Source organism: Agrobacterium sp. 6Ca8 (assembly GCF_055382765.1).
This window is the reverse complement of record NZ_AP026433.1, coordinates 2,337,457-2,394,380: the sequence shown is the minus strand read 5'-3', so window position 1 is coordinate 2,394,380 and position 56,924 is coordinate 2,337,457. Positions and strand designations below refer to the sequence as shown.

At 58.7% G+C, this 56,924-nt stretch carries 51 protein-coding genes (2 of these 51 only partly in view); 37 read left to right on the top strand and 14 right to left on the bottom strand.

The features are described 5' to 3' along the window. The 5 genes from tsaD to ACZ5A6_RS11730 form a co-directional block, all read left to right on the top strand. On the top strand, positions 1 to 805 hold the 3' portion of the coding sequence (gene tsaD, locus ACZ5A6_RS11750; RefSeq protein ID WP_013636893.1) for a tRNA (adenosine(37)-N6)-threonylcarbamoyltransferase complex transferase subunit TsaD. It extends 293 nt beyond the left edge of the window; the window shows 805 of its 1,098 coding nt (coding positions 294–1,098); the start codon falls outside the window, past its left edge; it ends in the stop codon at positions 803 to 805. Then, the gene (locus ACZ5A6_RS11745) at positions 805 to 1,788 is read left to right on the top strand and encodes an NAD(P)H-dependent glycerol-3-phosphate dehydrogenase (protein WP_115062431.1); all 984 of its coding nucleotides are present in this window, start codon (positions 805 to 807) and stop codon (positions 1,786 to 1,788) included. The genes tsaD and ACZ5A6_RS11745 overlap by 1 nt, the downstream gene beginning before the upstream one ends. Before the next feature lie 86 nt (positions 1,789 to 1,874). Further along, positions 1,875 to 2,168 carry a YciI-like protein gene (locus ACZ5A6_RS11740; protein WP_003516711.1) on the top strand — a complete coding sequence of 98 codons (294 nt, stop codon included), beginning with the start codon at positions 1,875 to 1,877 and terminating at the stop codon, positions 2,166 to 2,168. Between the two features lie 6 nt (positions 2,169 to 2,174). Beyond that, on the top strand, positions 2,175 to 2,618 hold the full coding sequence (locus ACZ5A6_RS11735; RefSeq protein WP_003516712.1) for an EVE domain-containing protein: 444 nt from the start codon (positions 2,175 to 2,177) through the stop codon (positions 2,616 to 2,618). Between the two features lie 7 nt (positions 2,619 to 2,625). Then, positions 2,626 to 3,270 carry a class I SAM-dependent methyltransferase gene (locus tag ACZ5A6_RS11730; protein WP_065688671.1) on the top strand — a complete coding sequence of 215 codons (645 nt, stop codon included), beginning with the start codon at positions 2,626 to 2,628 and terminating at the stop codon, positions 3,268 to 3,270. Between the two features lie 5 nt (positions 3,271 to 3,275). Here ACZ5A6_RS11730 and ACZ5A6_RS11725 read toward each other — a convergent pair whose 3' ends face one another. Beyond that, positions 3,276 to 3,644, bottom strand: a complete 369-nt coding sequence (locus tag ACZ5A6_RS11725) for a hypothetical protein (RefSeq protein ID WP_174060529.1) — start codon at positions 3,642 to 3,644, stop codon at positions 3,276 to 3,278. A 306-nt stretch (positions 3,645 to 3,950) separates the two neighbouring features. Here ACZ5A6_RS11725 and sdhC point away from each other — a divergent pair, with 306 nt between their 5' ends. The 16 genes from sdhC to ACZ5A6_RS11645 all read left to right on the top strand — a co-directional run bounded on the left by sdhC (position 3,951) and on the right by ACZ5A6_RS11645 (position 21,087). Beyond that, positions 3,951 to 4,343, top strand: coding sequence for a succinate dehydrogenase, cytochrome b556 subunit (gene sdhC, locus ACZ5A6_RS11720; protein WP_013636889.1), 393 nt, complete (start codon positions 3,951 to 3,953; stop codon positions 4,341 to 4,343). Between the two features lie 14 nt (positions 4,344 to 4,357). Then, positions 4,358 to 4,738 (top strand): succinate dehydrogenase, hydrophobic membrane anchor protein, encoded by a 381-nt coding sequence (gene sdhD, locus ACZ5A6_RS11715; protein ID WP_003516716.1) that lies wholly within the window; start codon positions 4,358 to 4,360, stop codon positions 4,736 to 4,738. A 7-nt stretch (positions 4,739 to 4,745) separates the two neighbouring features. After that, positions 4,746 to 6,587 carry a succinate dehydrogenase flavoprotein subunit gene (gene sdhA / locus ACZ5A6_RS11710; RefSeq protein WP_003516717.1) on the top strand — a complete coding sequence of 614 codons (1,842 nt, stop codon included), beginning with the start codon at positions 4,746 to 4,748 and terminating at the stop codon, positions 6,585 to 6,587. A gap of 15 nt (positions 6,588 to 6,602) precedes the next feature. Further along, entirely contained in the window at positions 6,603 to 7,382 is a 780-nt protein-coding gene (locus ACZ5A6_RS11705; protein WP_003516718.1) for a succinate dehydrogenase iron-sulfur subunit, read from the top strand. 205 nt (positions 7,383 to 7,587) lie between these two features. After that, positions 7,588 to 8,130, top strand: coding sequence for a protease inhibitor Inh/omp19 family protein (locus ACZ5A6_RS11700; RefSeq protein ID WP_003516719.1), 543 nt, complete (start codon positions 7,588 to 7,590; stop codon positions 8,128 to 8,130). Between the two features lie 87 nt (positions 8,131 to 8,217). Beyond that, positions 8,218 to 9,381: a cell division protein ZapE gene (gene zapE / locus ACZ5A6_RS11695; protein ID WP_013636887.1), complete on the top strand. Its 1,164-nt coding sequence runs from the start codon at positions 8,218 to 8,220 to the stop codon at positions 9,379 to 9,381. A 176-nt stretch (positions 9,382 to 9,557) separates the two neighbouring features. Then, complete coding sequence (gene mdh, locus ACZ5A6_RS11690) at positions 9,558 to 10,520, top strand: malate dehydrogenase (protein ID WP_003516723.1); 963 nt, start codon at positions 9,558 to 9,560, stop codon at positions 10,518 to 10,520. Between the two features lie 131 nt (positions 10,521 to 10,651). Further along, on the top strand, positions 10,652 to 11,845 hold the full coding sequence (gene sucC, locus ACZ5A6_RS11685; RefSeq protein WP_003516725.1) for an ADP-forming succinate--CoA ligase subunit beta: 1,194 nt from the start codon (positions 10,652 to 10,654) through the stop codon (positions 11,843 to 11,845). Positions 11,846 to 11,862: 17 nt separating this feature from the next. Then, the gene (gene sucD, locus ACZ5A6_RS11680) at positions 11,863 to 12,765 is read left to right on the top strand and encodes a succinate--CoA ligase subunit alpha (protein WP_003516727.1); all 903 of its coding nucleotides are present in this window, start codon (positions 11,863 to 11,865) and stop codon (positions 12,763 to 12,765) included. A 176-nt stretch (positions 12,766 to 12,941) separates the two neighbouring features. Further along, positions 12,942 to 15,938, top strand: a complete 2,997-nt coding sequence (locus ACZ5A6_RS11675) for a 2-oxoglutarate dehydrogenase E1 component (protein WP_003516728.1) — start codon at positions 12,942 to 12,944, stop codon at positions 15,936 to 15,938. 53 nt (positions 15,939 to 15,991) lie between these two features. Next, positions 15,992 to 17,224 carry a 2-oxoglutarate dehydrogenase complex dihydrolipoyllysine-residue succinyltransferase gene (gene odhB, locus ACZ5A6_RS11670; RefSeq protein WP_112402900.1) on the top strand — a complete coding sequence of 411 codons (1,233 nt, stop codon included), beginning with the start codon at positions 15,992 to 15,994 and terminating at the stop codon, positions 17,222 to 17,224. A 68-nt stretch (positions 17,225 to 17,292) separates the two neighbouring features. Next, complete coding sequence (locus ACZ5A6_RS11665; RefSeq protein ID WP_003516731.1) at positions 17,293 to 17,706, top strand: MAPEG family protein; 414 nt, start codon at positions 17,293 to 17,295, stop codon at positions 17,704 to 17,706. A 14-nt stretch (positions 17,707 to 17,720) separates the two neighbouring features. Beyond that, a complete protein-coding gene (locus ACZ5A6_RS11660) occupies positions 17,721 to 18,365 on the top strand; it encodes a LysE family translocator (RefSeq protein WP_019566053.1) in 645 nt (214 codons plus the stop codon). Between the two features lie 64 nt (positions 18,366 to 18,429). Continuing rightward, the gene (gene lpdA, locus ACZ5A6_RS11655; protein ID WP_019566054.1) at positions 18,430 to 19,836 is read left to right on the top strand and encodes a dihydrolipoyl dehydrogenase; all 1,407 of its coding nucleotides are present in this window, start codon (positions 18,430 to 18,432) and stop codon (positions 19,834 to 19,836) included. A 112-nt stretch (positions 19,837 to 19,948) separates the two neighbouring features. Next, positions 19,949 to 20,449, top strand: a complete 501-nt coding sequence (locus tag ACZ5A6_RS11650) for a cytochrome b (RefSeq protein WP_174060527.1) — start codon at positions 19,949 to 19,951, stop codon at positions 20,447 to 20,449. Positions 20,450 to 20,616: 167 nt separating this feature from the next. Next, on the top strand, positions 20,617 to 21,087 hold the full coding sequence (locus ACZ5A6_RS11645; protein ID WP_013636882.1) for a DUF2867 domain-containing protein: 471 nt from the start codon (positions 20,617 to 20,619) through the stop codon (positions 21,085 to 21,087). Here ACZ5A6_RS11645 and ACZ5A6_RS11640 read toward each other — a convergent pair whose 3' ends face one another. Both ACZ5A6_RS11640 and ACZ5A6_RS11635 read right to left on the bottom strand, forming a co-directional pair. After that, complete coding sequence (locus tag ACZ5A6_RS11640) at positions 21,088 to 22,182, bottom strand: TraB/GumN family protein (RefSeq protein WP_174060526.1); 1,095 nt, start codon at positions 22,180 to 22,182, stop codon at positions 21,088 to 21,090. Positions 22,183 to 22,262: 80 nt separating this feature from the next. Next, positions 22,263 to 23,210, bottom strand: coding sequence for a tyrosine recombinase XerC (locus ACZ5A6_RS11635; protein WP_174060525.1), 948 nt, complete (start codon positions 23,208 to 23,210; stop codon positions 22,263 to 22,265). Positions 23,211 to 23,354: 144 nt separating this feature from the next. On the opposite strand from ACZ5A6_RS11635, the gene ACZ5A6_RS11630 reads away from it, so the two are divergent. The 8 genes from ACZ5A6_RS11630 (at position 23,355) to fdhD (ending at position 32,409) form a co-directional block, all read left to right on the top strand. Continuing rightward, the gene (locus tag ACZ5A6_RS11630; RefSeq protein WP_003516742.1) at positions 23,355 to 25,571 is read left to right on the top strand and encodes a primosomal protein N'; all 2,217 of its coding nucleotides are present in this window, start codon (positions 23,355 to 23,357) and stop codon (positions 25,569 to 25,571) included. A gap of 77 nt (positions 25,572 to 25,648) precedes the next feature. After that, positions 25,649 to 26,035 (top strand): AGROH133_08824 family phage infection protein, encoded by a 387-nt coding sequence (locus ACZ5A6_RS11625; RefSeq protein ID WP_019566060.1) that lies wholly within the window; start codon positions 25,649 to 25,651, stop codon positions 26,033 to 26,035. A 261-nt stretch (positions 26,036 to 26,296) separates the two neighbouring features. Then, the gene (locus ACZ5A6_RS11620; RefSeq protein WP_173739219.1) at positions 26,297 to 26,863 is read left to right on the top strand and encodes a F0F1 ATP synthase subunit delta; all 567 of its coding nucleotides are present in this window, start codon (positions 26,297 to 26,299) and stop codon (positions 26,861 to 26,863) included. Further along, the gene (gene atpA / locus ACZ5A6_RS11615; protein WP_003516747.1) at positions 26,863 to 28,392 is read left to right on the top strand and encodes a F0F1 ATP synthase subunit alpha; all 1,530 of its coding nucleotides are present in this window, start codon (positions 26,863 to 26,865) and stop codon (positions 28,390 to 28,392) included. Before ACZ5A6_RS11620 ends, atpA begins: the two co-directional genes overlap by 1 nt. Before the next feature lie 30 nt (positions 28,393 to 28,422). Continuing rightward, a complete protein-coding gene (locus ACZ5A6_RS11610; protein WP_003516748.1) occupies positions 28,423 to 29,301 on the top strand; it encodes a F0F1 ATP synthase subunit gamma in 879 nt (292 codons plus the stop codon). A 23-nt stretch (positions 29,302 to 29,324) separates the two neighbouring features. Further along, the gene (atpD, locus tag ACZ5A6_RS11605) at positions 29,325 to 30,779 is read left to right on the top strand and encodes a F0F1 ATP synthase subunit beta (RefSeq protein ID WP_003516750.1); all 1,455 of its coding nucleotides are present in this window, start codon (positions 29,325 to 29,327) and stop codon (positions 30,777 to 30,779) included. 127 nt (positions 30,780 to 30,906) lie between these two features. After that, positions 30,907 to 31,317: a F0F1 ATP synthase subunit epsilon gene (locus tag ACZ5A6_RS11600; protein ID WP_003516751.1), complete on the top strand. Its 411-nt coding sequence runs from the start codon at positions 30,907 to 30,909 to the stop codon at positions 31,315 to 31,317. A gap of 276 nt (positions 31,318 to 31,593) precedes the next feature. After that, positions 31,594 to 32,409 carry a formate dehydrogenase accessory sulfurtransferase FdhD gene (fdhD, locus tag ACZ5A6_RS11595; RefSeq protein ID WP_121556811.1) on the top strand — a complete coding sequence of 272 codons (816 nt, stop codon included), beginning with the start codon at positions 31,594 to 31,596 and terminating at the stop codon, positions 32,407 to 32,409. 43 nt (positions 32,410 to 32,452) lie between these two features. Here fdhD and ACZ5A6_RS11590 read toward each other — a convergent pair whose 3' ends face one another. The 5 genes from ACZ5A6_RS11590 to ACZ5A6_RS11570 form a co-directional block, all read right to left on the bottom strand. Next, positions 32,453 to 34,225 carry a methyl-accepting chemotaxis protein gene (locus ACZ5A6_RS11590; RefSeq protein WP_419460506.1) on the bottom strand — a complete coding sequence of 591 codons (1,773 nt, stop codon included), beginning with the start codon at positions 34,223 to 34,225 and terminating at the stop codon, positions 32,453 to 32,455. Between the two features lie 372 nt (positions 34,226 to 34,597). Then, positions 34,598 to 35,074, bottom strand: a complete 477-nt coding sequence (locus ACZ5A6_RS11585; RefSeq protein ID WP_003504949.1) for a chemotaxis protein CheW — start codon at positions 35,072 to 35,074, stop codon at positions 34,598 to 34,600. A 167-nt stretch (positions 35,075 to 35,241) separates the two neighbouring features. Further along, the gene (locus ACZ5A6_RS11580; protein WP_464110944.1) at positions 35,242 to 39,402 is read right to left on the bottom strand and encodes a translocation/assembly module TamB domain-containing protein; all 4,161 of its coding nucleotides are present in this window, start codon (positions 39,400 to 39,402) and stop codon (positions 35,242 to 35,244) included. Positions 39,403 to 39,447: 45 nt separating this feature from the next. Beyond that, a complete protein-coding gene (locus ACZ5A6_RS11575; protein ID WP_019566066.1) occupies positions 39,448 to 41,373 on the bottom strand; it encodes an autotransporter assembly complex protein TamA in 1,926 nt (641 codons plus the stop codon). A 175-nt stretch (positions 41,374 to 41,548) separates the two neighbouring features. Then, positions 41,549 to 41,800 carry a YMGG-like glycine zipper-containing protein gene (locus ACZ5A6_RS11570; protein WP_003492347.1) on the bottom strand — a complete coding sequence of 84 codons (252 nt, stop codon included), beginning with the start codon at positions 41,798 to 41,800 and terminating at the stop codon, positions 41,549 to 41,551. Positions 41,801 to 42,171: 371 nt separating this feature from the next. Here ACZ5A6_RS11570 and hemA point away from each other — a divergent pair, with 371 nt between their 5' ends. Continuing rightward, complete coding sequence (gene hemA / locus ACZ5A6_RS11565) at positions 42,172 to 43,389, top strand: 5-aminolevulinate synthase (protein WP_003516756.1); 1,218 nt, start codon at positions 42,172 to 42,174, stop codon at positions 43,387 to 43,389. Positions 43,390 to 43,424: 35 nt separating this feature from the next. Here the strand turns inward: hemA and dxr are convergent, their stop codons facing one another. After that, positions 43,425 to 44,618: a 1-deoxy-D-xylulose-5-phosphate reductoisomerase gene (gene dxr / locus ACZ5A6_RS11560; RefSeq protein WP_174060520.1), complete on the bottom strand. Its 1,194-nt coding sequence runs from the start codon at positions 44,616 to 44,618 to the stop codon at positions 43,425 to 43,427. 163 nt (positions 44,619 to 44,781) lie between these two features. Here dxr and ACZ5A6_RS11555 point away from each other — a divergent pair, with 163 nt between their 5' ends. After that, the gene (locus ACZ5A6_RS11555) at positions 44,782 to 45,483 is read left to right on the top strand and encodes a phosphatase PAP2 family protein (protein ID WP_025594534.1); all 702 of its coding nucleotides are present in this window, start codon (positions 44,782 to 44,784) and stop codon (positions 45,481 to 45,483) included. Between the two features lie 26 nt (positions 45,484 to 45,509). Further along, a complete protein-coding gene (locus ACZ5A6_RS11550; protein ID WP_174060519.1) occupies positions 45,510 to 46,766 on the top strand; it encodes an FAD-dependent oxidoreductase in 1,257 nt (418 codons plus the stop codon). Positions 46,767 to 46,772: 6 nt separating this feature from the next. On the opposite strand, the gene ACZ5A6_RS11545 is transcribed toward ACZ5A6_RS11550, so the two are convergent. Genes ACZ5A6_RS11545 through ACZ5A6_RS11530 form a run of 4 tightly spaced genes read right to left on the bottom strand, consistent with a single transcriptional unit; the run spans position 46,773 to position 50,670 of the window. Beyond that, complete coding sequence (locus ACZ5A6_RS11545) at positions 46,773 to 47,699, bottom strand: ROK family protein (protein ID WP_065703396.1); 927 nt, start codon at positions 47,697 to 47,699, stop codon at positions 46,773 to 46,775. 3 nt (positions 47,700 to 47,702) lie between these two features. Next, a complete protein-coding gene (gene nagA, locus ACZ5A6_RS11540; RefSeq protein WP_174060518.1) occupies positions 47,703 to 48,869 on the bottom strand; it encodes an N-acetylglucosamine-6-phosphate deacetylase in 1,167 nt (388 codons plus the stop codon). Next, positions 48,866 to 49,888: an SIS domain-containing protein gene (locus tag ACZ5A6_RS11535; protein ID WP_003516766.1), complete on the bottom strand. Its 1,023-nt coding sequence runs from the start codon at positions 49,886 to 49,888 to the stop codon at positions 48,866 to 48,868. Before ACZ5A6_RS11535 ends, nagA begins: the two co-directional genes overlap by 4 nt. A 26-nt stretch (positions 49,889 to 49,914) precedes the next feature. Then, positions 49,915 to 50,670: a GntR family transcriptional regulator gene (locus ACZ5A6_RS11530; RefSeq protein ID WP_003516768.1), complete on the bottom strand. Its 756-nt coding sequence runs from the start codon at positions 50,668 to 50,670 to the stop codon at positions 49,915 to 49,917. Positions 50,671 to 51,109: 439 nt separating this feature from the next. Between ACZ5A6_RS11530 and ACZ5A6_RS11525 the strand changes: the two genes are divergently transcribed. The 5 genes from ACZ5A6_RS11525 (at position 51,110) to ACZ5A6_RS11505 (ending at position 56,613) form a co-directional block, all read left to right on the top strand. Continuing rightward, positions 51,110 to 52,291 (top strand): Gfo/Idh/MocA family protein, encoded by a 1,182-nt coding sequence (locus tag ACZ5A6_RS11525; protein ID WP_003516769.1) that lies wholly within the window; start codon positions 51,110 to 51,112, stop codon positions 52,289 to 52,291. Positions 52,292 to 52,303: 12 nt separating this feature from the next. Continuing rightward, positions 52,304 to 53,188: a carbohydrate ABC transporter permease gene (locus ACZ5A6_RS11520; RefSeq protein WP_003516771.1), complete on the top strand. Its 885-nt coding sequence runs from the start codon at positions 52,304 to 52,306 to the stop codon at positions 53,186 to 53,188. Continuing rightward, positions 53,185 to 54,042 (top strand): carbohydrate ABC transporter permease, encoded by an 858-nt coding sequence (locus ACZ5A6_RS11515; protein WP_003516772.1) that lies wholly within the window; start codon positions 53,185 to 53,187, stop codon positions 54,040 to 54,042. Before ACZ5A6_RS11520 ends, ACZ5A6_RS11515 begins: the two co-directional genes overlap by 4 nt. Before the next feature lie 40 nt (positions 54,043 to 54,082). Continuing rightward, the gene (locus tag ACZ5A6_RS11510) at positions 54,083 to 55,315 is read left to right on the top strand and encodes an extracellular solute-binding protein (RefSeq protein WP_003516773.1); all 1,233 of its coding nucleotides are present in this window, start codon (positions 54,083 to 54,085) and stop codon (positions 55,313 to 55,315) included. 185 nt (positions 55,316 to 55,500) lie between these two features. Next, positions 55,501 to 56,613 (top strand): ABC transporter ATP-binding protein, encoded by a 1,113-nt coding sequence (locus tag ACZ5A6_RS11505; RefSeq protein ID WP_174060517.1) that lies wholly within the window; start codon positions 55,501 to 55,503, stop codon positions 56,611 to 56,613. Positions 56,614 to 56,759: 146 nt separating this feature from the next. Here the strand turns inward: ACZ5A6_RS11505 and ACZ5A6_RS11500 are convergent, their stop codons facing one another. Beyond that, positions 56,760 to 56,924, bottom strand: partial view of a hypothetical protein gene (locus ACZ5A6_RS11500; protein ID WP_013636865.1) — the 3' portion only. The gene runs 321 nt beyond the window's last position; only the last 165 of its 486 coding nucleotides appear in the window; its start codon lies off the right edge, out of view — the gene reads right to left on this strand; it ends in the stop codon at positions 56,760 to 56,762.

Genomic DNA, 56,924 nt, shown 5'->3' with positions numbered 1-56,924 from the left:
GGGCCTGATGACCGGCAAGGCAATTGCGAAGGCTGCAGACAAGCCGCTTTACGCCATCAACCATCTCGAAGGCCATGCGCTGACGGCGCGTCTGACCGACGGTCTTTCCTTCCCCTATCTGATGCTGCTGGTCTCCGGCGGCCACACCCAGCTTGTGCTGGTTCGCGGTGTGGGTGAATACGAGCGCTGGGGTACGACCATTGATGACGCGCTTGGGGAAGCCTTCGACAAAACTGCGAAGCTTCTGGGATTGCCCTATCCCGGCGGGCCTGCGGTTGAAAAGGCAGCAGCGAAAGGCAACCCTGACCGTTTTGCACTGCCGCGCCCGATGGTCGGCGAGACGAGACTCGATTTTTCCTTCTCCGGTCTGAAGACAGCGGTGCGGCAGGCGGCAACCGCGATCGCTCCGCTTTCGGATCAGGATATTGCCGATATCTGCGCCTCCTTCCAGAAGGCGGTGTCACGCACGCTCAAGGACCGTATCGGCCGTGGCCTTGCGCGCTTTAAGGAAGAGTTTCCGCATCTTGAGACGGAGCCCGCTTTGGTCGTGGCCGGCGGCGTTGCCGCCAATACGGAAATCCGCCAGACCCTCCAGGCGCTTTGTGATGCCCACGGGTTCCGCTTTGTCGCACCGCCGCACCGGCTCTGCACCGACAATGCCGCGATGATTGCCTGGGCCGGGCTGGAGCGGATGGCATGCGGCCGGGAACCCGATGCGCTGGAGATCGCGCCGCGCTCGCGCTGGCCGCTTGATGGCAGCGCGGAGACATTGATCGGTTTCGGCAAAAGGGGAGCCAAGGCCTGATGCAGCGGGAGAAAATCGTCGTCATCGGCGCTGGCGCCTTCGGAACCGCGCTCGCCGTCGTCATCGCGCTGGAGAACCGGCATGACGTGACCCTGCTCGGCCGTGATGCGTCCCTGATGGCCGATCTAAGGGCTGATCGTATTCACGAGGCTGTCCTGCCGGGTGTAGACCTGCCGGACGCGCTGGAATTTTCCGTTGAGCCGGATGTGCTGGCCAATGCAGGCATCGTGTTGTTTGCCATGCCCTCTCAGGCCCATGCCGATGCGGCGCGCCATTACGGTCCTTATCTGGCTAATGATTGTATCATCGTTACCTGCGCCAAGGGCATCGACCGGGTGTCCGGCCGGCTGCTGACGGAACTTCTGGAAGCGGAACTGCCGCATCATCCAATCGCCGTTCTCTCCGGTCCGGGTTTTGCGGCCGATATCGCGCGCGGACTGCCGACGGCGATGGCGATAGCGGCGGAAGACGCTGTCATCGCCGAGCGGCTGGCGACCACGATTTCCGGCAGAACCTTCAGGCTTTATGCCTCGACCGACCGCACGGGCGTGCAGCTTGGCGGCGCGCTGAAGAATGTGCTCGCCATTGCCGCCGGCATCGTGGAAGGTGCGGGCCTCGGCGATTCCGCACGGGCGGCGTTGATTTCGCGGGGGCTTGCCGAGATGTCGCGTCTGGTCGTTGCCATGGGCGGCAAGGCCGATACGGTGCGCGGTCTTTCCGGCCTTGGCGATCTCGTGCTGACCGCCACAAGCCACCAGTCGCGAAACCTGCGTTTCGGCATCGCGCTTGGCCGGGGCGAAGGCAAGGACATGTCCGGCGGGCTGGTGGAGGGCGCCTTTGCGGCAGCCGTTGCCGCCCGGCTCGGCGAACATCACGCTGTCGACATGCCGGTGACCGAGGCGGTTGCGGCCATCATCGACGGCAATCTGGACGTGGCGAGCGCCATGCAACAATTGATGACAAGGCCCATCACCACTGAATGAGTGCGGCCTTCGGATAGTTTTTACGCATGTCCTGGTCCCAAAACCGCTTACACTTTTGGGAGGCATGCGCCAGCGAGGAGACGAAAATGCTGTTTGCCTTTATCTGCAAGGACAAGCCCGGCCATCTGAACGTGCGCATGGACACGCGCCCGGCTCATCTGGAGCACCTGAACAAGTTGAACGCCGAAGGCACGCTGAAGATTGCCGGACCGTTTCTGGATGCCGAAGGCAAGCCGAATGGCAGCCTTGTCATCGTGGAAGCTGCCGACATCGATGCGGCTAAGGCCCTTGCCGATGCCGATCCCTATGCAAAGGCCGGCCTGTTCGAAAGCGTGGATGTGAAGCCCTATAACTGGGTCTTCAACAATCCGGGGGCTTGACCGGCCATGGCGAATTACTGGCTTTACAAGTCTGAGCCGTTCAAATGGTCCTGGGAAATGCAGAAGGCCAAGGGCGAGGCTGGCGAAGAATGGACCGGCGTGCGCAATTATCAGGCCCGCAACAACATGCGCGCCATGAAAATCGGCGACAAGGGTTTTTTCTACCACTCGAATGAAGGGCTTGATGTCGTCGGCATCGTGGAAGTCTGCGCCCTTTCGCACCCGGATTCGACCGCAGAGGGCGATCTGAAGTGGGATTGCGTGGATATCCGCGCCGTTTGCGACATGCCGAAACCGGTTTCGCTGAAGGATGTGAAGGCCAATCCGAAACTCGAAAAGATGTCGCTGGTCACATCCATGCGGCTTTCGGTGCAGCCTGTGACGGAAGAGGAATATCTCGAAGTCTGCCGCATGGGTGGCCTTTCCAATCCACCGAAATCTCCGGACTGAGCTTTCGGTGAGGACCGATCCCGAACGCTTCATTCTCGACAATACCGGCATCATGCATCCACCACATGTGCCGGAATTGCGCCTTCATCTTGCGACCGAAGCGCATGAGCTGTGGCTGAAGACGGAGGAGGAGTTGGAAGAGATCGGCCTGCCGCCGCCATTCTGGGCTTTCGCCTGGGCTGGTGGACAGGGGCTTGCCCGCTACATTCTCGATCATCCTGAAAGTGTCTCCGGCAAGCGTGTGCTGGATTTCGCCAGCGGTTCCGGACTGGTCGCCATTGCCGCCGTAAAGGCGGGCGCCGCGGCTGTTTTAGCCGCCGATATCGATCCGTGGACGGAAACGGCCATTCGGCTGAATGCTGCTCTCAATGGTGTGGCCATCGATTTTACCGGCCGCAATCTGGTTGGGACGCCGGTTGAGGCGGATGTTCTGCTGGCCGGCGACGTGTTTTATGATCGCGCCTTTGCCGATCTCCTCGTGCCTTGGTTTCTGGAACTGGCGGATAGGGGCGTGACCGTGCTCGTCGGCGATCCGGGACGGGCCTACCTGCCCAAACAGCGCCTTTACGCCGAGGCAACCTATCAGGTGCCGGTGACGCGGGCTCTGGAAGACAGTGAAGTCAAAAAAACCACCGTCTGGCGTTTTGTCTGATTATATCAGGGCCTGATGATGCAGACGCCGTGCTGGTAATCGCAGGCGTCGCCTGTCGTTTCGGCGCGGACGTTGATGATTTTCGCCTTCGGTGCCAGCTGCGCGCCCATATTGACGGTTGCGCCTTGTCGCGAAAGCCCACCATTGATCGCGAAATAATTGCCGTTCCCGCGGACCCTCAAGGCGGATATTCCACCCACATAAGTGCCGCCGGAAAGGGTGGAGGGCAGTCCGTCCGTGGAGAAGCTCAACTGTGACTGACGATGCTGATAATGGTGGCGACTATAAAAATCACCTGCCGCAGCAAGAGGCAGTGCCGTGAAAATAATGCCTGCAGTCATCACCGCCAGAGCTGCGATTCGACGCTGTAACATGAGCCTCATTCTCCGGATTTTTTCGGTTAACGAATAGTAAATTACATGATTTCGAAATTACGTAAAGGTAAATATTTTGAAGGCGTAAATCTTGGAAATGCTCGTTTTTTTATTTTCGAGCAAAAAAATTCCAAAAAAAATTCGTGAACCAATCGATTAAATTGGAATCGGTCATGAAATGTGCTTGTCGTGATGCTCCCATGTGATTAAACGTCGCGGTTGGTGCAATGCACATTCTTTCGTCATGTGCTGTTGCTTGGGGGCGCCCGATCTGACGGGTGCACGGGAAAACGCCGCGAGGTTCTGATGGCGAACGTGACAAATAACCGGCCTCTGTCGCCGCATCTTCAAATTTACAAGCCGATTCCGACGATGGTCGCATCCATCGTGCACCGCATCACGGGTGCGGCGCTTTATTTCGGAACGCTTCTTGTCGCCTGGTGGCTTATCGCACTTGCTTCCGGCCCTGCCTATTACGACTGGGTCAGCTGGGCAATGGGTACGATCATCGGCAAGCTTATCCTGATCGGATATACCTGGGCTCTCGTTCACCACATGCTGGGCGGCCTTCGCCACTTCATGTGGGATCTCGGCCATGGCTTCGAGAAGAACTTCAACACGAAACTCGCCAAGGCGACCTTTGTAGCGTCGATCTGTCTGACCGCGCTGATCTGGGTCATCGCCCTGATCGTGCGCTAAGGAGATAGCCTGTCATGGATATGCGTACACCTCTCGGAAAGGTTCGTGGCCTCGGCTCCGCCAAGGAAGGCACCGACCATTTCTGGCGCCAGCGCCTTACGGCCGTCGCCAACGTGCCGTTGCTGATCTTCTTCGTGGTCTTTCTCATCAAATATGCCGGCGCTCCCTATCCGGAAGTTGCGGCGGCGCTTTCCAACCCTCTCGTTGCGGTCATCATGGGTCTGGTGCTGGTTTCCGGCCTCATTCACATGAAGCTCGGCATGCAGGTCATCATCGAAGACTACGTGCACGGCGAGGTTTCGAAGCTCGTTCTTCTGATGCTCAATACGTTTTTCGCGGTTCTCATTGGCGGTCTTTGCATCTTCGCCATTCTGAAAATCGCATTCGCAGGATAAATCGGCCATGGCATCGATCAGTTCACCTTCCCAGAATGGCAAGGCTTACACCTACGTCGATCACTCCTATGACGTGATCGTGGTGGGCGCCGGCGGCGCGGGTCTGCGCGCAACGCTCGGCATGGCGGAACAGGGGTTCCGCACGGCCTGCATCACCAAGGTTTTCCCGACGCGCTCCCACACGGTCGCGGCGCAGGGCGGTATCGCCGCTTCTCTCACCAACATGACGCCCGACTGTTGGCAGTGGCACCTTTACGACACCGTAAAGGGCTCCGACTGGCTGGGCGACGTCGACGCGATGCAATATCTCGCCATGGAAGCGCCAAAGGCGGTCTATGAGCTGGAGCATTACGGCGTGCCCTTCTCGCGTAATGCCGAAGGCAAGATCTACCAGCGCCCGTTTGGCGGCCATATGCAGAACTACGGCGAAGGCCCGCCGGTACAGCGCACCTGCGCCGCTGCCGACCGTACTGGCCACGCCATTCTGCACACGCTTTATGGCCAGTCGCTGCGCAACAATGCGGAATTCTTCATCGAATATTTCGCGCTCGACCTCATTATGGCGCCCGATGGCCGCTGCACCGGCGTCGTGGCGTGGAACCTCGATGACGGCACGATCCATCGCTTCTCCGCCAAGATGGTGGTGCTGGCGACCGGTGGTTACGGCCGCGCCTATTTCTCGGCAACGTCTGCCCATACCTGCACCGGCGACGGCGGCGGTATGATCGCACGTGCCGGCCTGCCGCTTCAGGATATGGAATTCGTTCAGTTCCACCCGACCGGCATTTACGGCGCGGGCTGCCTGATCACCGAAGGCGCGCGCGGCGAGGGCGGTTATCTCGTCAACTCCGAAGGCGAGCGCTTCATGGAGCGTTATGCTCCTTCGGCGAAGGACCTTGCTTCGCGTGACGTGGTGTCTCGCTGCATGACCATGGAAATCCGCGAGGGTCGTGGCGTCGGCAAGAACAAGGACCACATCTTCCTGCATCTCGATCACCTTGATCCGGCGATCCTGCACGAGCGTCTTCCGGGCATTTCCGAAAGTGCCAAGATTTTCGCCGGCGTTGACGTGACGCGCGAGCCGATCCCGGTCCTGCCGACCGTTCACTACAATATGGGCGGCATTCCGACCAACTATTGGGGCGAAGTGCTGAACGCCAACGCCGAGAACCCGGAACGCATCGCTCCCGGCCTGATGGCCGTTGGCGAAGCCGGTTGCGCCTCGGTTCACGGCGCGAACCGCCTCGGCTCCAACTCGCTGATCGACCTTGTGGTCTTCGGCCGCGCTGCCGCCATCCGTGCAGCCCAGGTCATCGACCGCGATTCGCCGGTTCCGGCTCTCGACACGGCTGCCTGCGACAAGATCATGGATCGCTTCGACAGCCTGCGTTATGCCAACGGCTCGACGCCGACGGCGGTGCTGCGTGACAAGATGCAGCGCGCCATGCAGGACGATGCCGCCGTATTCCGCACACAGGAATCGCTGGAAAGCGGTTGCCAGCGCATTTCCGCCATCTGGAAGGAACTGCCTGACGTCAAGGTTACCGACCGGTCGATGGTCTGGAACTCCGATCTGGTGGAAACGCTCGAGCTGCACAATCTGATGGCCAACGCGATCACCACGGTCTATGGCGCGGAAGCGCGCAAGGAAAGCCGCGGTTCGCATGCCCGTGAGGATTTCGTCGATGGTCCGTTCGGCGGTCGCGACGACGTGAACTGGCGCAAGCACACGCTTGCCTGGGTCAGCCCTGAAGGTGATGTCAAGCTCGACTACCGCCCTGTTCACACCGACCTGATCGCCGACGGCATCGATCCGAAAAAGATCGAGCCGAAGGCTCGCGTCTACTGATTTGAGGAACTGGATATGGTTGAACTCGCTCTCCCCAAGAATTCCCAGATCAGCGAAGGCAAAGTCTGGCCGAAGCCGGATGGTGCCAAGAACGTTCGCGAATACCGGATCTATCGCTGGAACCCGGATGATGGCCAGAACCCGCGCATCGATACCTATTATATCGATATCGACGATTGCGGGCCGATGGTTCTCGATGCGCTGCTGTACATCAAGAACAATATCGACCCGACGCTGACGCTGCGCCGCTCCTGCCGTGAAGGCATTTGCGGTTCCTGCGCTATGAACATCGACGGCACCAACACGCTCGCCTGCACCAAGGGCATGGAAGAGATCAAGGGAACGGTGAAGGTCTATCCGCTGCCGCATATGCCAGTGGTGAAGGACCTCGTTCCGGACCTGTCGAACTTCTACGCGCAGCACCGCTCCATCGAGCCGTGGCTGAAGACGGTTTCGCCGACGCCTGCCAAGGAATGGAAGCAGAGCCATGAGGACCGCCTGAAGCTCGACGGTCTCTACGAGTGCATTCTGTGCGCCTGCTGCTCCACTTCCTGTCCCAGCTACTGGTGGAACGGCGACCGTTACCTCGGCCCCGCCGTTCTGCTGCAGGCCTATCGCTGGCTGATCGACAGCCGCGACGAAGCAACCGGCGAACGTCTTGATGATCTCGAAGATCCGTTCCGTCTTTATCGCTGCCACACCATCATGAACTGCGCGCAGGCTTGCCCGAAGGGTCTCAACCCGGCCAAGGCGATCGCGGAAATCAAGAAGATGATGGTCGAGCGTCGCGTCTGAAGACGATTCGTTTGGACAGAAAATCTATCGGGCCGCGGTTTGGACCGCGGCCCTTTTTTACAACCGGGCGCGGGAAATTTCGGTAAAAATCGACCGAAATGGTAATTATCCCAGCCATCGCTTGCGCAAGATAAGGCTTTGGTAATAATTCAGCCTTCTTGTTTGATCATGGTCTTTCCGGAAGCGAGAGAATCGGGAGCTTGATATGCAATTCAGATATGTGGTGACGGGTCTTGCGGTTGTAATGAGCCTGGCCGGTTGCCAACGTACCTCCTACGATTACAACAACAACACCAGCAACAATCCCGGTTATACGCCGCCGTTGCAAGCACAGCCGGTTCCCTCCGTTCAGTCTGGCGCCCTGCCGCCACCCGGTGGTGCTTCCGGCAGTCAGTTCCCGTCAGCACCCGCTTCTGCGACGCCTGGCGGCACTGATATGGCGTCTGCCGCTCCGCCGACAACGGCGCTTGATGTCACCAAGGAATCCATGGTTGGCAACTGGCGCGTTTCCAATGGCGGCGCCAATTGCGACATGTTCCTGACGCTTACCAATCTCGGCAGCGGTTCTCGTGGCGGCACGCGTGGCTGCTCCGGCGAACTCACGGCGATGGGGTCCTGGGAAGTGTCCGGCAAGATGGTCCTCTTCAAGAACCGTTCCGGCGATACGATCGGCCGCGTCTACAAGAGCGCCGATGCGCGCTTTGACGGCACGACGAATAGCGGCCAGCCGCTGAGCCTCAGCCGATAGAGCATCTCCGGTGCATCCGGATCGCCTCGCCTGTTTCAAGCCATTCCATTCGTCGCGGGCGTCCGTCCGCGACCGGGGCGCTTTTCCATGAAGCCATTGCCTGACTACAACCATAGTGTCGTTGAACAGCTCAACGCATTGACGGCAGCTGGCACCTTGCAGGCGGATGCCGCACAACGCGGCGTTGCGGCCCACCTCGACCGTATCCTTGCCGATTTGAAAGCGCGCAAACCCGCCAGGAAAAAAAGCGCACTCGGCTGGATGTTCGCTCGCAAGGCTGGCCCTGCCGCCTTCGTCAAGGGACTGTATGTCCATGGCAGCGTTGGACGCGGCAAGACGATGCTGATGGACATGTTCTACGAGATGGCGCCCGTCTCTTCCAAAAGGCGCTGCCATTTTCACGAATTCATGGCTGATGTCCATAATCGCGTGCACGCGCATCGGCAGAAGCTCAAGAATGGCGAAACCAAGCAGGCCGATCCCATTCCTCCAGTGGCAGCCCAGCTTCTGGCGGAAGCGGAGCTTCTTTGCTTCGATGAGTTCACCGTCACGGATATTGCCGATGCGATGATCCTCGCCCGGCTTTTCAGCGAGCTTTTTGCCAATGGCTGCACATTGGTAACAACGTCCAATGTTGTGCCCGACAATCTTTACAAGGACGGGCTTAATCGCGGCCTGTTTCTGCCCTTCGTCGATTTGCTGAAGAAGCATGTGGAAGTGGTGACGCTGGACAGTCCCACCGATTACCGCATGGAAAAGCTGGAAAGCCTGCCGGTTTATGTCACGCCACTCGACGGTGCGGCGGATCAGGCGATGGATATGGCCTGGCGGCACATGACCGGTGGCCATCTTGTCGCGCCAACTGAAATACCGATGAAGGGCCGCTCCATTCTGGTGCCGCGCGCCAGCGGCCGTGTGGCCCGCTTTTCCTTCTCCGACCTTTGCGAAAAGCCGCTCGGCGCTTCTGATTTTCTCGCGATAGCCAATCGTTTCGATACAGTCTTCATCGACCACATCCCGTTTCTCAATGCCGACAAACGGAACGAAACCAAGCGTTTTATCATTCTCATAGACGCGCTGTACGATCACAGCGTCCGCCTCTTCGCCTCCGCTGCGGCCATGCCCGAAGACCTGCTCGGCAAGCGCAAGGGCACCGAAGGTTTCGAGTTCGATCGCACCGCCTCGCGCCTGTTTGAGATGCGCAGTGCAGATTATCTGGTGCTCCACCATGAAAAACGGCAGAAAGTTTGACACTTTCGTGACGCATTCTCTTACGTTTACGTAAGAAAATAATGATCTAAACGATTGAAAATATTCATGCCAAAAGAATCTGTTGCCAATTTTGGTCAATGGGGCTAATCGAAGTGCGACAATTTGGCTGCCGGTGGCGTGGTGAAATTGAATTGAAGCTCTAGAGGAAGCATTCGATGGCTCGCAAAAAGATTGCACTTATTGGTTCTGGCATGATCGGCGGCACGCTGGCGCATCTCGCCAGCCTGAAGGAACTGGGCGATATCGTCCTCTTCGATATTGCCGACGGCATCCCGCAGGGCAAAGGTCTGGATATTGCCCAGTCCGGACCGGTTGAAGGTTTCAATGCCAAGCTCACTGGCGCGTCCGACTACGCTGCCATCGAAGGCGCTGATGTCTGCATCGTCACCGCAGGCGTCGCCCGCAAGCCCGGCATGAGCCGCGACGATCTTCTCGGCATCAATCTCAAGGTCATGGAGCAGGTCGGCGCCGGCATCAAGAAATATGCCCCGAACGCTTTCGTCATCTGCATCACCAACCCGCTGGACGCCATGGTCTGGGCGCTTCAGAAGTTTTCCGGTCTTCCGAAGAACAAGGTCGTCGGCATGGCCGGCGTTCTCGACAGCGCTCGCTTCCGCCTGTTCCTCGCCGAAGAGTTCAACGTTTCGGTTCAGGACGTAACGGCATTCGTTCTCGGCGGCCACGGCGATACGATGGTGCCTTTGGCGCGTTACTCCACCGTTGGCGGCATTCCGCTGACCGATCTCGTCAAGATGGGCTGGCTCACCGCCGAGCGTCTCGAAGAGATCATCCAGCGCACCCGCGACGGCGGTGCGGAAATCGTCGGCCTGCTGAAGACCGGCTCGGCCTATTACGCGCCAGCCGCTTCGGCGATCGAAATGGCTGAATCCTACCTCAAGGACAAGAAGCGCGTTCTGCCCGCGGCTGCCCATCTGTCGGGCCAGTACGGCGTGGACGATATGTATGTCGGCGTGCCCACCATCATCGGCGCCGGTGGTATCGAGCGCATCATCGAGATCGAGCTGAACAAGGATGAAGAAGCCGCCTTCCAGAAGTCCGTCGGCGCTGTTGCCGGTCTCTGCGAAGCCTGCATCAACATCGCTCCGTCGCTGAAGTAATAGCCTGACGCATCGGCGCAAAACCGGATTGGATTTTTGCAAGGCACGATGCGTAGATTCAACAGCTTGAAGCGCCCTGCGTCAGATAAGGATGCCGGGCGCTTCAAGCGGCTCCAAACAGGGATTATTCCATGAATATTCACGAATATCAGGCCAAGGCTCTTCTGAAGGGCTATGGTGCGCCGGTCGCTGAAGGCGTCGCCATCCTCAAGGTTGAAGAAGCCGAAGCCGCCGCAAAGCAGCTTCCCGGCCCGCTCTACGTCGTCAAGAGCCAGATTCACGCCGGCGGCCGCGGCAAGGGCAAGTTCAAGGAACTCGGCCCCGACGCCAAGGGTGGCGTTCGTCTCGCAAAGACGATCGAAGAAGTCGTTTCCCACTCCAAGGATATGCTCGGCAACACGCTGGTAACGGCGCAGACGGGCGATGCCGGCAAGCAGGTCAACCGCCTTTACATCGAAGACGGTGCGGATATCGCTCGCGAGCTTTACTGCTCGCTGCTGGTCGATCGCTCGGTCGGTCGCGTTGCTTTCGTGGTTTCCACCGAAGGCGGCATGGATATCGAAGCTGTTGCCCACGACACGCCCGAGAAGATCCACACCATCGCCATCGACCCGGAAAAGGGTGTGAGCGACGCTGACGTTGCCGCGATCTCCAAGGCGCTCGAGCTTGAGGGTGTTGCTGCGGAAGACGCTAAGGCGCTGTTCCCGATCCTCTACAAGGCCTTCAACGAGAAGGACATGGCTCTCCTCGAGGTTAACCCGCTGATCGTCATGGAAAACGGTCATCTGCGCGTTCTCGATGCCAAGATGTCCTTCGACGGCAACGCGCTGTTCCGCCATGACGACGTCAAGGCGCTGCGCGACGAGACCGAAGAAGACGCCAAGGAAATCGAAGCCTCCAAGTGGGACCTCGCTTACGTTGCGCTCGATGGCAACATCGGCTGCATGGTCAATGGTGCCGGTCTCGCCATGGCGACGATGGACATCATCAAGCTTTACGGCAAGGAGCCGGCAAACTTCTGTGACGTCGGCGGCGGCGCCGGCAAGGAGAAGGTTGCTGCAGCTTTCAAGATCATCACTGCTGACCCGAAGGTCGAGGGTATCCTCGTCAACATCTTCGGCGGCATCATGAAGTGCGACGTCATCGCCGAAGGTGTTATCGCCGCGGTGAAGGAAGTCGGTTTGCAGGTTCCGCTCGTTGTTCGCCTCGAAGGCACCAACGTCGAACTTGGCAAGAAGCTCCTGAACGAATCGGGCCTTGCGATTACGGCTGCTGACGACCTGGACGACGCAGCCAAGAAGATCGTCGCGGCGATCAACGGCTAATTGAGGGACCGGAAATAATGTCTATTCTTGTTAATAAAGACACCAAGATCCTCGTTCAGGGTCTGACCGGCAAGACCGGTACCTTCCACACCGAACAGGCGCTTGCTTATTACGGCACGCAGATGGTTGGTGGTATTCACCCGAAGAAGGGTGGCGAAACCTGGACCGGCTCCAAGGGCGAAAGCCTGCCGATCTTCGCAACGGTTGCCGAAGCCAAGGAAAAGACCGGTGCAGACGCATCCGTGATCTATGTTCCGCCGGCAGGTGCAGCCGACGCCATCATCGAAGCCATCGAGGCTGAGATCCCCTTCATCACCTGCATCACCGAAGGTATTCCGGTGATGGACATGGTGCGCGTCAAGGCTCGCCTCGACCGTTCGAACTCGCGCCTGCTCGGCCCCAACTGCCCGGGCATCATGACGCCTGAAGAATGCAAGATCGGCATCATGCCGGGCTCGATCTTCCGCAAGGGTTCGGTCGGTATCGTTTCGCGCTCCGGCACGCTGACCTATGAAGCCGTATTCCAGACATCCAACGAAGGCCTCGGCCAGACGACGGCTGTCGGCATCGGCGGCGACCCGGTCAAGGGCACCGAGTTCATCGACGTCCTGGAAATGTTCCTGGCCGACGAAGCCACGCAGTCGATCATCATGATCGGCGAAATCGGCGGTTCGGCTGAAGAAGATGCGGCACAGTTCCTGATCGACGAAGCCAAGAAGGGCCGCAAGAAGCCGATGGCTGGCTTTATCGCGGGCCGTACGGCTCCGAAGGGCCGCACCATGGGCCACGCCGGCGCTGTCGTTTCCGGCGGCAAGGGCGATGCGGAATCGAAGATCGCGGCAATGGAAGCTGCAGGCATCAAGGTATCGCCTTCCCCGGCGCGCCTCGGCAAGACGCTGGTTGAAGTCCTCAAGGGCTGAGACCACATGAGACCGGTAACGGGCGGTGCGGCTCTAACGCCACGCTGCCCGAAGCCGCAAAGAACGACAGACAGACGGCATACCGCCCCGGCGGCAGACAGCAATAATCAAGCGGCAGGCCGATAAACGGCCCTAACGGCATCGAGGAGGCGGACGGACAAGTCCGCAAGAACACAATGGCAAGGCAAGAAGCGAACGAGCAGTTTCAGATCACGTCGTTTCTGGACGGCGCGAATGCAGCCTATATCGAGCAGCTCTATGCCCGGTACGAAGAGGATCCCTCTTCCGTGTCGCCGGAGTGGCAGAGCTTCTTCAAGGCGTTGTCCGACAATCCGGAAGACGTGAAGAAGGCAGCCAAGGGCGCCTCCTGGAAGCGCGCCAACTGGCCGATCCCGGCAAACGGCGACCTGGTATCCGCGCTTGATGGCAACTGGGCTACGGTCGAGAAGGCCATCGAGAAGAAGGTTCAGGCGAAGGCCGAGGCCAAGAGCGCCGATACCGGCAAGGCCGTCAGCCCGGCCGAAGTGCTTCAGGCGACCCGTGACAGCGTCCGCGCCATCATGATGATCCGCGCCTACCGCATGCGTGGCCATCTGCACGCCAAGCTCGACCCGCTCGGCATCGCCAGCGCCGTTGAGGACTATAACGAGCTTTCGCCGAAGTCCTATGGCTTCGAGGAAAGCGACTACGACCGCAAGATTTTCATCGATAACGTCCTCGGTCTCGAATACGCGACCGTGCGCGAAATGGTCGACATTCTCGAGCGCACCTATTGCTCGACGCTCGGCGTCGAATTCATGCATATGTCCAACCCGGAAGAAAAGGGCTGGATCCAGGAACGCATCGAAGGTCCCGACAAGGGTGTGGACTTCACGCCGGAAGGCAAGAAGGCGATTCTGTCCAAGCTCGTCGAAGCCGAAGGCTACGAGCAGTTCCTCGACGTGCGTTTCAAGGGTACGAAGCGTTTCGGCCTCGATGGTGGTGAATCGCTGATCCCGGCACTTGAGCAGATCATCAAGCGCGGCGGCCAGGACGGTCTGGAAGAAGTCGTGCTCGGCATGGCTCACCGCGGCCGCCTGAACGTTCTGACCAACGTGATGGGCAAGCCGCACCGCGCCGTGTTCCACGAGTTCAAGGGCGGTTCGTTCAAGCCTGATGACGTCGAAGGTTCCGGTGACGTGAAGTACCATCTCGGTGCCTCCTCAGACCGCGAATTCGACGGCAACAAGGTTCACCTCTCGCTGACGGCCAACCCGTCGCACCTTGAAATCGTCAACCCTGTCGTCATGGGCAAGGCCCGCGCCAAGCAGGACCAGCTTGCCAAGACATGGGACGGTGACATCATTCCGCTGTCGGAACGCGCCAAGGTGCTGCCGCTCCTGTTGCACGGCGATGCCGCTTTTGCGGGTCAGGGCGTGGTAGCCGAAATTCTCGGCCTCTCCGGCCTGCGCGGTCACCGCGTTGCCGGTACCATGCACTTCATCATCAACAACCAGATCGGCTTCACGACGAACCCGGCCTTCTCGCGCTCGTCGCCCTATCCGTCCGACGTTGCCAAGATGATCGAGGCGCCGATCTTCCACGTTAACGGTGATGATCCGGAAGCGGTGGTTTATGCGGCAAAGGTTGCAACCGAATACCGCATGAAGTTCCACAAGCCTGTCGTCATCGACATGTTCTGTTACCGTCGCTTCGGCCATAACGAAGGCGACGAGCCTGCGTTCACGCAGCCGAAGATGTACAAGGTCATCCGTGGCCACAAGACTGTCGCCCGCATCTATGCCGACCGCCTGATTGCGGAAGGCCTGATCACCGAAGGCGATTTCGAGAAGATCAAGGCCGATTGGCGCGCCCATCTCGAGCAGGAGTTCGAGGCAGGCCAGTCCTACAAGCCGAACAAGGCCGACTGGCTGGATGGTCAGTGGTCCGGTCTGCGCGCCGCCGACAATGCCGATGAGCAGCGTCGTGGCAAGACCGGCGTGCCGATGAAGCAGCTGAAGGAAATCGGCAAGAAGCTGTCGACCATTCCGGAAGGCTTCAGCGCACACCGCACAATCCAGCGCTTCATGGAAAACCGTGCTCAGATGGTCGAGACTGGCGAGGGGCTGGACTGGGCGATGGCTGAGGCTCTGGCCTTCGGTTCGCTGGTCGTAGACGGCCACAAGATCCGTCTGTCCGGTCAGGATTGCGAACGCGGCACCTTCTCGCAGCGCCACTCGGTTCTCTATGATCAGGAGACAGAAGAGCGTTACATCCCGCTTGCCAATCTTTCGCCGACGCAGGCCCGTTACGAAGTCATCAACTCGATGCTTTCGGAAGAAGCGGTTCTCGGTTTCGAATATGGCTATTCGCTTGCCCGCCCGAATGCACTGACGCTCTGGGAAGCCCAGTTCGGCGACTTCGCCAACGGCGCCCAGGTGGTGTTCGACCAGTTTATCTCTTCGGGTGAACGCAAGTGGCTGCGCATGTCCGGTCTCGTCTGCCTCCTTCCGCATGGTTATGAAGGTCAGGGTCCGGAACATTCGTCCGCCCGTCTGGAACGCTGGTTGCAGATGTGCGCCGAGGACAACATGCAGGTTGCCAACGTTACGACGCCGGCTAACTACTTCCATATCCTGCGCCGCCAGATGAAGCGTGACTTCCGCAAGCCGCTCATCCTGATGACGCCGAAGTCCCTGCTGCGTCACAAGCGCGCCACCTCGTCGCTTGCGGAGCTTGCAGGCGAATCCTCCTTCCACCGTCTCCTGTGGGACGATGCGGAGGTCATCAAGGATGGTCCGATCAAGCTGCAGAAGGATTCGAAGATCCGCCGCGTCGTCATGTGCACGGGCAAGGTCTATTACGATCTGCTCGAGGAGCGTGAAAAGCGCGGTATTGACGACATCTACCTGCTGCGTGTCGAACAGCTCTATCCGTTCCCGGCCAAGGCGCTCATCAACGAGCTTTCCCGTTTCCGTAACGCGGAAATGGTCTGGTGCCAGGAAGAGCCGAAGAACATGGGTGCGTGGTCGTTCATCGATCCCTACCTTGAATGGGTTCTGGCGCATATCGACGCCAAGTACCAGAAGGTCCGTTACACGGGCCGTCCGGCTGCCGCCTCTCCGGCGACCGGCCTGATGTCCAAGCATCTGGCGCAGCTTGCTGCGTTCCTGGAAGACGCGCTGGGAGAGTGAGAACTCTCCCGCATCGCCCCGCAAAAAAGACACCCGAATAACGGAACTAGATCATGGCCACTGAAATCCGCGTACCAACCCTCGGCGAATCCGTCAGCGAAGCGACCGTCGGCACCTGGTTCAAGAAGGTCGGCGATACCGTCAAGGCCGACGAACCTCTCGTTGAACTCGAAACCGACAAGGTTACCGTCGAAGTTCCGGCGCCCGCCTCCGGCGTGCTGACCGAAATCGTCGTGCAGAACGGCGAAACCGTCGGTCTCGACGCCCTTCTCGGCCAGATCGCCGAAGGTGCCGTCGGCGCTGCAACTTCTGCACCCGCGGCAAAGCCTGCTGCGCCTGCTGCTGCACCGGCACCTGCCGCAGCCGTGGCCGCCGCTCCTGCTGGCAGCGCCATGCCGCCGGCACCTGCCGCCGGTAAGCTGCTTGCTGAAAACAACCTTTCCGCCGATCAGGTCGACGGTTCGGGCAAGCGTGGCCAGGTTCTGAAGGGCGACGTTCTCGCCGCTGTTGCCAAGGGTGTTTCGGCACCTGCCGCCGCTCCGGTCGCTGCTGCTGCTCCCCGTCCGGTTTCGGCCGAGCAGGATCAGGTTCGCGAAGAGCGCGTCAAGATGACCCGCCTGCGCCAGACGATTGCACGTCGCCTCAAGGATGCACAGAACACGGCCGCCATGCTGACCACCTATAACGAGGTGGACATGAGCGCCGTCATGGATCTGCGCAACCGCTACAAGGACGTTTTCGAGAAGAAGCACGGCGTCAAACTCGGCTTTATGGGCTTCTTCACCAAGGCCGTGACCCACGCGCTGAAGGAACTGCCCGCCGTCAACGCTGAAATCGACGGCACGGACATCATCTACAAGAACTATTGTCACGTCGGCATGGCTGTCGGCACCGACAAGGGTCTCGTCGTTCCGGTCATTCGCGATGCCGACCAGCTCTCCATCGCTGGTGTCGAAAAGGAACTCGGCCGTCTCGCCAAGGCAGCGCGCGACGGTTCGCTCGGCATGGCCGACATGCAGGGCGGCACCTTCACCATCACCAATGGTGGCGTCTACGGCTCGCTGATGTCCTCGCCGATCCTCAATGCGCCGCAGTCGGGCATCCTCGGCATGCACAAGATCCAGGAGCGTCCGGTCGCCATCGGTGGTCAGGTCGTCATCCGTCCGATGATGTATCTTGCGCTCTCCTACGATCACCGTATCGTTGACGGCAAGGAAGCCGTGACCTTCCTCGTTCGCGTCAAGGAAAGCCTCGAAGATCCGGAACGTCTGGTTCTCGATCTCTGATCGGTCTTGCTTTTCGTTTCAGCGGGGTTTCAAGTCGATCCCGCTGAAATGCCATCAGGAGAGCGAAAGTGCAGCCGACATTTCTTGCCGCGTCACCCTTTTTGCCGCTGATCGGGCTCAGCGTCCTGCTGCTGGCCGCCCACATTGCGCTGCAGGGAATGACGGCAACGCGTGAATTCGGGCTGGACTGGAATGCCGGTCCGCGGGATGCTGAAAAGAAGCCGGAGGGCAGGGTTGCCGGACGCGCCGCGCGTGCCTCGGCGAATTTTCGCGAGACCTATCCCGCTTTCATCGCGCTCGCCTTCGGTGTCATCATGGCTGGCGATCCGTCCGGGCTGGCCTTCACCGGCGCTTTGATCTGGCTGATCTGCCGGGTGGTCTATATTCCACTTTATCTCGCTGGTGTGCCCTATATCCGCTCGCTGGTCTGGCTCGGTTCGATGCTCGGTCTTGGGCTGATGCTTTTCGTGTTGATGTTTTAGAGGTTGATTTTCCCATGCATCAGTATCTGATCGAACTTGCATCCCTGATGGCGATCTTCTTTTTCGCGATCGTTTCTCCCGGCGCCGATCTGGCGATGGTCATGCGTCAGGCCATGGTGCATGGGCGCAAGCAGGCCATCATCACCAGCTTCGGTGTTGGCACATCCCTGATGTTCCACGTCACCTATACGATCCTTGGACTTGGTCTCATCATTTCCCAGTCGATCTATCTCTTCAACATCGTCAAGTGGTTGGGTGTTGCCTATCTGATCTATATCGGCATCAGGGCGCTGCGCGCAGGCAAGACCGAATTGCCGGCTGCGGAAGGCGAAGATGGTGTTCGGGCAAGAAGCGGCCAGACTGCATTGAAGGCGTTCACGCTCGGTTTTGCCGCCAACGCGCTCAACCCCAAACCGGTGTTTTTCTTCCTGTCGATCTTTTCGACGGTGGTTCACGCGCATACGCCTGTTGGCATCAAGTTCGGATATGGGCTCGTCATGGCAAGCTGCCTTATCCTGTGGTTCGTCGGCGTCAGCCTGTTCATGACGACGCCTCGCATGCGCGCAGCTTTTCAGCGCGCCAGCCAATGGATCGACCGCACCAGTGGCGTGGTCTTCATCGCTCTCGGTATAAAACTCGCAACGGAAAAAGCGGCCTGAGTTTCAGGTCAAACGGAAGCAGGGCGGTTAAAAATCCTGCCCGCAATCAATCAGGAACAGAAACATGGCATATGATGTAGTGGTAATCGGTACGGGTCCCGGCGGTTATGTTTGCGCGGTCAAGGCGGCACAGCTTGGCTTGAAGGTCGCAGTGATCGAAAAGCGCGCGACCTATGGCGGCACCTGCCTCAATGTCGGCTGCATTCCTTCCAAGGCATTGCTGCACGCTTCCGAAACCTTCGCGCATGTGGCCCATGGCGTTGATACGCTTGGTATCGAAGTCGCCGCTCCGAAGCTGAACCTCGAGAAGATGATGGGGCACAAGGACAGCGTGGTGAAAGCCAATGTCGACGGCGTTGCCTTCCTGTTCAAGAAGAACAAGATCGATGCCTTCCAGGGCACGGGCAAGGTTGTATCCGCCGGCAAGGTCTCCGTCACCAACGACAAGGGCGAGAGCCAGGAAATCGAAGCCAAGAACATCGTCATCGCCACCGGTTCTGATGTTGCTGGTATTCCCGGCGTCCAGGTGGATATCGATGAAAGCGTCATCGTTTCCTCCACCGGCGCGATTGCGCTCTCCAAGGTTCCGGAAAAGCTCATCGTGGTGGGCGGCGGTGTCATCGGCCTCGAGCTTGGTTCGGTCTGGTCGCGTCTTGGCGCGAAGGTCACCGTCGTCGAATATCTCGACACCATTCTCGGCGGCATGGATAGCGAAGTCTCCAAGCAGGCTCAGCGTCTGCTCGCCAAGCAGGGTCTCGATTTCAAGCTCGGTGCCAAGGTGACGGGCGTTGAAAAGACGGGAACCGGCGCAAAGGTGGTGTTCGAGCCGGTCAAGGGTGGCGCGGCTGAAACGCTGGAAGCCAACGTTGTGCTGATCTCCACCGGTCGCAAGCCCTACACCGAGGGTCTCGGTCTTGCGGAAGCCGGTGTCGTGCTCGACAGCCGCGGCCGTGTCGAAATCGACGGCCACTTCAAGACCAATGTGGATGGCATCTACGCCATCGGCGACGTGGTGAAGGGCCCGATGCTGGCACATAAGGCGGAAGACGAGGGCGTCGCTCTTGCGGAAATTCTCGCCGGCCAGCGCGGCCATGTGAACTACGATGTCATTCCGGCCGTGGTCTATACGCAGCCGGAAGTCGCTTCCGTCGGCAAGACGGAAGAAGAACTTAAGGCCGCTGGTGTCGCCTACAAGGTCGGCAAGTTCCCCTTCACCGCCAATGGTCGCGCCCGCGCCATGCAGGTGACTGATGGGTTCGTGAAGATCCTCGCTGACAAGGAAACCGACCGGGTTCTCGGCGGCCATATCGTTGGTTTCGGCGCTGGCGAAATGATCCACGAGATCACCGTGCTAATGGAATTCGGTGGTTCCTCGGAAGATCTCGGCCGTACCTGCCATGCGCATCCGACCATGTCGGAAGCGGTGAAGGAAGCGGCGCTGGCAACTTTCTTCAAGCCGATCCATATGTGATTGTAGCCAATATTAAATTTCAGCCATGAATGGAACCCCGGCTTGCAATGCAGGCCGGGGTTCAGCATAGTTACGCCATAGCCTGTCTAACCTTTTGATAAAAGGCAATAAAATGGCGTCCTCCACTCAAGTTTCCTTCTCCGTTCCGCAGCGTAGCCTTCACTGGACGATGGCGCTTCTGATCTTTTTCAACCTGTTGTTTCCGGACGGCATGGCCCATGCGTATCGGTTGATGCGGCGGGGTGAAACGCTGACGCCGGACCAGATCTCCTCGGCCAATATTCACGCGTATGTCGGCTTTGCCGTCCTGTCCCTTGCGGTTCTGCGCCTCTGTCTGCGGTTTTTCCAGGGTGTGCCGCCGCATCCCGCCAATGAACCGCGCGCTTCTCAAATCGCCGCGAAGGTCGCGCATTTCACCTTTTACGCGCTGTTTTTTGCCCTGCCATTGTCGGGCATTGCGGCCTATTATTTCGGCGCGCGAGTAGCAGGAGAATTGCATTCCGGGCCGTTCAAGGGGCTGATGTGGGTGTTGATCGCCGGCCACGTCGCCGCAGTTCTGGTTCATCAGTTCTACTGGCGCACCAATGTTCTGAAGCGTATGACGCACGGCTAACGCATTCCCGCTTTTCCGAAAGCGAAAACGCTCTATCTCTTTGTCTCTTCGTATTTTCTGAAGCTAAACCCGCTCGAATTGCCATTAGCGGCGGTTTGTCACGTTCCCGGATGATTGGAAATAGTGATGATGAGCCTCGCCACACAAGGGGGCAATGAGGTTATGGGATGCGGGATAGCGAAGACATATTGCCGGGCGCGGACTGGCGGGATTGCTTTGAAGGAGAGATGGTGACGGCCGCATCGAGTTCCCTCGATGTGAGCAGACTTCTCCTCGATCATCCTCCGGCATGGATCAGCGGCCTTATGGCGCTTCGAAACCGTCTCGTATCGCTTTTCGGTCTCAGAACGGTCGAGCTGGCGGCGGGTACTTCGGCGGGCGGATTTCCCGTGCTGTCGTCTACTGCGGACCGGACCGTGCTCGGCTTCGACGACAACCATCTCGATTTCCGTATCGTCGTCGATGTGGAACAGGAGCCTGGTCGGCAGATCGTGAAGGTCACTACTATCGTCCGGCGCAAGAACCTGTTCGGGCGTCTCTATCTTTTCGTCGTCGGGCCGTTTCATCGTCGCATCGTGCCGGCGACGATGCGGCCGTTTTGCGCCAATGTCCGCCCCGTCAAGGCCGGAGACGAGTGATCAGTCGACCCGTGTGAGGGTAAAGCCCTGCGCACGCAGGAGTTCAATTACGCCTTCTTCGCCCGGCAGGTGCAAAGCGCCGACGGCCATGAAGACATTGCCTTTGGCAAGCTCAGGGGCCGATCGCTCCGCCATGACGTGGTTGCGATCGGTGATGATGCGTTGCTCGAAGGCGGCGTAGCCCTGGTCATTTTCAGACGCTTTCTTGGGATCGATGCTCTTCAGCATGGGCATGGTCATGCCGATATCACCGCTGACATAAAGATCGGTCATGGTCGTCATGATGTCGTCCATGCGGTCGCCCAATTCGAGCGTTTCGATCAGCGCTTGCAGATGAAATTCCATTGGCAGCTCAGACATGGCCGTAAGCTGCTCCACCATAGTCTCCAGCCCGACAAGATGCTTTCCATCCGCGACCGCATCTTCAGCGAGCTTCTTATCAAGGAAAGACAGGCCAGTGGCCTTGCGGGCAAATTCGCAGGCGGGAAGGGCGACGAAACTCGACAGCATCCATGGCTTCATGCGCGAAACGGCACTCAGCGGAATGCCGCGCTCCTTAAGACCCTTTTCAAGGCGTGCGACATTTTCGGGTGACAGGATGTCGGTGATCGACTTGCCATCCAGAAACATGGTGAGGTCGGGTCTTGTCAGCAGCGATGCGGCAATTTTCTTGTCATCGACGATTTCGTCCGATTCCACGATGACCGTCGCGGCTTTTTCAAACGCGGGTGTTGCGGCGGCTGGCATGCCGAGAACACGTGGATCGGTGACATGCATGGTGCCGAGAAGAAAGGACGGCGCCGTTCCAGCTTTTTCGATGCGCCAGAAGTTGCCCTTGCCGTTCGGGATAGCTGCCGCTTCCTGTTCGATCTTCGCGAAGCCCCGCGGGTCGCTTTTGCGCATCTCCACGAGAATATCGCTGCCCGTGCAGCTTATCTCCTGTTCGGCGGCTTGCGCCTCACCCAACGATAGCAACGTTGCGAAGAGGATTGCGACAGCAGTGACGTGCAGCGCGGCGAGCAACCAGAGCAGGGTGTCGCCGGTCTTGCCCATCAGGGTGGCGGTGAGATTTTGTGGCTTTATCAGGCTTTGCATAGGTACCATCCGGTTCTAGTCCACTTATAGAACGGCGGCTTGGACGTCTGATTAATGACTATGGTTAAGCATTTCCTGCTTCATGCGCGCGGGTGGGCATTATCGTAGATTTCAAGCAATCTTGCGGTATCGACGCCGGTATAGATCTGCGTGGTGGAGAGGCTGGCATGGCCGAGCAGTTCCTGAATGGTGCGCAGGTCGCCGCCGCCGGCCAGCAGATGGGTGGCGAAAGAGTGGCGCAGCGCATGCGGTGTGGCGTTTTCCGGCAGGCCGAAAGCGCCACGCAACTTCTGCATCTCGCGCTGGATGATGGCAGGTTGCAGCTTGCCGCCGCGCGCGCCGAGGAATAGCGGCTGGTCGGCAGCCAGATGATAGGGGCAGAGCTTTTTGTAGGCCTCAACCGCTTCCGTTACCACCGCCAGCAAAGGCACCATCCGGGTCTTGTTGCCTTTGCCGGTGATGCGAAGGCTGCGGGCGTCGGGCGTGAAATCGGCCGGAGCCAGCCCGAGCGCCTCGGAGATGCGAAGACCGCAGCCATAAAGAAGCGAGAGAACCGCAGCGTTTCGGGCGGCAATCCACGGCTCTTCATTCAATTGCGCCTCGGTGGTGGTTATTTTCAGCGCCTGCCGGTCCGTCAGCGGTTTCGGCAGAGATTTCGGCTGTTTCGGCGAGCGCATGGCGGTGGCCCCGGCCGCATTCACCATACCTTTCTTTTGCAGATAGTGGAGAAAGGAACGCAGGCCCGCCAGATGTCGCCCCAGCGAGCGTGCGCCGGCGCCTTCCCTGCGACGACTGGCCAGAAAGGCGCGAAGATCGACCGGGCGCAGATCGGCGATATCGGCGATTGAAGCTGGCTTGCCGATGTAACCGGTGAGGAATGTCAAAAACTGGCGAGTGTCGCGCTCGTAGGCCTCGACGGTATTGTCCGCAAGGCGGCGTTCACCGGCAATCGCGGCAAGCCAGGATTGGCGCTCGTTCAAGAGATCGGGTGTGGCAAAAGTCAGAATTTCGGTCACGGGGCGCTCCATTCCTCTCCCAACGCTATGCCCTTATGGTCAGTATTTGGTTAAGGCTCGCGCCTGGGCTTCGCATCTGGCGTGGACTTTACCGGGGTCAGCCATTACATCCGGGCGGTTTCCTTTTTCATTCCGCCGGGGCATGTTCGCCACATCATGGCAAAAGATTCGTCCGATCTGTTTGGGGCTCTGTTCGACCCGCCGTCGCTCACGCGCACGGTGCCCGTTCTCGTGCCGATGCCGGCGCCTGGACCCTACAGTTATGCCGTGCCTGACGATATGGTGGTGGAGACCGGCTCCATCGTTCAGGTGCCGCTTGGACCACGGCAGGTCTTCGGCGTGGTGTGGGACGATGCAGGAGAGAAGAGCGTCGATCCGAAAAAGCTGCGGCCCATCACCAAGAGTTTCGAGTGCCCGCCGCTGAAAGCGGAAATGCGGCGCTTCATCGACTGGGTTGCCGCTTACACGCTTTCTCCGCCCGGCCTTGTGGCGCGCATGGCCCTACGCGCGCCCGCCGCCTTCGATCCCGAACCCATGATCGAGGGGCTGCGGCTGACCGAAGGCAGGCCGGAGCGGCTTACTCCCGCGCGCGAGAGAGTGATGGAGCTGGCGGCCGAGGGCCATGGCTGGACGAAGAGTGGCCTTGCCCATGCCGCCGGCGTTTCTACCAGCGTTGTCGATGGTCTGGTCAAGCAGGGCGTATTCGAGACGGTTTTTCTGCCCGCGCCGCCCGTTGTGGCCGAGCCTGATCCTGACTATGCCGAGCCGCGACTGGAAGGCCCGCAGAAACAGGCGGCATCGGAAATTCTCGAGGATGTGCGCAAGGGTGGTTTCCATGTTTCACTGATTGATGGTGTGACCGGCTCCGGCAAAACCGAGGTCTATTTCGAGGCGGTGGCGGAAACGCTGCGACAAGGCAAGCAGGTCCTCATACTGTTGCCGGAAATCGCGCTGACGGCGGCCTTCCTGGATCGCTTTCACGACCGCTTCGGCGCCAAGCCGGCGGAATGGCATTCTGACCTGTCGCCGCGCATGCGCGAAAAGGTCTGGCGACAGGCGGTGACGGGTGAGGTGAAGGTGGTCGCCGGCGCGCGCTCGGCGCTGTTCCTTCCCTTCGACAATCTCGGCCTCATCATCGTTGATGAGGAGCATGACCCGGCCTACAAGCAGGAAGACCGCGTCTTTTACAATGCCCGCGACATGGCGGTCGTCAGAGCCCGGATCGGGGATTTCCCGGTGGTGCTGGTCTCCGCCACGCCGTCAGTGGAAAGCCAGGTCAACGGCAGTTCTGGCCGCTATAATACCATCCATCTGCATACGCGCTTCGGCGATGCGGCGATGCCCGATCTGCATCTGATCGATATGCGTCGCCATCCGCCGGAAAGGGGAGGGTTTCTTTCGCCGGTTCTCCTGCGCGGCATCGGCAAAACCATCGAAAAGGGCGAGCAGTCCCTGCTCTTTCTCAATCGTCGCGGTTACGCGCCGCTGACGCTCTGCCGGGTCTGCGGTCACCGTTTCCAGTGCCCGCAATGTTCGAGCTGGCTGGTGGAGCACCGGTTCCGCAATCAACTGCAATGCCACCAGTGCGGTCACAACGAGCCGACGCCGGACCATTGCCCGGAATGCGGCACCTTCGATCATCTGGTGGCCTGCGGGCCGGGGGTAGAGCGGATCGCCGAGGAGGTGGAGAAACACTTTCCCGAGGCCCGCACCATCGTGCTCTCCTCTGACCTGATGGGCGTCAAGCGGCTGCGTCTGGAGCTGGAGGCGATCGTCAAGGGAGAGGCGGACATCGTCATCGGCACGCAGCTGGTTGCCAAGGGGCACAACTTCCCCCTTATGACGCTTGTCGGTATTGTCGACGCCGATCTCGGGCTTGCCAATGGCGATCCGCGCGCAGCCGAGCGAACGTTCCAGCTGCTCTCGCAGGTGACCGGTCGCGCCGGGCGAACCGGGCTGAAAAGCCACGGCCTGTTGCAAACCTACCAGCCGCAACACCCTGTCATGCAGGCAATCGTGTCCGGCGATGCATCTGCCTTTTACGAAAGGGAGATCGTGGAGCGGGAAAAAGCCGTTCTTCCGCCTTTCGGACGGCTTGCCTCAATCATCGTTTCCGCCGATACGCGTGCGGAGGCCGAAACCCATGCGCGGGGTTTAAGGGCAGCAGCACCGCAGGTTACGGGTATCATGCTGCTCGGCCCGGCGGAAGCGCCGCTGGCGCTTATCCGTGGCCGGCATCGTTTTCGCCTGCTGGTGCATGGGCGGCGCAATTCCGACATGCAATCCTTCCTTCGAACGCTTCTGGCCAATGGCCCGAAGGAACGCGGCAGCGTGCATGTGCAGCTCGATATCGATCCGCAAAGTTTCCTTTGAACTTTATCAATGGGGACGTTTTCCCGCTGTCATGACCGTGTCATAACGCAGCAGGCAAAAATGATTTGGGGAACGAGATGGAGTTTTATTTTCCCGCCGAATTCGGCGAGCAGCTGGCCTTCGGCGCTGCGGTGGTGTCGGTCGTGATCGGCCTCTTTTTCATGTTTGCACCAGGCGTTACTCTGCGTGCCTTCGGTCTGCAGGCGATCGGCGAGCGCCGGGATGGTTACGCGCTTGTGCGCTCGTCGCTTGCCGGTTTTTATCTCGGCCTCGGTGCTTCCGCGCTGCTTCTGGCACAGCCCATGGTCTATCTCGCCTTCGGTGCGGCTTTCGGTCTCAGCGTGTTCGGCGGCATTCTCTCCATTCTCTCGGATGGAGGCGCAACAGTGCGGAATTTCATACTTCTGGTTGTACACCTTCTGTTGTCTGCACTGTCGTTGAGCTACGTGTTCGGACTGGTCTGAGACGGGCTTTTTGGCTTTTGTGCCGCACCTACGGCGCATCCTGGGCGGAATCGGAAAATTTAAACGCATTCCCCCTTGCCCAAACGGCGCTTTCCGCTATTACGCGTGTTGCGAGTCCCGGCGTCCTATGCTAGACGGACCGCGAAATTGGGAAAAGGCAGGGGGGAATTCCGGTCTTTTTCGGGGAAATTGAAACGATTTCAAGAATTTGATGCGGAGGATCCCCCTCGCTGATGTTCTTGGACGATTAGCAGGGAAAAAGTGCCCGTGGCAGATACCTCCCATGGAACATCCGGTGTAGCCGAAAGGTATGCATCGTCGCTTTTCGAGCTTGCTTTGGAAGCGGGTGCGGTCGAGGCAGTTGGAGCCGATCTGGACAGGTTCGGCGCACTTCTCGATGGAAGTGACGATTTGAAGCGTCTGGTTGCGAGCCCGGTGTTTTCCGCCGAGGATCAGTTCAAGGCAATCACCGCAATCTGCGAGAAGGCCGGTCTTGCCGGTCTTGCTGTCAATTTCCTCAAGGTCGTTGCGAATAACCGCCGTCTGTTTGCCGTTCCCGGCATGATCCGCGCCTATCGCTCCATTGCTGCTGCCCATCGCGGCGAAATTACCGCCGAGGTCACCTCGGCACATGCGCTCGACGAAGCGCAAGAAACTGAACTGAAGGCGGCGCTGAAGAGCGTTACCGGCAAGGATGTGACGGTTTCCGTTACCGTTGATCCTTCGATCCTCGGTGGCCTGATCGTCAAGGTTGGTTCTCGCCAGATCGATACGTCTCTTCGCACCAAACTTTCCACCCTTAAGCTTGCACTGAAAGAGGTTGGCTGATGGATATCCGCGCCGCGGAAATTTCCGCAATTCTGAAAGATCAAATCAAAAATTTCGGCAACGAGGCGGAAGTCTCGGAAGTCGGTCAGGTGCTTTCCGTCGGTGACGGTATCGCCCGCGTCTATGGTCTCGACAATGTTCAGGCCGGCGAAATGGTCGAGTTTCCTGGCGGCGTTCGCGGCATGGCGCTCAACCTCGAAGCCGACAACGTCGGTGTGGTTATCTTCGGTTCCGACCGTGCCATCAAGGAAGGCGACACCGTAAAGCGGACTGGCGCTATCGTTGACGTTCCGGTTGGCCCGGAGCTGCTCGGCCGCGTCGTTGATGCCCTTGGCAACCCGATCGACGGCAAAGGCCCGATCAACGCCGCCAAGCGTTCGCGCGTTGACGTCAAGGCTCCCGGCATCATTCCGCGTAAGTCGGTTCATGAGCCGATGTCGACCGGCCTCAAGGCTATCGACGCCCTCATCCCGGTTGGCCGCGGCCAGCGCGAGCTCGTCATCGGCGACCGCCAGACCGGCAAGACCGCGATCATTCTCGACGCGATCCTGAACCAGAAGGCCATTCACGACAATGGTCCGGAAGGCGACAAGCTTTATTGCGTCTACGTTGCTATCGGCCAGAAGCGTTCGACCGTTGCCCAGTTCGTAAAGGTTCTGGAAGAGCGCGGCGCCCTGCAGTATTCGATCATCATTGCTGCCACGGCTTCCGACCCGGCTCCGATGCAGTACCTTGCACCGTTTGCAGGTTGCGCCATGGGCGAATACTTCCGTGATAACGGCAAGCACGCCCTCATCGGTTATGACGACCTTTCCAAGCAGGCCGTTGCTTACCGTCAGATGTCGCTTCTGCTGCGCCGTCCTCCGGGCCGCGAAGCTTATCCGGGCGACGTCTTCTACCTTCACTCCCGTCTTCTGGAGCGCGCTGCAAAGCTCTCCGACGAAATGGGTGCTGGCTCTCTGACGGCTCTGCCTGTCATCGAAACCCAGGGCAACGACGTTTCGGCCTTCATTCCGACCAACGTGATCTCGATCACCGACGGCCAGATCTTCCTTGAAACTGACCTGTTCTACCAGGGTATCCGTCCGGCCGTTAACGTCGGCCTGTCGGTTTCGCGCGTTGGCTCTGCCGCCCAGATCAAGGCGATGAAGCAGGTCGCCGGTTCGATCAAGGGTGAACTTGCCCAGTATCGCGAAATGGCCGCCTTCGCCCAGTTCGGCTCGGACCTTGACGCTTCCACGCAGCGCCTGCTTAACCGCGGTGCCCGCCTGACCGAGCTTCTGAAGCAGCCGCAGTTCTCTCCGCTCAAGACGGAAGAGCAGGTCGCGGTGATCTTCGCCGGTGTCAACGGTTATCTCGACAAGATCCCGGTCGCGCAGGTCGGCAAGTTCGAGCAGGGTCTGCTCTCCTACCTCCGCTCGGAAGGCAAGGCGATCCTCGACACCATCCGCACGGAAAAGGCAATCAGCGACGATACCAAGAGCAAGCTCAAGGGCGCTCTTGATAGCTTCGCGAAGTCTTTCTCGTAATTAGGGCTCTTTTACTCGGACGGATAACGGATGCCTTCACTAAAGGATCTGAAAAACCGCATTGCCTCCGTAAAGGCGACGCAGAAGATTACCAAGGCGATGAAAATGGTCGCCGCGGCGAAGCTTCGGCGCGCCCAGGAAGCTGCGGAGGCCGCCCGGCCTTATTCGCAGCGCATGGGCGCCGTTCTTGCCAACATCGCCAAGGCGGTCGAGGCGGACGTCGCTCCGGCGCTGATGACCGGCACCGGCAAGGACAACGTGCATCTGCTCGTTGTCTGCACGGCTGAACGTGGTCTTTGCGGCGGTTTCAACTCGCAGATTTCCCGTTTTGCCCGCGATCAAGCCCGCAAGCTGATTTCCGAAGGCAAAACGGTCAAGATCATCACGGTCGGCAAGAAGGGTTACGACAGCCTTCGTCGCGAATTCGCAGCTAATATCATCGAGCGCATCGAACTGCGCGAAGTGAAGAAGGTCGGTTTCGAAAACGCCGACCAGATCGCCAAGAAGGTGATCTCCCTGTTCAATGCGGGTGAATTTGACGTCTGCACGCTGATCTACTCGGAATTCAAGTCCGTCATCAGCCAGATCCCGACCGGTCTGCAGCTTATTCCTGCCGCAGTCCCTGTTGTGGAAGAGGTTGAGGCAACGCAGAGCGCCGTCTACGAATATGAGCCTGATGCGGCTTCTATTCTGGAAGACCTTATTCCGCGCAACATTTCGGTTCAGGTTTTCCGGGCTCTGCTCGAAAACGTTGCCGGTGAAATGGGCGCCAAGATGAGCGCGATGGACAACGCAACGCGCAATGCCGGTGATATGATCAACAAGCTGACGCTTTCCTACAACCGTCAGCGTCAGGCTCAGATCACCAAGGAACTCATTGAAATCATTTCGGGCGCGGAAGCGCTCTGAGGTAAGGAAAGAGGGTAAGGATAATGGCTAAGGCAGCTACCCCCAAGAAAACCGCAGCGGTGAACGGCGCGGGCAAGGTTACCCAGGTTATCGGCGCTGTTGTCGACGTGGCGTTCGAAGGCGAACTGCCTCCGATTCTCAACGCGCTCGAAACCGATAACAACGGCAACCGCCTCGTTCTGGAAGTCGCTCAGCATCTCGGCGAAAACGTCGTACGCACGATCGCCATGGACTCGACCGAAGGTCTCGTCCGTGGTCAGGTCGTCGCTGATACGGGCGCTCCGATCGAGGTTCCGGTCGGTCTGGAAACGCTCGGCCGCATCATGAACGTCATCGGTGAGCCGGTTGACGAAGCAGGTCCGATCGTAACGGCCAAGAAGCGCGCCATCCACCAGGACGCACCGTCTTACGTCGAGCAGTCGACTGAAGGCCAGATCCTCGTTACCGGCATCAAGGTCGTTGACCTTCTGGCTCCTTACGCCAAGGGCGGCAAGATCGGCCTGTTCGGCGGCGCTGGCGTTGGCAAGACGGTTCTCATCATGGAACTGATCAACAACGTCGCCAAGGCGCACGGTGGTTACTCGGTATTCGCCGGCGTGGGTGAGCGTACCCGCGAAGGTAACGACCTCTATCACGAAATGATCGAGTCGAACGTCAACAAGCTTGGCGGCGGCGAAGGTTCCAAGGCAGCTCTCGTTTACGGCCAGATGAACGAACCGCCGGGCGCCCGCGCTCGCGTCGCTCTGACCGGTCTGACGATCGCTGAAAACTTCCGCGACGAAGGCCAGGACGTTCTGTTCTTCGTGGACAACATCTTCCGCTTCACGCAGGCTGGTTCGGAAGTTTCGGCTCTTCTCGGCCGTATTCCTTCGGCTGTGGGCTATCAGCCGACGCTCGCAACCGACATGGGCCAGATGCAGGAACGCATCACCACCACGAACAAGGGTTCGATCACCTCTGTTCAGGCGATTTACGTTCCCGCCGACGACTTGACCGACCCTGCGCCGGCCACTTCGTTCGCGCACCTTGACGCAACGACGGTTCTGTCGCGTTCGATCGCAGAAAAGGGTATTTACCCGGCTGTTGACCCGCTCGACTCCACCTCGCGCATGCTCGACCCGATGATCGTCGGTGAAGAACACTACGAGGTTGCCCGTAAGGTTCAGTCGACCCTGCAGCGCTACAAGTCCCTTCAGGACATCATCGCCATCCTCGGCATGGACGAACTGTCGGAAGAAGACAAGCTGACGGTTGCCCGCGCCCGTAAGATCGAGCGCTTCCTGTCGCAGCCGTTCTTCGTTGCCGAAGTCTTCACCGGTTCACCGGGCAAGCTCGTCGCACTCGAAGACACGATCAAGGGCTTCAAGGGCCTGGTCAACGGCGAATACGACAGCCTGCCGGAAGCAGCTTTCTACATGGTCGGTTCGATGGAAGAAGCCATCGAAAAGGCAAAGAAGCTGACTGCTGAAGCTGCCTGATTATGAATTGGCGGGCGCGTGGTTCGACCACGCGCCTTGCCGACGATGACGGTGAAACCGGAACGGCTTTGCCGGCGTTTTAATAAAAGTCCGTGACGCCCGCGTAATTGAAAAGAAGTGAATAGCCATGGCTGACAGTTTCAAATTCGATCTCGTTTCCCCTGAACGTCTGCTCGTTTCCGAAACGGTTACGGAAGTCGTCATTCCGGCTACGCTGGGTGAGATGACGGTTCTGGCCAATCACGCGCCCACCATGACGACGATCAAGCCGGGCTTGGTGACGGTGAAATTCGCCTCTGGCGAAACCCATAAATACGTCGTTTTCGGTGGTTTTGCCGATATTCTTCCGACAGGTTGCACGCTTCTCGCCGAATCCGCTGTTTCGGCTGACGATATGTCCCCTGACACGCTGCAGAAGCGCATCGATTTGGCCAAGGCCGAAATTCAGGAAGGCAATCATCACCACGAGCATCTGACCAAGCTTGAAAAGCATCTCTACGAACTGACGAACCTGCATGAGGTTCTCGTCGCCGCTTGAAAGCACCGGGCGGGTTCGAAAGAATGACTGTCCACACAATACCCAAAACAGAAAGCGGCCGTTTCGGTCGCTTTTTTGTTTTCGGCCACTGCCTGTTTTCTTAAGCAGGCAGAAAAATCTGAGTTCTCGTTCCAGTAAAAGCGTCTCGGTCCGCTCATTACGTTTGCGGAAATCGATTCCGATTTTCAGGGCGATAGGCTAGACATGAGGGTGAAAAGTAACATCGCTGTTGTCGATCGAGAGCAGACGAGAAGTCATGTTTCTTGTCATGGAGGGATGATCGCCGTGTCGATAGAAGCCAGTTATCGAAGGGTCGCAAGATCCGCGCTGCGACAGGGCGCCCTCAGCACGGGTGAGCGCGCCGTGCCGGAGGAGGTGCCGGTTGCCTTTTCTTACGGCGGCAGCACCCATGCCGTGATGATGGCTAGTCCCGCTGATCTTGTCGATTTCGCCGTCGGCTTCAGCCTGACAGAGGGCATCATATCGGCACGCACAGAAATCCGGGCGATAGAGGTCATTGAAGCCGGGCAGGGTTATGATGTCCAGGTGGATCTGATGGATGCCGAGGCTGATGCCCTGCGGGCGAGACGGCGGCATATGGCAGGTCCGGTTGGTTGCGGTCTGTGCGGGATCGAATCCATAGAACAGGCGGTTCGCGTGGTCCCCGATCTCAGCGGCGTGAGAATGTCGATCCACGGTGATGACATCGTTGCCGCGGTGAAAGCACTGAGCGACGCACAAAGCCTCAACCGCGAAACCAGGGCCGTTCACGGTGCGGGTTTTTATAGTCGTCAAGATGGTTTGCTTGCGGTGCGCGAAGATGTCGGTCGCCACAATGCGCTCGACAAGTTGGCCGGTGCTGTCGTGAATGCCGGTATTTCCGCCAAGACAGGCATTGTTGCCGTCACCAGTCGCCTGTCGGTGGAGATGATTCAGAAGACAGCGATCCTTGGTAGTCCGGTTATGGCAGCAATTTCGGCTCCTACCGCGCTTGCCATCGAAACCGCCGAGAGTGCGGGCATCACGCTTGTTGCGCTGGTGCGGGGTGAAGACTTCGAAATCTTCACCCGTGCGGACCGCGTTATTTTATGATGCCAGTTGCCGGCCGGCATTGGCATCCGGGCTTCGAAGCATACTAAAACTCCGCCCATTCGGGCGCAGCATTTCCGTGAGACCTTGCCGCTGCGTATCGCGGCTGTGGTGCTGTCAGCCTCGTTATTGCAGCGGGTCTTTTATCGGTCGGCTGGGCGGATGATACCTGTCCTTCGCGCGATATTCTGAACTGCCGCAGCAATTCGTGCAGGTTGTCCGCTTCATTGGCGAGGCCGTGGCTGGCGGCAGTGGTTTCTTCCACCATGGCGGCGTTTTTCTGGGTCGCCTGATCCATAACGTTGACGGCCTGGTTGATTTCTCTCAGACCGTTGGCCTGTTCGCGCGAGGCCTCGACGATGGCCGAGACGTTGGCATCGATTTCGCCCATTTGCGATTGAATATCCCGCAGCGCACCGCCGGTTCTGCCAACCAGATCGACGCCATTGGCGACCTGTTCGCGGGAGGTGTTGATGAGGGACTTGATTTCCTTGGCAGCAACGGCGGATCGTTGCGCGAGTTCCCGTACCTCTTGGGCGACCACCGCGAAACCCTTGCCCGCTTCACCGGCACGGGCAGCTTCCACGCCCGCATTCAGCGCCAGAAGATTGGTCTGGAATGCGATGTCGTCAATGACGCCGATGATGTTGGTGATTTCACCGGAGGAGCGCGAAATCGCGTCCATGGCGGAAATTGCCTGCTGAACGACTTCACCGGAATGTTCGGCATGTTCTCTCGTCCGCAACACCAGTTTCCCGGCCTCGCCGGCGCGCTGGCTCGCATCGGTCACGGTGGTGGTGATTTGCTCCAGCGCCGCTGCTGTTTCTTCCAGCGAGGCCGCCTGCTGTTCGGTTCGCTGCGAGAGCTGATCGGCGGCTATGCGGATTTCACCCGAGCCGGATGCGATTGTCGAGGCATTGTGAGCGATCGTCTGCATGGTGGACTGAAGTTTGCCGACCACGCCGTTGAAGTCCTGGCGCAATTTCTCCATGCTGGGCACGAAGCTGCTATCGAGGCGCTGCACCAGGTCACCCTCGGCCAGTGCCTGCAAGGCATCGGCGAGAAGGGTGATGGCGCTCATACGCGGCGTCACGTCGGTTGCGAATTTCACAACCTTCACCACCTTGCCTGTCTCATCCAATACCGGGTTGTAAGCGGCCTGGATCCATATCTCCTTGCCGTTCTTTCCATAACGAACAAATTCGTCTGAGATGAATTCTCCGGATGCCAGCCGCGGCCAGAAATTGGCATAGGCTGGCGATGCTGCATAGGCCGGATCGCAGAACATACGGTGGTGCCGGCCTTCGATTTCCTTGAGGTCGTAGTTGACAGTGGCGCAGAAATTCGGATTGGCGGTAATGATCGTGCCATCCGGCAAAAATTCGATGGTGGCCTGGGAGCGTGAAAGCGCTTCGAGTTTGCCAGCATCTTCTACAGCCTTGATCTTCTTGGCTGTGATGTCGGTCGCTATCTTGACAACCTTATAGGGTTTGCCTGACCTGAAGACGGGGTTGTAGGAGGCCTCGATCCATATGGTCGATCCATCCTTGCGTATGCGGCGATATTCCTTGCCCTGAAATTCGCCGCGCGCAAGAGATTCCCAGAATTCCTGGTATGCGTGCGATGCGACAAATTCCCGGTCGCAGAAGATACGATGATGCTTGCCGACGATCTCCGCGAGATCATAGCCCAGCGTCACACAGAAATTGCTGTTTGCCGTAAGAATATTGCCTTTAAGATCGAATTCTATGACTGCCTGCGATCTGGATATCGCATCGAGCATATTTCGATTGTCTGCGCTTTTCCCTAACCCCAGCATTAACGTCCCCCAAATAGCGGCCTCGGCGCGCGCTGCCGCACAGGAGGTGTGGTCGGCGCCGTATCATGTTGAACAACGAACAGGTTCTGCCCCCAAAGGCAGCAATGCAGGCACTTGCGACTTGTCAGCCTCGGTCAGGTATCGGACCCCGCATGATGTGATGTAGGCGCGGTACTGTTCGTCGGCTTTTAATATTAGATATCTATAATATTAAAATGTTCTTATTTAATAAAAGAGGCGGTCATGAAAACAAAAACCGCCGGGCAGGTGCTCCGGCGGTTTGGTTCAATGGTCAATAGTCTCGTATTTGAGCCTTTGTTCTTAGGTTGCCTAAGAACGCGAACCGGCCGTCATGCAAAGGAATTGCAACGATCAGGCGGCGAGATCTTCCGCTTCGGTTCCCTTGAACATCTTTGCAAGGTTCAGGAAGCAGATCATGCCATGTTCGTTGGCAATGATGCCTTCGGAGTAGGACTTGTCGAAAGAGGCCGAGATTTCCGGAACCGGCTGGACCTGATTTGCCGGGATCGTCAGAATGTCCGAAACGCGATCGACGAGCATGCCGATGACCATGTTGTGCACTTCGGCCACCACGATGGCGCTTCTTTCATTTGCGACGGTGCTTTTCATTCCGAGTTTGTGTGCGAGATCGATGATCGGAATAACCGAACCGCGCAGGTTCATGACGCCGATGACGTCTTTCGGCGCGTGGGGAATGGGCGTTGAAGGCGCCCAGCCGCGAATTTCGCGGATAGTCGTCGTCTTCACGCAGAATTCCTGATCATGCAGGCGGAATGCGATGATTTCGAGCGTCTCGCCGCCAAAGTTGGTAGAGTTTATCATTGCCATCAGAATTCTTCCCAATGCTCGCTGTGGAGGCCAGCGCAAGTGCACCGACACTTGCATATGCGAATTTGGCGTTCTGCCTGGTGCCTGAACAGCCGGAAACAATATTTTCCGCCTTCAATGGAAGATTCGTAGCATGAGATGGTTTCGCAAACCTAAATGCGAAGACTTCAATATTCTTTCTCGTAAAATATACCGGCCGCACCTTCGCCATTACCGCCCGCTTCACCGCGCAGCTTCACGCCGCGCCCGACATCGAGGTTGATGATGGCCTTTGCGCCGGAATCGCCGCTTTGCTGCAGTTCGAGATAGGTTCGCTCGTTGAGATATTTGCCGGCGGAAACGCGGGCCTGGCCTTCCGAATCCGTCGAGATGTCGAGATCGTCGACACCGAGATTGCTTCGGAGCTTGTCGAACAACGAGGTGGAGCGCCCGCCGGCAAGCTGGGCTGCCGCATCCGCCAGCCGCGCGATCTGCAAGGCCGAGAGCTTGGACATGGATTGGCCGAAGATCAGCTGTGCCATAACCTCATCCTGCGGCAGAGCCGGGGTTGAGGAGAAGGCGAATGTCGGGTCGTTGGCATTGCCGGAAACCGCAACGGTGATGGTGGCGGAACCAGCGGTGGACTGCGCCTCCATATCCAGAACCGGCACGAGGCCGCCGCCGAAGGTTATCTTGCCCGTATTGAAATCGAGACGGCGGGTGAGAATTTCGAGCCGTCCACGGCGCATTTCAAAACCGCCGGAGATGACGGGAACAGCCGCCGTACCGCGAATGGTCAGATTGCCGGTCAGTTCTGCGTCGATGCCGCGTCCGCGCACGAAGATGCCGCTTGGTGCGTTTACCTGCAGATCAAGATTGATAGTGGATGAACTGCCACTGCCACCCTGATCGTTGCCGAGTGCCTTTACCTGCGCCCGCACCTGCGGCGGGGCGTTCTTGTGCTTGACGTCGATTTCCGTCAGCGAGGCTGGAAGTTTCTCCGGGATGGTGATGGCGCTTCTGTCCAGCGTCAGCTTGCCGCCAAGCACGGGCGAATTCAGAAGCGGACCCTTCAGCGTCAGCGTGCCGCTCACGATGGTCGTCACCAGCGTGCCATCATTGTAACCGGCGCGGTCCAACGTGATCGTGATGTCGGCTGGAAAGCCCGAACCGCCCGTTATACCGACGCTACCCGTTCCCGAGATCGTTCCGCCGCCGGCAAGCTTTCCCGTCAGCCGGGAGATGATGGCGCGATCACGATCGAAGGTGACCGTTGCTGCCAGCCCGTTGACCGTGAGGTTACGGCGCACATCGGTCAGTCGTGTACCATCGGTGGTGATGCTGCCGGTAACGACAGGCGCGGAAGCGCTGCCGGAAATCTTCACATCGATGGCGGCGGTGCCGTCCACATCGAGGCCCTGTGCTGCGGTTTGTGCGGCAACGGCGGAGAAGGGCAACCTCCCGGAAAAGGCCATGGAAAGCGGGCGGTTACCGGCAATGCCGAGGGAACCGCCGCCGGAAAGCGACATGCCGCCCTGACCGGTTACATTCGTATCGATCTGCAGGGTGCCGCCGGCGAAACGGCCGTTTGCCTTGATGCCGAGCGCTGCAAGCCCTGCCGCACGCGTCTGGGCAACCTCGGCATTCGTCCAGTTCAGATTATAATCGACCGCTGGGTCTGAAGCCGTGCCCTTGGCGCTGACTGTCCCGGATATACTCCCCGCCGCATCCAGCCCGGTGGCGAAGGCATTTGCGAGGTTCGCGGGAAGCGAGCGGATATTGGCGTTGATGTCGAGTGTCGAACCCGCCGTGCCGTTTACCTCGACGCGCCCGTCGCCGGTGATGATAGTCAGACCGGAGATGCGGGCCGTGCCGTTCTCGATCGCAATTGTACTCGGCTTTTCAAGCCGTACGGCAATGCCCTTGGGGGCGGCCGAGAAGGCATCGAGCCGCACGGTCATCGGCGATCCCGCGGTATTGGCACTGCCCTTTACCACGAGCGGCGCATTGTCGTAGCGTCCGTTGACATCGAAGTTGGTGGTCGTGCCGGAATGGCCAATGGTTGCATTCAGCGCCGAAATCGCCGCAGTGCCAGCATTGACGCTGTCGGCGCTGACCTTGCCGTTGATGGCGAGCGCCTGAAGGTCGTCAATGGAGATATCGGCAGCGAGCTTCGAAATAACCGTTGTGCCCTGGCGGATGCTGCCGCCATTCGCCTTTATCGTCGCGGCAATCCGGCCGTTATCGTTACTGAGTACGATGTCGCCGGCAATATCGCCATCTGCCTGTTGCGCGGCAAGTGCCGCCAGCAGGGCCAAGTCCGGGAAATTGAACGAAAGATTGCCAGATGGCAGGAATTGTTGCGAGAATTGCAGCTTCCCGTTCAAGATGTTGCGACCCACTGCCACATGAAGCTCGGGTATTGCCGTGCCGTTTTCTGTCTGCACCACATTGGCGTTGGCGTCGATCTTCTGCCGGTCGAGGCTGCCGCTGGCGGTCAGTTTTGCCTGCGGTGCGGCCGGATCGGCCTTGCCTGCGGCATTGACCTTCAGGGCTTCAAGCTTCCGTCCGGCAAGAGTGGCACTTTCGGAGCTTAAGGTGACATTGAAGTCGGGCGCGGCAAGCGCGCCGCTGGCTTCAATTGCAAAATCGGCAACGCCCTTTGCCTGTGGCGTCAGTTTTTCGAGAGCGGGAAACTTGCCCGTCAGATTGGCGCTCAACGCGTCGTCTTCGAGACTGACATCACCTGTCGCTTCAATTGTTCCGGATTTGACCACGAGGTTCTGAACGCTTGTGCGCCCGCCAATGATCAGGTCGATATCGCCCTGCAAAGCTATGGTGGTATCGAATTTTTCCGCCAGCGCTGGCGGCAGGGTGGCGGGCAACGCGAAGAGCTGCACGCTGGATGTCAGGCGATTGTTCGCGAGGTCGAAACTGCCGTTCAGCGTTCCGCCGACGCTGGCGCTCTCCAGCGTCGCGCCGTCAAAGCCGAGCGTCGAGGAGGTGAGGCTGACCGGCGCCTTGATGGTGACCGGCGCACGCACCAGCCGGTCGATATCCGGGCTGACGAAGGACGATTGTGCCACGGAGAGAATGGTGTCGATGGTGCCGCTGCGATCGGCAATGTTGAGATTGCCGCTCCTGGCCGCCAGCTTGACATCATCAAGCCTACCCTGTGGGAGGGAAAGGCTGCGCAACGATGCCGTGGTGTTGAGATGAGCGGCATCAGCGTTGCCTTTCAGGGAAAGATCAATGCCATTGATGAGGGCCTGGATCTCGCCATTGCTCAGCGGCCAGCGGAAATCCACTGGCCCGGCGGTGCCGATGAGGTTGGCACTAAGATCGTTCTGGCCGTTCGGATCCACGGTGCCCGAGGCAGTCAGCAGCAATGTGCCGGTTTCCAGCGTGCTGCTGCCGATTTCGATGCGGCCCTGTGGTGAGAGCGTGGCGTTTGCATCAAGTTTCGTCTCGCCGGCAAAAAGCTGCCGGAAAGCGGGGGGCAGAAGCAGATCGGGCTGGCCGCCGCCTGCGACCTCGATACGCCGCGTGCCGTCGTCTCCAAGTAGATGGTGGCCGGTGACGTTGAGCACGGGGTTGCCGGCGACGTTGCCGCGCAGAGTGCCGGTCCAGTCAGAAAGCGGACCTTCACCGTTCACATCGATCGCCACGGCGGGTGTGCCCGGAAGCGAGAGCAGCGTGGCCAGAAGCCCGCCCTCGGGCTCCTTCATCTCCGCTTTCAACTTCAAGACATTTTCATTCGGCAGAAACGCGATGTCCGCATTGATGGCAGCGTCCGGCGTGCTCTGCCGGTGGGCGGTGAGCGATAGCCTGATATCGTCCTGCGCGGCCTTGAGATTGCCCTCGGCGGTCAGCTCGAAGTCGCGGCCAAGAAGGGATTGTCCGAGGCTAATATCGGGGAAATCGAAACTGTCGATGTCGATTTCAATCGGCAGGGACGAACTGCCGGAGCTTTTGGTCGATGTTTGCTCAGCGGGAAGCGGTTTGCGATCGACATCAATCGATCCGGCCAACACCCGGTCGGCGTGGAAGGTTCCGGCAAGAAGCGAGAGCGGCGACCAGTCAACGGCGATCTGGTTCACGCGGGCGTAAGGTCCCTGCCGATCCGAAAGGGTGACATTGTCGAGCCGCAGGCGACCGGTCAAAAGACCGCTGGGTGGAGAGATTTCGATTGTCTGGTCGGGCGTGGAAACGAGCGATGAAATCTGCTTTGCGGCAATTCTTGCACCCATCGGGGTAAGACCGACGAACAGAACCGCAAGCAACACCAGCACCACGCCGCAAAGAGCAGCGTAGCCCAGCCATTTCAGCAATCGAATCAACGTTGTCATCAAGCGTAATCTACACTTTGTTGCTAGGGTGTTCGATGGCGGCGTTTAAAAAGACTGGCCGATGCCAGCATAAATGCCGAAATTGTTGCCACCATCATATTTTTCAAGCGGCATGGCGACATCAAGACGCAAAGGCCCAAAGGGCGTTGCGTAACGCAAACCAATACCGGCGCCAGCCCGGATATCGGAGAAATCAGGGGTCACGCTGTCGGATACCACACCCGCATCGATGAAGGGCACGATTCCGATCGTATCGGTGACCTTGATACGGGCTTCGATGGAGCCAACCACGTAAGAGCGGCCGCCAGTTGCATCACCGGCTGCATTATAGGGCGATATTTCCTGGTAGCTATAGCCGCGGACGGATCCACCGCCGCCGGCATAAAAGCGCCTTGTGGTCGGTATGTCCTGCAGATTGCTGCCGCCGACGAGCACGCCGCCGGAAAGCTTTCCGGCCATGATCAAGCGATCTTCGGCGCCGAGTCCCTTATAACCCGAAATAGAGCCTTCAAAGGAGGAAAAGAAAGTGCCGTTCAGCGCTTCGTAGCTGGGCTTGGCGGCCACCGATGCACGAAAGCCTTCAGTGGGGTTGAGCTTGTCGTCGCGCGTATCGCGAACGAATTCCAGCGGTATGGAGGTGGTCAGATATTTGTTCTTGCCGAATGCGTCTTCGGTATCTGCCCACTGCACCTCGAGACCGGCGGCTGCGGTATCGGTGTCGTTCAGCTCATAACTGAAACCGGCGGCTCCAGTTATGGTCTTGGCCTCATAGGTATCGGGATGTTCGGTCTTGGCGATCAGGCTGGTCTTGAATGTGGTGCGCGGGTTGAACATGCCGGGCTTTGTGAAGGTGATGCCCGCCGAATAGTCCATGCCTTCAACGCTCGATGCTTCGGCGATGCGTGAAACCGAACCCTCGATCCGCAGCGATTCCGCCTGCCCGAACAGGTTCCTGTGGCCCCAATACCCCTGGAGGCCAATGCCTTCCGTGGTGGAATATTGTGCGCCGACGCCGAAATAACGGTGCTTGCCCTCTGACACCTCGATGGTGAGCGGAATGGAGCCATCGCGCGACAGCGTTCCTGCTTCCTTGATTGTCAGGCTGGAAAAGACGCCGAGCTGGCGTAGCCGGTCTGCGGCCTTGCGCAGTTTTTCCGGCGAGTAGGGTTCGCCGCCATTGAGGCGCGAATAACGGCGGATGAAGTCGCCGTCGACGGTTTTTTCGCCGGTGACGGTAACCGCGCCGAGGGGTGCCACGGGGCCACCTTCGGCAGCCATGGTAATATCGACCGTGTTCGTCGCGTGGTTTGCAACGGCCTCGCGTTTCGTCAGCTTCGCAAGCGGGCGGCCTTCGGCTTTCAGATCATCGATCAGCTTGTTGCCGGCGCGGATGATTGCCAGAGATCCGGCATCGCCGCCGGTGACGAGACCGTATTCTTCAAGGTTGCGGCCCGTCACATCGCCCTCGAGCCTGATATTGCCGAGCGTGAAGACCGGGCCGGGGGTGACGGTTATGACAACGGGCACCGGAGCGGAGTGATCGAACACCGGATTGGGTGGCAGATCGTCCACATCCTTGCCGGCGACCGTGACCTTGACGATGCCGCCATATCGGGCGTTTTCGTAAAGCGCTGCGATCAGCCTGTCCCTGTCATCACGCGCCTTGATCAGAAGGCCGAGATCGCCGGAGGCCGGTTTGTCCTTGTCGGCCAGAAGAAGCGAGCTGTTTTCCAGGCTGCCTTTGAGAGATTTGTCTGCATCGGCAGCATTCAGCGTCACGGCATATTTGACCGGATTTATAACTTCGATCTCCGGTTCTTCCGAACCCCAGAGACGCACGCCGAACAGCTTGAAAGCAAAAGCATCGCGAGTAAACGCCGGGTACAGGGCGAACGTAACGGCAACCGCAAGAGCGGTGCCAGCTTTCCGATACGCAATACCTGTCTTCGGGTTAGTCCGTGTTCTTCGCATAAGCTGCTTTATGGTTGAGCATTTATTATGGCTCTGACCCGTTTCCTGTCCGTTAACAGTGCAGTTTAATCATAAATAAACGGCGTTGAGGACCCTTCGGACTGTGTTTTGCCCGCCTTAACGCAAAAAGCCCCGGATGACCGGGGCTTCTGTGCAACGGTATCTCGTGCAGCTATTAACGGCAACGCGCCGTGTAACGCTGACCGTACTGGTCGCGATAATAGCAATAGCCCGGCTCGGAGGCATTGCCGATCAACGCGCCGCCAACGCCACCGATCGCCGCGCCCACTGCCGCGCCACGAACGTTGCCCGTGATAGCGCCGCCCAGGACCGCACCGGAAACGGCACCGATCGAAGCACCCTTTTCAGTCTGCGTGCAGCTTGCAAGCGACAGGCCGACCAGCGCAAATATGATTGCCTTTTTCATGAAACTCTCTCCAACGTTACAATGAGCTCTTCGGCTCGGTAGGCGTCCCATATTTATCTGCGGCGACTGCTACCTCCGACCGCCACAGATAACTAACAATTCGATACCGTTTAGGGAAGCCTCCTCTTTCAGGCGTTCTTCCGCGCGTAAATCGATTGCGTCCCAAACAACGGCGCCGTTTGAAAAAGGTTCCAAATTTCCGGGTTTTTTGATGTGAATCAATTTTGTACTTTTCATCGGCGTCTATAAACGGTTTATTGGAATGGTTCAAAACAACGGCGAATTGACGCAGACGTGGTTAAAGCAGCTCGCAAGGGTTGACGGTCCCGGTGTCGAGGCAGAAAACGATCTGGTCAATTCTGGAGCATGGCATGGACTTCGAGGCATTTTTTACGACGGAACTGCAGAGCCTGCATTCTGAGGGACGCTATCGCGTTTTTGCGGATATCGAACGCCAGCAGGGCAATTTTCCCCGCGCGACACGGTACAACGCCAATGGCGAGCGCAAGGACGTAACCGTCTGGTGTTCCAACGATTATCTGGGCATGGGCCAGAACCCCAAAGTCATCGAAGCCATGAAAGCCGCCATCGATCACTGTGGCGCGGGTGCGGGAGGCACCCGGAACATTTCTGGGACCAACCATCATCACGTCCTGCTGGAACAGGAACTTGCCGATCTGCACGGCAAGGAATCGGCGCTGATCTTCACGTCGGGTTACGTTTCCAACTGGGCGACACTCGGCACACTTGGCCAGAAAATTCCGGGCCTCATCATTTTCTCCGATGCGCTCAACCATGCCTCGATGATCGAAGGCATCCGTTACGGCCGTTGCGAGCGGGTGATCTGGAAACACAATGATCTCGAAGATCTCGAGGCGAAGCTCAAGGCAGCCGATCCAAGCGCGCCGAAGCTCATCGCCTTTGAATCCGTCTATTCGATGGATGGCGATATCGCCCCGATCAAGGAAATCTGCGATCTTGCCGATCGTTATGGCGCCATGACCTATCTCGACGAAGTCCATGCCGTTGGCATGTACGGACCGCGCGGCGGCGGCATTGCCGAGCGCGAAGGCCTGATGGATCGCCTGACGATCATCGAGGGAACGCTCGGCAAGGCTTTCGGCGTGATGGGCGGTTATATTGCCGGGTCCACGGCGGTCTGTGATTTTATCCGTTCTTTTGCCTCCGGTTTCATCTTCACGACGGCCCTGCCGCCGTCGCTTGCTGCCGGCGCAATCGCCTCGATCCAGCATTTGAAGGCAAGCCCCTTTGAGCGCGCCCGCCATCAGGACCGGGTACGCAAGCTGCGGGGGCTTCTGGATGCACGCGGCATTCCGCATATGGACAATCCCAGCCATATCGTACCGGTCATGGTGGGCGATGCCGCCAAGTGCAAATGGATTTCGGATATCCTGCTCGACAATCACGGCGTCTATGTCCAGCCGATCAATTATCCGACCGTGCCGCGCAAGACCGAGCGTCTGCGCATCACCCCGACACCGCTGCACACCGATGCCGACATCGAACAGTTGGTCGGCGCGTTGCACCAGCTCTGGTCGCATTGTGCGCTGGCGCGTGCCGTGGCTTAAGGCCGCAGTTCAAACAAGAGAAAATCTGGCCGCGTTTACGCGGCCTTTTCTTTGCTGGCGATCAGTTCCCGCGCGTGATTGCGGGCTTCCCCGTCCGCCGAAAATACGTCTTCGATGCTGTCGGCTGATCGGCCGTCATGCATGCGGTCCATGACCGTTTCGACGATTTCGGCCATATCGAGAAAACCGATGCCGCCTTCGACGAAGGCGTGAAAGGCGGTTTCTTCGGCGGCATTCAGGGCCGCGCCCTGCAAGCCTCCGCGCTCCAGCGCCGTGCGCGCCAGTCGGAGTGCTGGAAACCGGGTTTCATCAGGCGCTTCGAAATCGAGCCGCGCCAGCTTGGCAAAATCCAGGCGCTCGACATTGAGATTGCCGCGCTCAGGATAGGTGAGGGCATAAGAGATGGCGGTGCGCATATCGGGCGAGCCGAGCTGGGCGATATAGGAGCCATCCGTGTAACCCACCATCGAATGTATGATCGACTGCGGATGGACGATCACTTCGACCTGATCGGGCCTGAGATCGAAGAGATATTTCGCCTCGATCATTTCCAGCCCCTTATTGAACATCGAGGCGCTGCCGATCGATACCTTCAACCCCATCGACCAGTTGGGATGTGCGCGGGCGATATCTGCCGTGACATTGGCCATCTGCTCACGCGACCAGGTGCGAAAGGGTCCGCCGGATGCGGTGAGTACGATGCGCTCCACGGCCTGTTTGTGATCGCCCGTCAGGCACTGGAAGATCGCGCTATGTTCGCTATCGACCGGGATCAACCTGCCGCCGCCCTGTTTGACCGTGCGCAGGAAAACATCGCCTGCTGAAACGAGGCATTCCTTGTTGGCAAGCGCTATGTCTGCGCCGCGCCGTGCGGCTGTCAATGTCGGGGCAAGACCAGGTGTTCCGGCAATCGCTGCCATTACCCAGCCGGCCTCCATCGAGGCCGCTTCTTCGAGGCCGGATTTGCCTGCCGCAATCTCAATGCCGGTGCCGGCAAGGGTCGCTTTCAGCGCTTCGTATTTGCCATCCTCGGCGGTTACCGCGAGCTGCGCGCCGAATTCACGCGCCTGTTGCGCCAGAAGATCGATGTTCCCAGCGCCGGTGAGCGCCAAAACCTCGAATTGTCTGCGACCACCCAGCTGACGGACGACATCCAGTGTGTTCGTACCGATCGAACCCGTCGAACCCAATATCGTCAGCCTGCGTGGCATTTCACTGGTATCTGTCATCTTCCGTCCGTCGGTCGTTTCCGGTTGCCCGAAACCGATGCATAGTTTCTGGCGACATGCACTAGCCTCTACTCGTGAAAACCCGTCATAACAAGGACACAGCAGGGCTATTGTTTTTGCGGATGGCAAAGCCATATGCAAGAAAAACGATGAGAGAATATTGATGCGACGTTTTCTGGTTTCCAGCGGTTGGATTTTTGCGGCAAGCCTTGTGCTGGTTCTGGTCTTTATTCCTTTCGACCCACGCCTTTCGGAACATGCTCAAGCCCTGCCGGGAAGGATAGTTTCCTTCAATCGCTCCATTACCGATTTCGGTACGTTCAGCTGGATGCTCTATTCCACCGGCGCTCTTGCCATCCTTGCCTATGTCGGCGCGCGTGTCCTGCAGGCGCGGACCTATGCCGGCCGGCTGAGGACGGCATGGCGGCTTCTCGCTTACTTCTTCCTGACGATCGGAACGGCGAGCATATTGGTCCACACGCTGAAATTCCTGATCGGGCGGGCGCGGCCGGAGCTTTTTCTGGAAATGGGTGCCTATAGCCTCACGCCTTTTACCGGTGACAATCTTTATGAGAGCTTCCCGTCAGGCCATTCGACGGCTGCCGGAGCGTTTTTCGGCGTTTTCGCCATGCTGATGCCGCGCTTCCGCTGGGCGTTCCTGCTGCTTGCCCTTGTCATTGGTGTTTCGCGCGTCATCGTCGGCGCGCATTATCCAAGCGATGTGGCCGCCGGGCTGTTGCTTGGCATGTGGACGGCCATGGCCTTCGCCTTTATCTTTGCCCGGTCCGAAATGCTTTTCCGTTTCGATGCGCATGGTTGGCCACAGCCGAAAAATGCAAACCTGCCGGCGGCGGATGCACGATAGAGACGTTTAACGGACAGGGGGCGGTGATGGAAGAAGCGAAAGTCGTGCCGGAGAATGACGGCAGGGCCGTTCAGCACATCCGCACGTCCGTTGTCGTGGCCGGTGGCGGGCCGGCCGGCCTGATGCTCGGCCTTTTGCTTGCCCGCAGCGGTATAGACGTAACGGTTGTCGAGAAACATGGAGATTTTCTGCGCGATTTTCGCGGCGACACCATTCACCCCTCCACGCTTGAACTGATGGAGCAGTTGGGTTTCGCCGAGGAGTTCCTGAGCCTCCCGCATACGCGTGCGCCACGGCTGAACGCAGTCATCGGCGGCGAGCGTATCACGATCGCAGATTTTTCGCGGCTGCCGGTCCATCATCGTTTCATTGCCTTCATGCCGCAATGGGATTTTCTCAATTTTATCGTCGGCAAGGCCGGACAATATGAGAATTTTCGGCTGCTGATGAATGCGCCGGTAACCGGCCTGATCGAGCGCGACGGGCGTGTTGGTGGCCTCATGGTCAATACGCCGGAAGGCGCAATCGAGATCGCCGCTGATCTGGTGGTGGGCGCGGATGGCCGCAACTCCATCGTCCGCGAGGCGGCGAGGCTTGAAGTACAGCGCTTCGGCATCCCGACCGAGGTGCTTTGGATGCGCCTTTCGAGACAGCCGGGTGATCCGGCCGACACCATGGGCCATGCGGGTTCGCGGCAGGGTTTCGTGATGATCAACCGCGGTGACTACTGGCAATGCGGGTACGTGGTGCGCAAGGGCTTTTTCGCTGACATCAAGATTGAGGGACTTGAAGCCTTCAGGAACCGGGTTGCGGAAATCAGCCCTTTCCCGCGCGAGAGGCTCGACGAAGTTACGAGCTGGGATGACGTGCATCTGCTCACCGTCCGTATCGATCGGTTGAAGCGCTGGTGGAAGCCCGGCCTGATCTGCATCGGCGATGCGGCCCATGCCATGTCGCCCGTCGGCGGTGTCGGCATCAATCTTGCCATTCAGGATGCGGTTGCTGCGGCCAATGTTCTGGTGCCGGTATTCACATCCGGCCGGACCATTGCCGATGACGACCTTGCCGCCATAGAGAAACGGCGATCCTTTCCAACCAAGGCCACGCAATTCTTGCAGCGGATGATGCGTGTCGGTCGCAAGAAAGAGCAGACGGAAACGGCGGAAAAGCCGAAAGGCCCACCCGCCATCGTGCGGGCGATCATGCGGTTTCCACTTTTTGCCCATCTGACCGGCCGGCTGGTGGGGTTGGGCTTTCGTCGGGAAAAGATCGAGACGGTGTGACGCGGCTTAAGCCGCGTTCACGATTTCCTTCGCATATTTCAGCCCGATAACGGCGGAACCAATCAGCCCCGGCTCGATCCGGCAAATGGCGGGCACGACGAGCGGCCTGTCGAAGCGCCTGAGAATGCGGCCCCTGACGGCTTCGTCCAGAGCTGTCACGAGTTCCCTTGAATTCGAAAGCCCGCCGCCGACGGGCACGATGGTTGCGCCGGTGACATTGATCACCATCGCCAGCGGCGAGGCGAGAATATCAATGAGTACATCGATGGTTCTTGCGGCTTGCGCATCGCCTGCCTGCCAGGCGGCAATAATATCCTCACTGGTCATATCCTGCCCGTGAAGATGCAGATGCAGCTTTTCCATGCCGCGCGCGCTGCCGATCGCGTCGACACAGCCGGTGAGGCCGCAACCGCATTCGAATCGCGGCAGCGATACCGGTGGATTGCCGGCCAATGTCGCGGCCACTGGCCCATGTCCCCATTCGCCGGCAAAACCGCCGTCGCTGTTGATGAGCTTGCCGTCAATCACCAGCCCGCCGCCGACACCTGTTCCAAGGATAACGCCGAAGACGACGCGATGTCCTTGTCCGGAGCCGATTTCCGATTCGGCGATCACGAAACAATCCGCATCGTTCGAAACGATAACGGGAAGGTTCAGGGCTTTTTCCAGATCGTCTTTTAACGTTCTGCGGTGAATGCTGGGAATATTGGCGACTGTCGCCTTTCCCGTATCAAGATCGATGACGCCTGCGATCGACAGTGATACGCAGTCGGGTGTGCCGCCGCTGTTGTCGATGACGGATTTCAAGCCGGCAGCGAAGTCTTCAAAGCTGGTTTTGGGCGTTGGTATACGCGGTACGGGGCGAATATCGTCCGGGGCATGGGCAATCGCGCCCTTGATGGTCGTTCCGCCGATATCGAAACAAACGATCATGGTTCAGACTCCGGAACGTGTGGCATCGTAGATTTTTTCTCCGCCAATCCATGTTGAATGCATCTGGAGGTCTGGTGTCAGCATCACGAAATCAGCATCGAAACCGGGCAGGAGTTTTCCCTTGCCGGAGGCGCCGATTGCCTGCGCCGGATAGGCGGATGCCATTTGCAAAGCTTCTTCCAGCGGCATTTCCATCTTCTCACGCATGAAGCGGATGCAGGAGAGCATGTCTATATCCGCTCCCGCCAGCGTGCCGTCGGCCAATGTTAGCCGTCCACCGTTGCGATAGACGCGCCGGCCGTTCAGTTCAAAACCGTCATCATCCGTGCCGATGGTGGACATGGCGTCGGTGACAAGGAAGATGCGGGCCGGGCCATTCTTGGCGCGCAGCGCAATGCCGATTGCGGCCGGATCGACATGGAATCCGTCGGCTATAAGCCCGCAATGCAACTTGCCGTTCGAAAGTGCGGCCCCGACCAGCCCCGGCTCGCGGTGGCCAAGCGGGCTCATGGCATTGAAGAGATGCGTTACCATGGATGCGCCTGCATCAGCATAGGCCGTCGCAACATCGAGACCGGTGTCGGTATGGCCGAGGCTGACGACGATGCCGGCGTCGCTGAGTGCTGCAACCTGCTCGACAGTAACATTTTCCGGGGCAATGGTTGTCAGCACGAAGGGGAGTTCCGCCCTGCAGCCGGTCAGGACCGCGAGGTCGCCTGTCTCCATCTTACGGATCAACGCCGGATCATGCGTGCCCTTGCGCGCGACGGAAAGATGCGGCCCCTCGAAATGCAGGCCGAGGAAACCGGGCACATGCTCCTTGCCCGCGGCAATCCCCGCCTGCGCCGCCCTGAAAGTCACGTCCGACCGGTCGGTGATGAGCGTCACCATCAAAGCCGTCGTGCCGAACTGGGCGTGGGCGGAGCAGATGCGGGCAATGCCAGCCACATCCGGCTGGTTGTTGAACATGACGCCGCCACCGCCATTGACCTGAAGGTCGATGAAGCCCGGCGCGATCAATAGTCCATCTGTATCGATCACTTCGGCGTCGGCAGGCACGCTGTCCAGGACAGCGGCAACGCGCCCTTCGCGGATCAGGAGCACCTTGTCATCATGCCATTCGGCGCCATCGAAAATGCGGGCGCCGACAAATGCCTTTATGCCGCTCATTGGGTTTCAGTCACCTTCTTCAATGCCACGGGAGCATCCGGGTTGAAGCCTCTTGCGCGCGACAATTGCTCGATGAAGCCGTAAAACGGCGCGATAAGCAGCAATGCATCGGTCAGGGGATGGTTGGTTTCCACGAAGGGCAAGGGCTTGGCCGGGCTACCCTTGGCAGATGTGACGAAAACATTGGCGCCTTTATGGGCAAGGCTTGCGGCAATATCCGTAACGGAGGTCTCGGCGCGGTCGCGCGCGGCAAAGGCGATTACCGGAAATTTCGGTGCGACCAGCGAAACCGGGCCGTGCATGACTTCTGCCGACGAATAGGCTTCCGCGTGCAGCTCGCAGGTTTCCTTGCATTTCAGCGCGGCTTCCGCGGCAATCGCAAGGGCGGGGCCGCGGCCCAGCATATAAAGTGAATCCTCACCCTTCACAGCCTCGCCAATATGGCTCCAGTCAAGTGCGATCGCCTTGGCGAAATTCTGCGGCAGGGTGCTGACGGCCTTCGCGAGCAGGCTGTCTTCCGTCCATTCGGCAAGGATGGCCAGACCGGCGACAATGGAGTTGACGAAGGACTTGGTTGCGGCAACTGCCTTTTCCGGTCCCGCCTGGATGTCGATGGCGTGATTGGCTGCGTCTCCAAGGGGGGAGGGCAGGGTGTTCACGAGGGAGAAGGTAAGCGCTCCGCCCTTGCGGGCACTTTCCGCCAACGCGACGATGTCAGGGCTTTTGCCCGATTGCGATACGGCGAAGGCTGCCGCCCGTTCCAGCCGCAGTTTCGTCTGGTAGATCGAGGCGAGCGAAGGGCCGAGCGAGGCGACTGGAAGCCCCGTCTGTAACTCGATCGCATATTTCAGGAAATGCGCGGCGTGATCGGACGATCCGCGGGCAATGGTGACGATAACGGCCGGGTCACGGGCTTTCAGCTTGTCTCCGGCCTGCCGGAAGTCGGCACTGGTATTGTCCAGCAGACGGGCGACGGCATCGGGAATCTCGTTGATTTCCTGGCGCATCAGGGTTGTCATCGTTTTCTGTCCTTGGTCGATGTGTTTCAGTCGGAGGTCATCGTCAGTTCGGCGACGAGGTCGTAGGCGTCGCTGCGATAAAGGGCGCGCGATATTTCCATGAGGCGGCCGCTTTCGAGATAGGCCATGCGCTGGACGGAAAGTGCAGCAGACCCGGGGGGAACCCCAAGCAGCATCGTTTCCTCATCCGTAAGGTTGCGCGCGGAGATGCGCTGGATGGCGCGGACGGGGCGAATATCGCTTTTCGCAAGCTCCTGATAAAGCGAGTTTTCCACCAGCTGTGGGTCCGGCAGAATATCGCCCGGCAGGCTCGTGACTTCGAGCGCGATCGGCTGGTCGTTGGCAAGGCGCAGTCGCGTCAACCGGGCAACCATGGCGGATTGGGAAAGGCCGAGAGCCATCATCTCGTCACCGGTCGGGTAAAACAGGCCTCTTTCAAGCCAGCGCGTGCTCGCCACCATTCCCCGGCGGCGCATATCCTCTGTAAACGAGGTAAGCTTGGTCAACGGCTGCTGCATACGGGTGATGGGTTTGACGACAAAGGTGCCCGACCCATGCCTGCGGACGAGAAGTCCGTCGCGAACGAGATCGTCCACAGCCTTGCGCACCGTGACGCGGCTGACGCAGGCGCTTTCTGCAATGTCGCGCTCGGGCGGCAGGGCATCGCCATGTTTGAGGCGGCCGCCATTGATGGCGTCTTCAATCGTCTGACGCAGTTTCAGGTAAAGCGGGCCGCCGCCTCCCGATTGCAGGTCGTCCAGATTAAGCGCTGCCCCGTTCATCCATAACCTCTGTCACAATCGATGTGGCGAATTCCGGCTATACCATATGCGTCACAATCGGCAATACCAAAATAGAACCATTAGTGGATTTGTACGACTAATCGGTGGTTTTTTCGATCATTTGCCGAATAATAAGGCCTCATGCTTGAAATTTCCGCATTAACCAAAAAAAATTTCCGGCAATTGGAATTGCTATAGACGATTGGCATTTTTTTGGTATTGTTTTTGTATCAGTGGCTGACGGCGCTCTATCTTGCGCCTTTCTCCGCTGGGGAAATCGGTCTCCGGTCCTCACTAGAATTTGCGAGATCGAATTTAACTTGACCGTTATGAAAATTAATTTCATCGTGGCGGAAAATTATCGCAGATATCAGAATAACCAGCACAGAAATGGTTGCCTCTGCGAAAATGAATTACGAGTGAACAGGGAACAAAGTTCATGAAGGTGGGAATTATCGGACTCGGATTCCGTCTCGGTTATCTGGGCTACGTTTTTCACGAGATCGACAAGGATTTCGAGATCGTCGGTTATGTCGATCCTGCCCCGGCCGGTCTGCCGGGTCTTGAGGAAAAGGGCATTTCGGCTGGCAAGGCCTATGACAGCCCCGAGGCGCTGATTGCCGGCGAGACATTCGACCTTTTGATGATCGGCTCACCGAACCATATGCATCTGGAGCATATCCGCATCGGGCTTGAAGCCGGTTGCACCATTTTCTCGGAAAAACCCATCGTCGTCAGCATCGAGGAAAGCCTCGAACTCGCCCGGTTGCTCAACAAGCATGGACATGAGCGGCTGCTGGTCGGTCTGGTCCTGCGTTACTCGCCGCTTTACCGCGATCTGCGCGCCGCGCAGGCCGAAGGCAAGCTGGGTGACGTCGTATCCATCGAGGCTTCGGAACATATCCCGCCCTATCATGGCGCGTTCTTCATGCGCGACTGGCGGCGTTACGAGAACTATTCCGGCTCCTTCATGCTGGAAAAATGCTGCCACGACCTCGATCTCTACAATGGCGTGGTGGGTGCCCGGCCGCGTTTCGTGTCGAGCTTTGGCGGGCGCAAGAGCTTCACGCCTGCAAATGCTCCGCAAAATGACGGCATCAACGACATGGAAGTCTACCATCGCAAGCCGAGCGGCTGGATGGGTTCCGACAAGGTTTTCGACAGCGACGGCGATATCATCGACTACCAGACCGCGATCGTCGAATATGAAAACGGCGCATCGCTCGCCTTCCATACCAATCTGAACGTTCCCGACGATTTCCGCCGTTTCTGCGTCATCGGCGCCAAGGGCATGGCGGAGGGCGATTTCGTGCGCGGCTTCCTGAACGTGCACAATGCCCGCACCAACGAAAAGACCGTTGCCAAGACCTATTCGGCGGCAACCGTGCTCTCCCAGCATTATGGCGCGGATGAGCAGATGGCCGAGGACGTGATCAACCATGTCGTCAAGGGGACGCCCCTGCCGGTTTCCGCGCTCGATGCGATAGAGGCCGGTATTCTGGCGCTCGCCATGGACGAGGCGCGCCATGGCCGCAAGGTGGTCGATCTCAAGCCGGTGTGGGAGGAATATGATCTGGCACTCCACGGGCAGTTGAAGTCGCCCGCCGTGAAATCGGCTTAAGGGGGCGCTGCGATGGATGCGAAACGCAGCGCGGTCATCTTTGCCTGGCTTCTTCTTTTGCCGGCGCTTTTATACATCACTGTTATTGTTGCTTATCCGCTCGTCGATACCTTCATCCTGTCCTTCACGGACGCGTCGTTGAAAAAGACGACGAACTGGGTGGGTTTCATCAATTACGAGAAGATCTTCAACGAGACTTTCGCCGGGGTCATCACGCGGACCTTTATCTGGACGTTCTTTTCCGTCTCGATAAAGATGATCATCGGCACCTTCGGTGCGGTGTTGCTGAATTCGGCCGTTCCCGGTCGGGCCCTGTTTCGCATCCTGACGATGCCGCCATGGATCGTGCCGATGGCTATCGGCATCTTCATGTGGGGCTGGATGTATAACGGCCAGTTCGGCATGATTTCCGGTGTTCTACAGAATCTTGGCCTGGTGGACGGTCCAGTCGCCTTCCTCGCCTATGGCAGCACGGCTTTCTGGGCGACCATCATCACCGACGTATGGATCGGCGTGCCGATGGTGACGCTTTATCTGCTGGCGGCAATTCAGGCCATTCCGCAGGATCTTTACGAGGCAGCCTGGACCGACGGCGCCAGCCGCACCTACCGCTTCCGCCGCATCACGTTGCCGCTGATGCTGCCAGCCATGATTACCATGTCGATGATCTCGCTGATTTCGACCTTCAATTCCTTCGACATCATCTGGATCCTGACACAGGGCGGACCGACGGGCCAGACGACGACCATGATCATCGACACCTACAAGACGGCGATCGGTTCCTACAAATACGGTGAGGGCGCGGCGCGTGCAGTGCTGATCTGCATCTTCCTGTCCATATTCACCTACTTCTACTTCCGCATCACCAGCCGTATCTCGCAGGAGACCAGCCGATGACCGACAAAAATGCGATGATCAACCGTTACAGATGGTATGAGATCGTCGGGATTTATTGCGGCATCGCCGTATTCCTGACCTTCGTGCTGGCGCCGTTTGTCGAAGGGTTTCTGGTTTCGCTGAAACCGCTCAGCCTGCTTTTTTCGTCACCGTATAAGTTTTGGCCGGAAAACGGCTCCTTCGAAGCTTATCGGACCATGTGGGTCAGCGTTCCCGGCTTTGCCCGCTACGTCTTCAACTCCTTCTTCATCTCGACGATATCGACGATCATCGTTCTGCTTCTGGTGGTGCCGGCGTCCTATGCTTTCGCGCGGTTCCAGTTTCGCGGTCGCGGGCAATTGCTCGGCGCGTTTCTGGCGATCAACATGTTCTCCGGTGCTGTGCTTCTGATCCCGCTTTACCGGCTGATGCGCAATATGGGCGTGCTGAACACCTATCTGGCGATGATCATTCCCGGCGCCGCCTTTTTGATCCCCACTGCCATCTGGCTTTTGCGAACCTACATGCTGCGCATTCCGCGCGAACTGGAAGAGGCGGCCTATGTCGACGGCGCGAGCTATTTCTATACCTTCCGCCGGGTGATCCTGCCGCTTGCGATGCCTGGCATCGCCGTCGTGTCCATCACCACCTTCATCGGTGCTTATGCGCAGCAGTTCATCTTCGCGCTCACCTTCAATTCCAAGACCGAATATATGCCGCTGCCCATCGGCCTGTTTGCCTATTTCGGTCGTCAGGAAGTCGTCTGGAATGAGTTGATGGCGGCCAGTTTCGTCGGCATTGCGCCGGCCATGGTCGTCATCTTCTTCATGCAACGCTATCTCGTCAGCGGGCTTACCGCAGGCGCGGTGAAATAATCAACAATAGGAACGACCACCAGAAAACGGGAGACTATCTATGGCACTGAAACATTACGGATTGGCGCTTTGCGCCTTCGCATTTGCCGGTTCCACTGCCCTTGGCACGGTGGCGGCACACGCCGCCGACAAGGAGATCAGCTGGATCTATTGCGGCGACAAGATGGACCCCATCCATGAAAAATACATCAAGGAATGGGAAGGCAAGAATGCCGGCTGGAAGGTCGTTCCTGAAGTCGTCGGCTGGGCGCAGTGCCAGGACAAGGCGACGACTCTCGCAGCCGCCGGCACTCCGGTCGCCATGGCCTATGTCGGTTCGCGCACGCTGAAGCAGTTCGCACAGAACGACCTCATCGTTCCGGTGCCGATGACCGAAGACGAAAAGAAGACCTATTATCCTAACATCGTCGACACGGTTACCTTCGAGGATACGCAGTGGGGCGTGCCTGTCGCCTTCTCGACCAAGGCGCTCTATTGGAACAAGGACCTCTTCAAGCAGGCCGGTCTCGATCCGGAAGTGCCGCCGAAGACCTGGGCTGAAGAGATCGCCTTTGCCAAGCAGATCAAGGAAAAGACCGGCGTCGCCGGTTATGGCCTGCCCGCAAAGACCTTCGACAACACCATGCACCAGTTCATGCACTGGGTTTACACCAATAACGGCAAGGTCATCGACGGCGACAAGATCACCGTCGACAGCCCACAGGTTCTTGCAGCTCTGAAGGCCTACAAGGACATCACGCCTTACTCCGTCGAAGGTCCGACGGCCTACGAGCAGAACGAAATCCGCGCCATCTTCCTCGATGGCAAGGTTGGCATGATCCAGGCGGGATCGGGTGCCGCAACCCGCCTGCAGGAAACCAAGATCAACTGGGGTATCGCAACCCTGCCGCTCGGCCCTGAAGCCAAGGGTCCCGGCACGCTGCTCATCACCGACAGCCTCGCGATCTTCAAGGGAACCGGTGTCGAAGAAAAGGCGACCGAATTCGCCAAGTTCATCACTTCTCCCGGCCCGCAGGGCGAATACGAACTGCAGGGCGGCGCTGGCCTGACCCCGCTTCGTCCGTCGCCGAAGGTTGATGAGTTCATCGCCAAGGACCCCTTCTGGAAGCCGCTGATCGACGGTATCGCCTATGGCGGTCCCGAGCCGCTCTTCACTGACTACAAGGGCTTCCAGGACACGATGATTGAGATGGTGCAGTCTGTCGTTACCGGCAAGGCGACACCGGAAGATGCCGCAAAGAAGGCCTCTGCCGCTCTCGAGCAGTACAAGTAATCCACTTTTATACGGTTGCGGGCGCAGGTCGCCCGCAACCTCATAATTCGTTGCGAGAATACCCGCCGCTATGACGGCAGGAGCTTCTCGTGTGTTTTAACGGTTCCGATAAGGCGCGATTTTTCCGTGTCGCGGAACGTCTCTGAACGCAGCCTGATGTCGGCTGGTGACGGGAGAGGCAAGTTTTGGGTCAGCTTTATCTCAACAACGTCCGCAAGAACTATGGACATTTCGAAGTCATCAAGGGCGTTCAGCTCGACATCAGGGATGGCGAGTTCGTCGTTTTTGTCGGTCCCTCGGGATGCGGTAAATCCACATTGCTGCGCATGATCGCCGGCCTTGAGGATATTTCCGCCGGCGACATCGTCATCAACGGCGTGAAGGTCAATGACTTGCCGCCGGTTAGACGCGGCATCGCCATGGTGTTCCAGTCCTATGCGCTCTATCCGCATATGACGGTTTTTGAAAACATCGCTTTTCCCCTCCGTGTCGAAAAGATGGAAGAGGGCAAGATCAAGGAAAAGGTCGAGGCCGTCGCGAAGATCCTGCAACTCGACCAGCGCCTGCAGCAGCGTCCCGGCATGTTGTCCGGCGGCCAGCGCCAGCGTGTAGCGATCGGCCGCGCCATCGTTCGCGAGCCGAAGATCTTCCTGTTCGACGAGCCGCTTTCCAACCTTGACGCCGCACTTCGCGCCGACATGCGTATCGAGCTCACCAATCTGCATCGGACGCTGAAGGCGACGATGATCTACGTGACGCATGACCAGGTGGAAGCCATGACCATGGCCGACCGCATCGTGGTGCTGAATGCGGGCGAAATCTCCCAGGTCGGGGCGCCGCTGGAACTTTACCACAAGCCCGCAAACCTGTTCGTCGCCGGTTTCATCGGCAATCCGAAAATGAATTTCCTGAAGGTCACCTGCAAATCCGTCAGCGCCGATGGTGTGACCGTGGAGTATGAGGGCCAGACAATCACCGTGTCGGTGGAGCCGCGCGCCGGTCTTGAAGGCACGCAACTGACGCTCGGCATTCGCCCGGAACACACCGGTCTCGAAACGGCCGACCTGAATATCAAGGTCGCGCCCAGCGTTATCGAGCGGCTGGGTGTGAATACGATCGCTTATGGCGTCGCGCCCACGGGTGAAAATTATTGCGCGCTTCTTTCCGGTTCTGCGCCTGTTGTCGTCGATGAAACCATCGTCACCGGTATCAAGGCGTCGGATTGCCATCTGTTTGATGAAAGCGGCACATCGCTCGAACGGCGTGTCGATCTTTCTGTCCTCAAACTGATACAATAAAGGGCGGGAACCGGGCCATGAAATCTGTCTCGCCATGCCCGGTTTTCTGCGACGCTATCGGTTTTCAGCGGTCTTCGTCTTCCAGACGAAAAAGCAACGCCGGGCTTTCGGCCCGGCGTTCAAAACCGTCTCGCAGGTCCGCTGGATCACGGCATGGGATTGGGCATGTATCCGGTGAAACCGCTGATTTTCCAGCGGCCCTCATGCAGTCGGCAATAATAGAGCGTCTGCCATTTCATGACGTCGAAGCTGCCGTCGGCCTTGCGAAGCCCACCGTCGAACTTCTTGCGAACCAGCGCGGTCTCACCTTC

Excerpts from the sequence above, each read along its gene's own strand:
- ACZ5A6_RS11745 (WP_115062431.1), top strand. The coding sequence starts at position 805 with ATGCAGCGGGAGAAAATCGTCGTCATCGGCGCTGGCGCCTTCGGAACC.
- ACZ5A6_RS11740 (WP_003516711.1), top strand. The coding sequence starts at position 1,875 with ATGCTGTTTGCCTTTATCTGCAAGGACAAGCCCGGCCATCTGAACGTG.
- ACZ5A6_RS11735 (WP_003516712.1), top strand. The coding sequence starts at position 2,175 with ATGGCGAATTACTGGCTTTACAAGTCTGAGCCGTTCAAATGGTCCTGG.
- ACZ5A6_RS11725 (WP_174060529.1), bottom strand. The coding sequence starts at position 3,644 with ATGTTACAGCGTCGAATCGCAGCTCTGGCGGTGATGACTGCAGGCATT.
- sdhC (WP_013636889.1), top strand. The coding sequence starts at position 3,951 with ATGGCGAACGTGACAAATAACCGGCCTCTGTCGCCGCATCTTCAAATT.
- sdhD (WP_003516716.1), top strand. The coding sequence starts at position 4,358 with ATGGATATGCGTACACCTCTCGGAAAGGTTCGTGGCCTCGGCTCCGCC.
- sdhA (WP_003516717.1), top strand. The coding sequence starts at position 4,746 with ATGGCATCGATCAGTTCACCTTCCCAGAATGGCAAGGCTTACACCTAC.
- ACZ5A6_RS11705 (WP_003516718.1), top strand. The coding sequence starts at position 6,603 with ATGGTTGAACTCGCTCTCCCCAAGAATTCCCAGATCAGCGAAGGCAAA.
- ACZ5A6_RS11700 (WP_003516719.1), top strand. The coding sequence starts at position 7,588 with ATGCAATTCAGATATGTGGTGACGGGTCTTGCGGTTGTAATGAGCCTG.
- zapE (WP_013636887.1), top strand. The coding sequence starts at position 8,218 with ATGAAGCCATTGCCTGACTACAACCATAGTGTCGTTGAACAGCTCAAC.
- mdh (WP_003516723.1), top strand. The coding sequence starts at position 9,558 with ATGGCTCGCAAAAAGATTGCACTTATTGGTTCTGGCATGATCGGCGGC.
- sucC (WP_003516725.1), top strand. The coding sequence starts at position 10,652 with ATGAATATTCACGAATATCAGGCCAAGGCTCTTCTGAAGGGCTATGGT.
- sucD (WP_003516727.1), top strand. The coding sequence starts at position 11,863 with ATGTCTATTCTTGTTAATAAAGACACCAAGATCCTCGTTCAGGGTCTG.
- ACZ5A6_RS11675 (WP_003516728.1), top strand. The coding sequence starts at position 12,942 with ATGGCAAGGCAAGAAGCGAACGAGCAGTTTCAGATCACGTCGTTTCTG.
- odhB (WP_112402900.1), top strand. The coding sequence starts at position 15,992 with ATGGCCACTGAAATCCGCGTACCAACCCTCGGCGAATCCGTCAGCGAA.
- ACZ5A6_RS11660 (WP_019566053.1), top strand. The coding sequence starts at position 17,721 with ATGCATCAGTATCTGATCGAACTTGCATCCCTGATGGCGATCTTCTTT.
- lpdA (WP_019566054.1), top strand. The coding sequence starts at position 18,430 with ATGGCATATGATGTAGTGGTAATCGGTACGGGTCCCGGCGGTTATGTT.
- ACZ5A6_RS11650 (WP_174060527.1), top strand. The coding sequence starts at position 19,949 with ATGGCGTCCTCCACTCAAGTTTCCTTCTCCGTTCCGCAGCGTAGCCTT.
- ACZ5A6_RS11645 (WP_013636882.1), top strand. The coding sequence starts at position 20,617 with ATGCGGGATAGCGAAGACATATTGCCGGGCGCGGACTGGCGGGATTGC.
- ACZ5A6_RS11640 (WP_174060526.1), bottom strand. The coding sequence starts at position 22,182 with ATGCAAAGCCTGATAAAGCCACAAAATCTCACCGCCACCCTGATGGGC.
- ACZ5A6_RS11635 (WP_174060525.1), bottom strand. The coding sequence starts at position 23,210 with ATGGAGCGCCCCGTGACCGAAATTCTGACTTTTGCCACACCCGATCTC.
- ACZ5A6_RS11630 (WP_003516742.1), top strand. The coding sequence starts at position 23,355 with ATGGCAAAAGATTCGTCCGATCTGTTTGGGGCTCTGTTCGACCCGCCG.
- ACZ5A6_RS11625 (WP_019566060.1), top strand. The coding sequence starts at position 25,649 with ATGGAGTTTTATTTTCCCGCCGAATTCGGCGAGCAGCTGGCCTTCGGC.
- atpA (WP_003516747.1), top strand. The coding sequence starts at position 26,863 with ATGGATATCCGCGCCGCGGAAATTTCCGCAATTCTGAAAGATCAAATC.
- ACZ5A6_RS11610 (WP_003516748.1), top strand. The coding sequence starts at position 28,423 with ATGCCTTCACTAAAGGATCTGAAAAACCGCATTGCCTCCGTAAAGGCG.
- atpD (WP_003516750.1), top strand. The coding sequence starts at position 29,325 with ATGGCTAAGGCAGCTACCCCCAAGAAAACCGCAGCGGTGAACGGCGCG.
- ACZ5A6_RS11600 (WP_003516751.1), top strand. The coding sequence starts at position 30,907 with ATGGCTGACAGTTTCAAATTCGATCTCGTTTCCCCTGAACGTCTGCTC.
- fdhD (WP_121556811.1), top strand. The coding sequence starts at position 31,594 with ATGATCGCCGTGTCGATAGAAGCCAGTTATCGAAGGGTCGCAAGATCC.
- ACZ5A6_RS11590 (WP_419460506.1), bottom strand. The coding sequence starts at position 34,225 with ATGCTGGGGTTAGGGAAAAGCGCAGACAATCGAAATATGCTCGATGCG.
- ACZ5A6_RS11585 (WP_003504949.1), bottom strand. The coding sequence starts at position 35,074 with ATGGCAATGATAAACTCTACCAACTTTGGCGGCGAGACGCTCGAAATC.
- ACZ5A6_RS11580 (WP_464110944.1), bottom strand. The coding sequence starts at position 39,402 with ATGACAACGTTGATTCGATTGCTGAAATGGCTGGGCTACGCTGCTCTT.
- ACZ5A6_RS11575 (WP_019566066.1), bottom strand. The coding sequence starts at position 41,373 with ATGCGAAGAACACGGACTAACCCGAAGACAGGTATTGCGTATCGGAAA.
- ACZ5A6_RS11570 (WP_003492347.1), bottom strand. The coding sequence starts at position 41,800 with ATGAAAAAGGCAATCATATTTGCGCTGGTCGGCCTGTCGCTTGCAAGC.
- hemA (WP_003516756.1), top strand. The coding sequence starts at position 42,172 with ATGGACTTCGAGGCATTTTTTACGACGGAACTGCAGAGCCTGCATTCT.
- dxr (WP_174060520.1), bottom strand. The coding sequence starts at position 44,618 with ATGACAGATACCAGTGAAATGCCACGCAGGCTGACGATATTGGGTTCG.
- ACZ5A6_RS11555 (WP_025594534.1), top strand. The coding sequence starts at position 44,782 with ATGCGACGTTTTCTGGTTTCCAGCGGTTGGATTTTTGCGGCAAGCCTT.
- ACZ5A6_RS11550 (WP_174060519.1), top strand. The coding sequence starts at position 45,510 with ATGGAAGAAGCGAAAGTCGTGCCGGAGAATGACGGCAGGGCCGTTCAG.
- ACZ5A6_RS11545 (WP_065703396.1), bottom strand. The coding sequence starts at position 47,699 with ATGATCGTTTGTTTCGATATCGGCGGAACGACCATCAAGGGCGCGATT.
- nagA (WP_174060518.1), bottom strand. The coding sequence starts at position 48,869 with ATGAGCGGCATAAAGGCATTTGTCGGCGCCCGCATTTTCGATGGCGCC.
- ACZ5A6_RS11535 (WP_003516766.1), bottom strand. The coding sequence starts at position 49,888 with ATGACAACCCTGATGCGCCAGGAAATCAACGAGATTCCCGATGCCGTC.
- ACZ5A6_RS11530 (WP_003516768.1), bottom strand. The coding sequence starts at position 50,670 with ATGAACGGGGCAGCGCTTAATCTGGACGACCTGCAATCGGGAGGCGGC.
- ACZ5A6_RS11525 (WP_003516769.1), top strand. The coding sequence starts at position 51,110 with ATGAAGGTGGGAATTATCGGACTCGGATTCCGTCTCGGTTATCTGGGC.
- ACZ5A6_RS11520 (WP_003516771.1), top strand. The coding sequence starts at position 52,304 with ATGGATGCGAAACGCAGCGCGGTCATCTTTGCCTGGCTTCTTCTTTTG.
- ACZ5A6_RS11515 (WP_003516772.1), top strand. The coding sequence starts at position 53,185 with ATGACCGACAAAAATGCGATGATCAACCGTTACAGATGGTATGAGATC.
- ACZ5A6_RS11510 (WP_003516773.1), top strand. The coding sequence starts at position 54,083 with ATGGCACTGAAACATTACGGATTGGCGCTTTGCGCCTTCGCATTTGCC.